General features: G+C 35.4%; 25 protein-coding genes and 1 pseudogene. All 26 read right to left on the bottom strand.

Features of this window, described 5'->3' with window-relative positions:
• Positions 1–274: 274 nt before the first annotated feature.
• The gene (locus tag CRO04_RS22985) at positions 275–907 is read right to left on the bottom strand and encodes a hypothetical protein (RefSeq protein WP_097006585.1); all 633 of its coding nucleotides are present in this window, start codon (positions 905–907) and stop codon (positions 275–277) included.
• A 146-nt stretch (positions 908–1,053) separates the two neighbouring features.
• Positions 1,054–1,182 (bottom strand): tyrosine-type recombinase/integrase, encoded by a 129-nt coding sequence (locus tag CRO04_RS27345; protein ID WP_242974610.1) that lies wholly within the window; start codon positions 1,180–1,182, stop codon positions 1,054–1,056.
• Positions 1,183–1,418: 236 nt separating this feature from the next.
• The gene (locus CRO04_RS26960) at positions 1,419–1,742 is read right to left on the bottom strand and encodes a tyrosine-type recombinase/integrase (protein WP_242974608.1); all 324 of its coding nucleotides are present in this window, start codon (positions 1,740–1,742) and stop codon (positions 1,419–1,421) included.
• Positions 1,743–2,065: 323 nt separating this feature from the next.
• Entirely contained in the window at positions 2,066–3,256 is a 1,191-nt protein-coding gene (locus CRO04_RS22975) for an HNH endonuclease domain-containing protein (protein WP_097006584.1), read from the bottom strand.
• A 15-nt stretch (positions 3,257–3,271) separates the two neighbouring features.
• Complete coding sequence (locus tag CRO04_RS22970) at positions 3,272–4,423, bottom strand: cysteine desulfurase family protein (protein ID WP_097006583.1); 1,152 nt, start codon at positions 4,421–4,423, stop codon at positions 3,272–3,274.
• Positions 4,423–4,809 (bottom strand): DNA sulfur modification protein DndE, encoded by a 387-nt coding sequence (dndE, locus tag CRO04_RS22965; RefSeq protein ID WP_097006582.1) that lies wholly within the window; start codon positions 4,807–4,809, stop codon positions 4,423–4,425. Before dndE ends, CRO04_RS22970 begins: the two co-directional genes overlap by 1 nt.
• Entirely contained in the window at positions 4,806–6,758 is a 1,953-nt protein-coding gene (gene dndD, locus CRO04_RS22960) for a DNA sulfur modification protein DndD (RefSeq protein WP_097006581.1), read from the bottom strand. Before dndD ends, dndE begins: the two co-directional genes overlap by 4 nt.
• A gap of 3 nt (positions 6,759–6,761) precedes the next feature.
• Positions 6,762–8,261, bottom strand: a complete 1,500-nt coding sequence (gene dndC / locus CRO04_RS22955) for a DNA phosphorothioation system sulfurtransferase DndC (RefSeq protein ID WP_097006580.1) — start codon at positions 8,259–8,261, stop codon at positions 6,762–6,764.
• A gap of 12 nt (positions 8,262–8,273) precedes the next feature.
• Positions 8,274–9,344: a DNA sulfur modification protein DndB gene (dndB, locus tag CRO04_RS22950; protein ID WP_097006579.1), complete on the bottom strand. Its 1,071-nt coding sequence runs from the start codon at positions 9,342–9,344 to the stop codon at positions 8,274–8,276.
• A gap of 81 nt (positions 9,345–9,425) precedes the next feature.
• The gene (locus CRO04_RS22945; RefSeq protein ID WP_097006578.1) at positions 9,426–10,082 is read right to left on the bottom strand and encodes a hypothetical protein; all 657 of its coding nucleotides are present in this window, start codon (positions 10,080–10,082) and stop codon (positions 9,426–9,428) included.
• Positions 10,079–13,183: an ATP-binding protein gene (locus CRO04_RS22940; RefSeq protein ID WP_097006577.1), complete on the bottom strand. Its 3,105-nt coding sequence runs from the start codon at positions 13,181–13,183 to the stop codon at positions 10,079–10,081. The genes CRO04_RS22945 and CRO04_RS22940 overlap by 4 nt, the downstream gene beginning before the upstream one ends.
• A 15-nt stretch (positions 13,184–13,198) precedes the next feature.
• Positions 13,199–13,972, bottom strand: a complete 774-nt coding sequence (locus CRO04_RS22935; protein WP_097006576.1) for a hypothetical protein — start codon at positions 13,970–13,972, stop codon at positions 13,199–13,201.
• 12 nt (positions 13,973–13,984) lie between these two features.
• Positions 13,985–16,453 carry a DEAD/DEAH box helicase gene (locus CRO04_RS22930; protein ID WP_097006575.1) on the bottom strand — a complete coding sequence of 823 codons (2,469 nt, stop codon included), beginning with the start codon at positions 16,451–16,453 and terminating at the stop codon, positions 13,985–13,987.
• Complete coding sequence (locus CRO04_RS22925) at positions 16,446–19,808, bottom strand: SNF2-related protein (RefSeq protein ID WP_097006574.1); 3,363 nt, start codon at positions 19,806–19,808, stop codon at positions 16,446–16,448. The genes CRO04_RS22930 and CRO04_RS22925 overlap by 8 nt, the downstream gene beginning before the upstream one ends.
• Positions 19,809–19,830: 22 nt before the next feature.
• A complete protein-coding gene (locus CRO04_RS22920) occupies positions 19,831–22,491 on the bottom strand; it encodes a hypothetical protein (RefSeq protein ID WP_097006573.1) in 2,661 nt (886 codons plus the stop codon).
• 2 nt (positions 22,492–22,493) lie between these two features.
• Positions 22,494–25,604 carry a UvrD-helicase domain-containing protein gene (locus CRO04_RS22915; protein WP_097006572.1) on the bottom strand — a complete coding sequence of 1,037 codons (3,111 nt, stop codon included), beginning with the start codon at positions 25,602–25,604 and terminating at the stop codon, positions 22,494–22,496.
• 30 nt (positions 25,605–25,634) lie between these two features.
• Positions 25,635–25,826, bottom strand: a complete 192-nt coding sequence (locus CRO04_RS22910; protein ID WP_097006571.1) for a helix-turn-helix domain-containing protein — start codon at positions 25,824–25,826, stop codon at positions 25,635–25,637.
• A gap of 338 nt (positions 25,827–26,164) precedes the next feature.
• Complete coding sequence (locus CRO04_RS22905) at positions 26,165–26,491, bottom strand: DUF6462 family protein (RefSeq protein ID WP_097006570.1); 327 nt, start codon at positions 26,489–26,491, stop codon at positions 26,165–26,167.
• 610 nt (positions 26,492–27,101) lie between these two features.
• Positions 27,102–28,331 carry a tyrosine-type recombinase/integrase gene (locus tag CRO04_RS22900; protein ID WP_097006569.1) on the bottom strand — a complete coding sequence of 410 codons (1,230 nt, stop codon included), beginning with the start codon at positions 28,329–28,331 and terminating at the stop codon, positions 27,102–27,104.
• A gap of 53 nt (positions 28,332–28,384) precedes the next feature.
• On the bottom strand, positions 28,385–28,576 hold the full coding sequence (locus CRO04_RS22895) for a hypothetical protein (RefSeq protein ID WP_097006568.1): 192 nt from the start codon (positions 28,574–28,576) through the stop codon (positions 28,385–28,387).
• A gap of 100 nt (positions 28,577–28,676) precedes the next feature.
• The gene (locus tag CRO04_RS22890; protein ID WP_207654508.1) at positions 28,677–28,901 is read right to left on the bottom strand and encodes a DUF6462 family protein; all 225 of its coding nucleotides are present in this window, start codon (positions 28,899–28,901) and stop codon (positions 28,677–28,679) included.
• Positions 28,902–28,909: 8 nt separating this feature from the next.
• Entirely contained in the window at positions 28,910–30,976 is a 2,067-nt protein-coding gene (locus CRO04_RS22885; protein WP_097006567.1) for a type IA DNA topoisomerase, read from the bottom strand.
• A gap of 48 nt (positions 30,977–31,024) precedes the next feature.
• Positions 31,025–31,576 carry a hypothetical protein gene (locus CRO04_RS22880; protein ID WP_097006566.1) on the bottom strand — a complete coding sequence of 184 codons (552 nt, stop codon included), beginning with the start codon at positions 31,574–31,576 and terminating at the stop codon, positions 31,025–31,027.
• 44 nt (positions 31,577–31,620) lie between these two features.
• Entirely contained in the window at positions 31,621–36,096 is a 4,476-nt protein-coding gene (locus tag CRO04_RS27520) for a YodL domain-containing protein (RefSeq protein ID WP_420323215.1), read from the bottom strand.
• Between the two features lie 2,835 nt (positions 36,097–38,931).
• A pseudogene (locus tag CRO04_RS27515) lies at positions 38,932–39,804 on the bottom strand (N-6 DNA methylase); the annotation flags it as partial.
• A gap of 1,908 nt (positions 39,805–41,712) precedes the next feature.
• The coding region (locus tag CRO04_RS22870) for an InlB B-repeat-containing protein (protein WP_207654507.1) at positions 41,713–44,259 on the bottom strand (2,547 nt) is incomplete at its 5' end.

The raw sequence follows: 44,259 nt of genomic DNA, 5'->3' as shown, positions 1-44,259 counted from the left end.
TGCAATCCAAAAGTGTAACACTCCCTGCATAAAAAAATCCATTGTAACACCCTTCCAAATCCATTATCCTTATGTTTGTCGAGAACTTAAGGAGGAAGAAAGGAATGTTATCAATGGATAATATCAAGTATATCAAACGCCTCTACGAAAGTGAAGGGATTTCTATCCGGGAAATTATGCGCCGGACAGGCTATCACTATGAAACTGTCAAAAAATACCTGGATATGGAGGAATTTAGTTATCAATATTTTATAAGTTGCTTTTTTACTAATTGTCATCCCTTATCGAAGCAATATCGCGCTATTTTTTTGTAGTATTTTATATCCTGATAATAAATCGCCAAATGTTCTTCAGCAAAATCTCTTTCTTTTTTCTGAATTTCTTTTTTATTACCGTCATTCATGATTTGCTTAATAACGATATCGTCATACTCGTCAAAAATAGCATGGTACATATCAAATCTTCGAGAAAGCGAAATAATATTTTTTATATTCCTAAGCCGACGTTTAGCACAAAATCTGTTTTTAACTAAATCATATTTATCACATTTTTCGCATAATTGTCGATCATATACGTCAGTATAAAAAGCTCTGTCTTCACTTACTCTATTGTTACATGCTTTGCATTCTAATGGTTCTTCCAAAAACATCATTTCTATATCACAAGCAATCTCTTCTCCAATAAACTCTCGAGATGAGTGTCTTTGAGCGACTTGAAGGCATTTCCATATTTTATCTTTTAGTCCAAACATCACCCATACACCAGGTGTATTATAGACTTTTTTAATGCTTTGAATTATTTCTTTACTATTTCCGTTTTCCTTTTTCCATACTAGCTCACCTGGTATTTGATTAAAATCATCGTATGCCCTCCCTTCTCTTTTTGAATAGGTTTCACTTTTTTCCATTTTTCGAGCCCCCCCATACAGTTCATTTTGAAATGCAAATTTTACTACATAAGTCCAGCGATATTAGCTGATTCCTAACTTTTATTATTTCTTGCTTTTTATTATTTCACTATAATCTTCCCATTAAGACTAGCAAACACTTCCTGTTACTTTTCCATCGTACATTCAGCATAAATATTCATAGTGGTCTGAATGTCAACGTGACCCATAACCGACTGAATAACCTTCAGATTAGACTCATTCTCGCAAAGCCTGGTACAGAAAGTATGTCTCAGATTATGCGCCGAAAAATGCGGGAGTATAAAGGATCTCGATGTTCTTGCTTTGCCTTTTCCTCTTCCTTCTTATTATAGTCCTCATAGATTCTCTTGATTGCACGATTCAAAGATTCTGGCGTATAAACATTGCCTTCTCCTGTAGAAAATACAAAGTTACTAAATCCATCAATCTCATTGGTTCCAAATCCTAGCACCTTCTGAATCTGATACTCTTCAAGAAATGCATCACACACTTAATCAATCATTGGAATCGTTCTTTCACCTGCTTCTGTCTTAGGGGTAGAGATATGTACTACACAGCCATTACTAGGCTCTGGTCTATAAATTAACGTCTTATTCACTCCGATTAATCTCTTTTCAAAATCTAGATCATCCCAACATAGTCCTAAACATTCACCAATACGCATTCCTGTTCCCAAAAGAACTGTAATCACTGGCTCCCATCCATGAAATTCGTAGTTTTCACACATATGCGTCATAAAAGCCTTCTGCTGTGGAGCTGTCAATGCATAACGTTTTCTCTTAAAATCTAACGAATTTCTCTTAATCTCGTTCATTACACCCTCCGACGGATTCTTTCTGATTAAGTCATCTCTAACAGCCAGATCAAAGGTTGGATGAAGCTGAGTATGAATGTTATCTAAATTATTTGCTTTTAAGCCCTGGTCATTCACCAACCAATAATAGAATGTTTTAACTTATCTTCAGCCATTACAAACCACTCCTTTCGAGAGCTACTTATTGTCCCCACATCTAGTTTTTGCCTCCATAGGAAATAGAATTCTCAAATAAGCAATATAAATGTGACATGTCGACATCTTTAGTAAGCTCTATGAATTGTTCTGCATTTTTATTATAGTATTCAACAGTAGAATCGATTCTATATCACCCACATTTCATATTCCTGCAATTTTGCGGAATTGTAAACCAAACTCAAGTTTTCCTCCAGCACATTTCCAAATTGTTCCTGTGAATTTCCCGGAATGTATAGCCTTTCAGTAGCCCAAATTGCATTCAAGTGCTGATTCTCACACTTCTCAAAATAACGCATCAAAATTTGCGCCATATCCCGATCGTCATTGTCAAAAATCAATTTGTACAAATAATAATTATATTTGACAAATTCTTTTATGTAGCGCTTGTCAGGGAGTCTATTATTCTTGCTTGTATTGAGAGATTTACTTGCGGGTGTTAAATTCCATAATTCATCATTAGACACATATGATCTTGGAACAAAATGGTCCAGGTCAAATACTTTTACATCAAGCTCATTGCCAGTATATATCTCATAAAGTGAATTTCCGGTTAAGTTAACAGTTGCAATCCATAATTCTCTAGCATTTTTTAAGGATTTATGTTTTACTTCTATTTCTGGTGCTATCTTATACATAACTCCGGGAACACTAGGATTTCGATCTTGGATAAAAATGGCTTTGTTATATCTAATCCATCCCATAATCAGCGCATAATTTTGCATCATGAATTCACGCCATTCCTCATTAATATGTATTCTCCTCTGCAATGGACTAGCAGCATCAATTATGTCATAAAAGAATTCATTATCCATTTTCGTAAATGCATTCAGATATGCGATAAATCTTCCGTAATTCTTCTTGTCAATAAATGCTTTTCCTTCTTTATCGACAAAAGGTTTTATAAGTCGATATGGAACATAATCTGTGAGATGAATTTTGTCATCAAGTAGTTTGTCATTATATTTCTTTATCAAATAAAGCAATCGATCTTTAGAAGGTATCTTATTTGACAACTCTCCTTTTGAACAGTCATAAAGCAATCTGATAGCATGCTCAAGAAAGTTTTCCGCGTTTCCATTTACTGTATGTCCTAATCTAAGGTGATAATGAGTGACCGTTTTCCAAGCGCCTACTATCATTTCATCGATAATATCTTCAAATGTAAACATGTCATTATCATTTGGAATCAACTTCATAATAGCCTCTAACCAGAAAAACTTATATCCCTGGTCATTGTTACTCAACAGATTCTCAAACTTCTTAATATTTAATTTGTTTGAATACAACGGAAGCGACATTTTTATCATATCATCCATTAAGTCACCCCTCAATTAACCACAAATCTGTTTTGCTGTTTCTAACAAAAGATTTATGCCTTCCTTTACTTCTTCAACTAATGTATTTGGTCCCCAACTTATTCTAATTGAACTCTCAATCTGTTCCTCAGAAATTCCCATCGCAACTAATACATAACTTGGCGAATAACTTTTTGATGTACATGCCGATCCATTTGATACTCCGCAATATTGCTTGGTAGATAGCATCAATGCTTCAGATGATACACCCGGAAAGCAAATATTAAGTGTGCTATCAACACAATATTCTTGATTCCCGTTAATCTGATAATCTATTCCTGACTTATTTATCTCTTCAAGAATTGCCTTCTTAATCTGACTGATCGTTTCCTCATTCTTTTTATATTCTTGCTCAGCTAATTCACATGCCTTACCACAACCAACAATCAATGCCACTGGGATTGTTCCAGGACGAATTCCATGTTCCTGTTGTCCACCATACATAATATTTTTAACCGGAGGTAACTTATATCGCTTCTTTTTAAGAATTAATGCACCTATTCCCTGCGGCCCCATTAACTTATGAGCACTAAACGAAAGCATGTTATATTTTAACTCACGTATTTCGTTCACAAGTTTTCCGCAGCTCTGCGTAGCGTCTATATGAAATAACACGCCCTTTTCATCAAGCATTTCACCAATTTCTTTCACTGGCTGAATAATTCCTGTCTCGTTATTCACGTGCATAACACTTACTAACAGTGTATCTTCTCTTACCTTAGATATCACATCTTCTGTTTTTATCCTTCCTGTAAGATCTGGTGAAACAATATCTATCTCAAAGCCTTCTTTACCAAGTGCCTTCACCGTTTCAAGAACAGCTTTATGTTCTATTGAAGTTGTAATGATATGCATTTTTCCTGTCTCAATAGCATATTCTTTAAGTCCTAGTATTGCTATATTATTACTTTCTGTGGCCCCGCTGGTAAAAAAGACTTCATCTGGTAAAACGCTCAATAGGCTCGCCACTTGCTTTCTAGCATCCTCAACAACATTTCTTGCCCTCTCACCAAAGTTGTGAGTTCTACTATCCGCATTTCCGATGTTATTTTTATATGCATCAAATATACAATCTAACACTCGGTTATCAATGGGTGCTGAAGCATTATAGTCTAAATAAACGCTCATTATTTTCTCTCCTTAACCGCCAGTTTTACCAAATCATCAAATGACTTAATGAACCCGGTTCCACATAAATGAGATATTCCTCTTTCTAAATTTAGTCGAAAATACTTGGCAATAGTCTCATCATCCGTTGGTAACTTCATTTGAATGCACCATGCCTTTACAATCGCCTCATAAATCTCCATATATTCTCCACCAAATGTTTCCCATTCCATTTCAAGATTGCTATCTGCAACTATGGGGATATCTGTTGGAATAGTTTTTTCACTTAAGGAATAACATAATGCCCAACGGCATAGAATATTCCAGTTCTTTATTCCTGACTTGCCTTTCAGCCTTGAAAGTTGATCCTTAGCTGACTGAGAAAGACGAACTGTTTTCATTATCATAATGTAGCTCCTATTAAATACCCTTTTTGTATAGAGGTACTCTTTGTATTTTCATCATAATTTAGTGTAAATTCGTCACCTACATTTTCTTTCATGAGCTGGTAATATGTATTATCAATCTCTGAATCTGTTGAAAGAATAATCGTTTGCTCACCAGCATTTGGAAAGTATGTCTGAATCAACGCTGTTCTGTGAAGCGAGTCTAGTCTTGATAATGGGGTATCAATTATGACTGGCAATTTCTTCTTAGAGCAAATTGCTAACGCCCATAGAATCGAAATAACCATCAATTGTTGCTCCCCAGCTGATAACGAATCTTTTGCAACTTCCTTCCCTTCTTCTGAAACATATCTCATATTTAAAGATTCTGAGTCCATCTCTATTTTTTGGATTAAATTCTTCTTATTTGCCAATTTTTTATAGCATTTTGTAATTGTTTCAGCCAACACATCAGTTTTTCTTCTTTGAAGTTCAACCTGATATTTTTCGATAATACTCAGAGCCATATTTGAGTATTTGATAGTTCTGTCCGCGCTATCTCTTAGTTCAGCCGTAGCCAAATATGATTCAACATACTTGCTAAACTCAGAAGTTATAGATACTACCTTTGCATTCGCAACACTTCGCTTCTGTTCTAATTCTGACATCTTAACCTGATCATCAATTAGGATTTGTTCTGCCTTTTTAATTTTCTTATATATCTCCTGAAGTTCTTTATCATTGATGTCCAAAGAAAGATAACTATCCTGTTCACTTATCTGCTTTTCTATTTTTCTCTTGTTTGACATAATAGTACTGGTTTGTTCTTTTGCTTCCATAAGAGAAACCTCTACCAGATTATTTACTTGAAACAATGCTTGATTTGATAATTCATAAACCGGAGCCTCTTGTTCTTCGCTCGCCTGCTTTTTTACGAATTCAATAAAGTCTTCACAAGATTTTGTATCTCCCGAATATGATTCTATAAAATCATCTAAAATGCCATCCAGCTGCATAACAGCTTCTCGCATTACTGCTTCAGCATGCTCATCAGTTGCTCGAAGTTTTATATCACCTATCAAATCTCTAACCAATAATAGTGGAAGTTCTTTTGACGAAAGATTGTATAATGCATTTTCCTCCATAGCCAATTGTGATTTAAGAGCTGCTCTTTTTTGAATCGTTTTTTGACGTTTCTCAACAGCATCTCCCCCTTTTACTGTGTAAAGTTGGTGAAGCGATTCTAACTTATCATTATCTTCAACTATTTTATGTGCACATTTCTCGATTTCATCATCAATCTTCTTAAGCTCAGCTATTCCTTCTTCTTTTGCATCTCTAAGTTGCTGAACACCTTCTGCTGTTTTGCTATCCTCTCCCTCTTTATTAACCTTCTTTAAGTTACGCAGAATATCGTTACTCAAAACATCTAATACAGTTATTCCAAGCATAGAACGTATTGCATTTTTCAATTGCACATTTGTACTATCTACGGCCATCTCTGCTATCTTTTCTCCGTCAAAAAAGAAAAAACCAGAAAGTGCACTTGGCAAAATGCTTTCTACAAACATTGGCCAATTATATGTTAAAAACTCATTCGTTATGCCATCTTTATATACACTTATTTCTTCATTTGTCTTTTTAGAAATTGCATCCCAACTTCTACAGACAATATAATTCTCTATTACTCCATTATTTATTTCAAATTCCAATTCTATACTGCACTGCTTATCTAAAGCACTTTTATTTACAAACGAACGTAAATACTGCGAATAGGATCTATGTTTACTTTCGGTATAAGCAAATGAATTTGAACCATATAATGCTAATAATACCGCCTCGAGAAAAGTAGTCTTTCCTCTACCATTCATACCTCCAACAAGAACTATAGGCTTCTCATTATTAAATTTAAATTCATTGTCACCTGCATATACACCAAAATTATGTAAGTTCAAGCGTTTTATTACCATTGTTTACTCTTCCTCACTATCATCAAATTCTGATTCAAGCGGTTGATAATCCAAAAACTTTTCGTTATACTTCCCGCCATTCTCTTTTTTACGAATCAACGTATCTGAATAATATTGTGTTGCATCTTCTTCGTTTTTATAAAAAGTCTTATTCAAAGATGAATTAATATCTTCTAATATATTTTTTCGTTGGTTAACACCTAATGCCTTATTTTCAACATCTATTAGTGTATACATCATTTCAAAAGCCAATTCTTCTTCTGGATACATTTCCAAGCATATTTGCTTTAGTATCTCCCACTCTTCACTTTCAAAATTCTCATTATGAATCCATTCAGGATCCTCAAAAGTTTTTCCAATAACCTTCTCATATATTCTAGGTAATGAATCATCAAATTCATGCTTATCATTAACCCAAATACGTCTAATTACCTGTAGTTCAGGTAATCTAATCAATTTCAAATCACAAAACTCTCCTGGACCATTTTCATTTATATCTTTCTGAATAGACAATAGTCTCTCTAGCCATTGTTCTCTAACTTCCTTCTTGTATGGGCCATGAAATAGTTTTCCATAATTTCCTTGAAGATTTCCTTTCATTCTTCTAAAACTTCTTCGTTCACGGTCACCTTCTTCATTGCCAAATTCATTACGAAACTCCAATAATGCACTCATCCATTCTTTTTCCTGGTCGTTTGCAATCATCGCTTCCATAGACTTGTCCTTTTCAACCATTGTACATACCCAACATCCAAAACGACTCTTACCACATGTTGGAGCGGATTTATCCACCTGAAGAGGACATTCATTATCTGCGGTTGCACCACGATACATTGTCATCAAATCCATATTCGAATATCCCCATGGATTTTTATATTGCATTAAGAAAGACCATACATCATCATCAGACCAGTCCTCCATTGGAGAAAAAACCAATTCATTCGCTAATGTTGGATTAGGGCTAAGCAATTCTCTGACTCTTTTTTTCTCAAGATTCGTCATCGTACGATTACGACGTGAACTCTCCTGTTTTCTTGTTCCTAAAACCAAGATGATTTCCCCATGTTCAGCGATCTTATTTTTTATAAAATTATTAACAGGTTGGATTTTTAATCTATCCGTACACCAACGGTATTTCATTCTTGGAAAAGGGTATCCTCTACCTATTAAATTCACCCAAAAAGTATTGTTATAATCCGGTATCAATCTTTCTGGAATAAAAGGAAGGTTCTTTTTTTCTGACTGCTCCCTCATTAAATCCAAAGACCTTTCTACCCATTTTGATACTACCGGTGATTCTACAAGCGTATCTGTATTCATAATATGAATTTTCTTTTTACGCTCTTCCTCTGGCAGCTTCATAATGGCCATCCATACCAACTGAACCGCCGCTGTACTATCTTTTCCACCAGAGTATCCAATCATCCAAGGAATATCGTCTGCCATATATAAATTCTGAATTGTAACTATCAATCCATCAATTAATTCTTTAGTCACTGCCATTTTCTCTTGCCTCTATTCTGATATTGTCTTTGTTAGAACTTCCTCAGCACATTTTTCTTCCTCAGTCAAAGGAATTCCAATTTCTACTTTTATTACATTTGCAATTAACATTGCAGCTTTTTTATTCGTGATAATTCTTCCATTTTTTGCCACAGCACGCATGTACCACTGCTTAGCATTTCTATTCCAATTTATTTTTTCTACTTTTGCAATATACTCTTCAGGTTCTATCTGTTGAGAATAAAAATAATTTCCTACTCTACCAAAAGCTTGTATTACAATACTCTGTGTTGCAATATAGTTTTCTCTCAAATCAACTTTCGTAATCTCGTGTGATAATAATTCTTGCCATTGCTTCATGTTTTTCACAACCAAGGACCAATACTTAAGCAAAAATTCTTTTATTCCATCTCCCTGATTTCTACCTACAATACTTTTATTTGCAGTATAAAAAGTATTTAAGGTAAACAGACTCGAAGAATATTTACCAAGATTATCTTTCTCTTTATCTGTGTATGTATTTAAGAAATCAATCCTCCATATTACATTCCTAGTGATCACAGCCATCTCATCTCTAGAATCATACAATTCCGAAATCGAATTGGATGTTTTAACCGCATTCTTATTTAAGTCAGTAAAAATTTGCTGGCTTCTCAATAATCCTCGGTCAGCATAAAACACAATAGATATTGTTTCATTTTCCAAAGATGGATCTTCTTTAATCGCTGCAAGTATTGCCGATTTTCTATGTTGCCCATCATTTATTAAAAAATGTGCATCCATAGAAACTTCAAGAACTCCGGTATCAGCATTCTTTTTACTAGGTTCAAATCTATAATTACCATCAATAGACGCTGCCAAAGCTGAAAACACATACGAATCACGATTATCTAAAATATATTTACTAATTATCGGTATTCTAACCTCATTAAGTTTTCTTTGCGCCCTATATTCCGGTAAAACAAACTCTTCATCATCAATTGGAAAAAGTTTTGATAACATTTTTAAGGGAACCATCGCAATATAATATTCTGTTTCCGCTTGTATTCCTTTTACTACTGGAAATCTATATACAAAATCCATTGTTTCCCCCACATAAAAAGAGATATACGTAAGTACCTACTTAAGTATATCTCTTGCATTTATTTTTGTCAATCTGAAATGTTACTTTCTCACGAATGAAATCCTAATTTTTCCTTCCAATTTTTCATCACGTATCCACTTTAATACCTTATCATTCAGATCCAGTAAAGTTGCTCTACCAGCATTTGTATTTTGAAGAAAAGTTACTATTTCATTGTCCAGGCCAAGCTTCACAATCAACTGCTCCGCTTCAAGAATTCCTTTTGTCATTGTCACATACTGACCTGTTCCCAGCTCCCATGTAACAGCTCCCTGAATTTTTTTCAAACAGTTATCTACACTTTCTGGATCAATACCTTTAATAGCTTCTAATGTACTCACAGTCGATCCGGTAATGTCAGAATATTTTTTCGACCACTCTTTTTTCATTTCTGATTGAATACCCTTATAAGAGTTTTCCGACTTAGCAACGTCGTCTTGTATTGCCATTCCTGTAGATATAGCCGTTTCAAGAGTATCCAACAACTCTTTTGTCGAATTCAATATTTCATCATTCTTTTGAATTTTTGCATCTTCATATAAATATTCCAACGTTGATATAAAGCTCTCTGTTTGCTTAAGAACTATTCGATATCTGGTGTCTGTATTTTCTTGAAGTGCCTTATTCCTTTGCAAATCAGTTTTCGTCTTTAGATCCTTCAAGGCTTTTTCAGTTACAACCAATTCATCAAAAATCATACATTGACCATCCTTTCTATTTTTTCTTTACATTGCGAGATAACCTCTTGTTCACCTTTATATCTGTTCTCAGATTCGACATAACCTCCATCAGCCCCCAACGCTTCAAGTTTTGTCTTTATTTGAAGATTTGCTTTATCTACATCCGCTTTAACATTGATAATGATATCAACAAACGAAGATATAACTGAAACAGGATCACCCGAAAAAGCCATTATTATATTTAATGGATCATCCTCTTCCATAGCATTGGCAATATCTGAAATTGCTTTCTCTAAATTTGCTGTCTTCTTGAGTGAATCTAAAGAGATCTCCTTAACATTGACCTGTGCACTATTGGCGGCCTCGTAAAATTTCTTTACTCTTTCAGCAAATTCAGAAATAATAGTTTCATCTATTTTATCATCACCCAATGCATCAAATATCAACTGTACTTTTGCACGTCCTACTTCTAGTTCTGCTTTAGCAACTGCCTCAATACGTTCCTCAATATCCGAAAGAAATGTGTATGCATCTCTACGCTGAGTTATTCTATCGTCATTCTGGCGTTCCCCATCTTCAATCTGAAGTTTATTTCTCTTCACCTTTGAAAATGTCTTTGATAATGCGATTGAATCCAAAACAATAATCTTACTAGCACCAGCCTGTCCTATATTAAAATACTTTCTAACAGTTTCTTGATTATTCTTATCAGCGTTTTTTTGCGTCATAACTGTTAATAGTTTATTCCACTCTGAACTATGCATATTAGATGTCGACTTATTTGGTTTACTTGCCAACAAGGCTTGCAAATTGAAATTTTTAAGATTTTTTTCTCTGAATTCACCTGCCAAAATTGTTCTATAAATCTCAGCCGAGACCGCAGCTTCAATATACGATGCTTCTATTCCATCCTTATATTCAGCCACTCTTCTTACAATATCTTTTTTTATTCTTTCAGTCCATGTGGTAATTAAATATGCATCAAAATCAGCATCTGGGTAATTCCAGCTCTTATTACCAAATTCTTTCCAACGAATCAATGCCAAAATAATATTTACACTGTTCCATGTTGCTGGTAAGGTGTACAAACCTTCCTTTTTTGTCTGACCTTCCAAAGCAACCAACAAGAAAGTAGAATTCTTTACCTTATCAGCATTGTCCATAGAAATACCCTCTACCTGCCAATTAATAGCCGAAAACAAATAGTCTGGTATTTCATCATAAATAGCAGAATGCACAGTACCAGCTGCTCCGACAGTGGCCGAAATATCAATTTTCTTTTCATTTGTCCATTTTGTGAGCAATGTATTCGCATCATTGACTTTTTTTACTTTTGCAGCTGGCAACTGAAGTTCCGGACCAGAATTTGGATCAGGTCCAGGAATCGGCTCTGGTCCTGGTTTTGGATCTGGGCCAGGATCTGGACTAAGATCCGGAACTGATATCTTGTCCATATCAACGATTGGAAATCCAAAATCTTCAAATATCTCTTTTCTTATAGAAGAAATGTATGTAACATTTTTAGCATCCGTGTATTCTTCAGGTTTACCATTCCCCCAAATACTCATAAACTTGTACAGCCTGTTACCAAGTTCTTGATTTTTAATTTGATTGTGAATTCTAAATGTTAATGTTTGATTATGATTAACAACATCCACATCAAAGCTTGGGAAATTATCCCTATTAAAAATGGCATCTCTTACAACCGGTTCGATTATATCCCTTATGATATATCGAGGTGTCTGATGACCTTTCTGCAGAACATTATTGTAAAAATATCGAATACTATTTTTGGTGAACGGATAAATATTAATTTTCTTACCACGACCAACGCTAACATATTCCCAATTTTTTCCTTCAACCACATCATGAATTGGATAATCTTCAGGATTGGCATGACCTACAACCCAATCAGAAATAATATCTTCAGACAAAGACATTGTATTAACATATCTTGCAACAAATTCAAAGATTCCTTCTTCATCTAAAACATCACTTGGAATATATACATATTTTGTAATTCTATCCTTATGATTATCCTTGAAATTATTTTGAAGATAGTTGTTCGTTGTTCCAACAATGGAGGAAATTCTGCATAATTCATCGCCAGTTCGTTTTCCAGTATGTTCCTCAATCAAAGCATCTAACAAGGCTGTATCAACGCCTGTAAACGATGTGACATCCTCTATAAACAAAGTTAACTTTTTATCAATCCTAAAAAGTTCTTTACGAATATCCAAGAAGATCTGCTTGAAATCACCCGGCTCTATTCCAGCGCATCTCTGAATTACATCATTTCTAAATTGATTTAAATAGTCTGCAATTTCCTTAGCTGCCTTAGGCCCCTTTTCATCCGACAAAAGTTCCAATGCAAGTCTTTCTGCTTTACGATCTCCACCTGCTCTCTGGATACTCTCATACAAATCCTGTGAAACTCTAAAGTCTGATGGCTCAAATTGAGCAATCGTATCTCTATCTACGGAAGAATGCTCCGCGATTTTTGAATACATTCTCTCAATTGGTCCCTTTTTTCCAAGTAAATAATCATGTACAATTTCATTATTTAAAAATGCTACTAATTTTCTCTTTGCAACATTCCCAATTTGTATATCATGATCATCCATATCATTATCTATCTCAATAATAAAATTATGATAAATCAGATCCTTTAATTTATTTTCTTCTATAGAAACAGCAGCTTTTACCAAACGTTCATATACTTCTTTATTTGAAATTCCATGAACTTCTGGTTTATCTAAAAGCTGCCGAATCGTCCCTTTTAATGTATTATCTCTTCTTCTGATAAACAGAACAACTTCATCTTTAGGCTTATTTTGCTCATATCTAGCTGCGAACCATCTTATCAGGTGAGATTTTCCCGTTCCACTCTGACCATAAACAGCTATAAACTGATGCTTATCTTCAGGATTAAGCACATACTGTTTAAATATATCTTCTTCTGAATGAGACTTTCCACCTAATGGCGATATATCAAACTTATCTAATACCTTAAGACGTTTAACAGCAACGTGAGTTGCTAAAAAATCACCCTCGGAAGAAGTGATTGAATCCGGTTTTGCAACATATGAAATTCGTTCTTTTGCTATATCTGAATTCATATTCCCACCTCTTTCTTACAAAATAGTAATATGTGTAATAGTTGAATCATTTGAATATGATTTTAGCGGATATAACGTCCACATATCCATTTGGTCCATAATATGTTCCATTCTTATTTTTCCTAGATCTTGTAAAGCTCTTAAACCATTTGATACACCATAATTAAACTTCCTACTTTCCGGATCAGAGATGACGATATTAGACATAGGCAATATTTTTTCCACAAATTCACTGATTGAGTATCTGGTTTTTGTTTCAAGATCTGATGACTCTATAAGATCCGATAAAAAAACACAAGCATTTGGTACAATAAACATTTCCTGCAGATATCCAAAGCCTAAAAATGAAGCCCAAAATCTCCAAGCTCTCATCGCAACAGCATCTACAGGCATCCCTGTCAACTCAGTAAAAAGAGGTCCAAGGTTGGCTATATTCTTATCCTCTTTAAACATAGATGCTTCTTTTTCAAAATATGCATTAGTAACCTTATAAAACTGACCGTTATTAAACTTTTCTAACTGTGTATTTATATACCTACGCATGTTTTCTATATTTTTGACTGTTTTTGCATCTACTGCCAACTGAATTAAGTCATCCGAAATAGTAATAAGGCCTAATTCTTCTGCTGCATTCTTATAGTCATTAAAGTAAACTGAGCCGTTTCCCAAAAAATCTGGTTCCATCTTATCCTTAAGTTCACCAGAAGATATCGGATTTTTTTCAACTATCTTACACAACGCATATACCCTTTCAGGTATAGCGGTTGTTAACATCTTTTCTTTAAACATGCTTCTCCCTTTCTAGACATACACGACATTTGCTTGGAGACTAGGTCCATTTACCATCTCTGTAAAAGTCTTTTCTGCAGATGCAATATATGCATTTTTGTTTATAATATGTATTACTCTTGTCGATTCCTTTTCGCAAAAATTATTTCTAATTATGTTATATTGCTCACCAATTTCCCTCTCATTTTCCGGATACACTACAGCAATTAAACCCGATGTATAAAAAAGAGATTTTTTGCTAGATAATTGATATGCCTCTTCTAATCCTACAATAAATACATTTTTCTTTGTTTTTATATCTATTGTAATATCATCCGCATCAAATTCGTCTGGAAAAATAATTAATGAAGCTCCTTTTTCAATTAACCGATCTAAAACGTTCCATTTCTCAGTATTTTTACAAATAATCACTGCCTCTGGAGAATCTCCAAATAAAATTGCTTGTTCTTCTGTAAGCTTTCTTAATGGTAAACCAACTCTATTCTTCAATGGAAACTTAGGAACATCTCCTATTATTGGAGAACTATGAGCATTACAACCAGCGCAGAATTCATATACTTTTGAATATGTATCTGTAAATAATTCCGACAAACAATTTTGGGAATTACTCCTTACAGAATTACTCATCGCATTATACGCATCATTGTAATAATTCCATTCCGCCTCTCTAATGTTTTCGATATGATCCTTCAAAGCAGCATTATTAGTTCTCAATCTATCATCAACAATCTCGATAATAATCATGTATTTACCGGTTTCAATCGACACCTCCAAAATTTTTATCATATTATATCGTCGCAAGATTAAGAGAACATAGACATTCCAGTTCATGTCTGCATCACTTGTTGGGGAATCATCAAACTCATCATTATCCGCATAATTGGGGCGTATAGATGTATCTATACAAACCTTATTGTTAGGGAATCTCTTGGATTTTGGATTATTATACATACTATCCCATCTTCCAAGTATTTTTTCCGCGGTTAATACCTTTTTGGTGATTCGATCTCGACCTATAGTAGCATCTTCAGGATGTAAACACATCACACTTAAACAAGGTAATCCATCTCTGCCTCCTCGCCCTAGTTCTTGATAAAAAGTATTAGCATTTTGCGGAATATATGTATGAATTACCGTTCTAACATCCGGTTTATCTACTCCAATACCAAAAGCTGAAGTAGCAATCATTACTTCGAATTCATCATCTACCCATTCCTGTATTAATTGTCTTCTTTGCGATGCTCCTGTAAGGCCTGTAAACGTTTTTACATTGTTAATTCCAGATTTTGATAATAATTCTTTGTAATGCTCTGCTTCTACTGGACGAGCCACATATATAATCAACGGATGTGGTAATTTTTTTACCATGTCAACCACACTCGCTTCTTTTTCGTCATTACTTCTTTTTCTAACGACACAGTACCTAGGTTCATGCCTTAGAGCATCACACCGAATCTCTATCCACTTTCCGTCCACTTCGAAGAAGTTTTTCAAAATCTCAACACATTTATCCTCAAATGTGGCAGATAATAGGATGGTTCTCAACGATGGATTGGACATTAAAAGCATATTTCTCCATGCTTCAAGGCACTGATAATCTACTCTAAACCCTGCTCCCCAATCTACTACAATATGTGCTTCATCTATAACTATATTTTTCAAATATCGCGCCTTATTTGCATCTCTAATAACATTAAAAAAATGTGGATTCTCTAGCAATGCTTCAGGAGATATAAATAATACTTTAGCTTTTTTATCCTGAATTGCCTTCAATATCGGTCCAGCATTTACTCCACTAGAATATGCAAATATTTCTCTTTCATTTGAAGTACGCTTTATTATTTCTCTTGTAACACGTTCCTGATCCAACGCTAATGATACAGTTGGAACAACAACAATTGTTAATCCATCTTTCTGATATGAGATAGTTTGTGTTACTAGACTCTTCCCTCCTCCTGTCGGTAATGAGATTAAGGAGGTATATCCCTCCGGGGTATTTAGTGCTCCATAAACAGCTATTTTTTGATCCAAGGTCTTGAACCTAGTATATCCTGTTAATTCCACTATCTTTGAATCTGCAATTAAATTAGCATCATACTTTATAATTTCAGTTTTACCCTCTTTAATAAATGCTTCTTTAACAAATTTTTCATTTATCCCTTCTAGAACACAAAATGATGCAAAGTATTTATTTTCAACAGCATCCAAAGAAATACCGAATTCATTATCCAAAAGAAACTGATCATCACTAACGTGTACACTCTCATCAAAGATAATCAAATAGTCACGTAATGCCATAATATAATCATCTTTATACTTTGTATCACTTACAAACTTTCCATATGATACAAGTAAACGTCTAACTGTCTTCCAATAAAATGCATCAATTGGATCTTTCGAAATCTCTATGATAATTTCATCAATTGAAATCTCACCATTAATAAGCATTTCAATTTTAACCGCTATATCCTGTCTATTCATCTTCAGCTCCAATCATCATTATAAAAGCTGCAGCCTCAAGATTAACCTTAGGCCTCTTCATCGCATCCAATACTACTATTTGATTGTTTTTTAGCTGCTCTATTCCTGCATCCGTCATTACATAATAATCAGAGTTAGCCATTCGTGCAGACAAAGTTCTCTCCATCTCTTCTCTAGCCCCCTTTATGTTAGACCGTTTTTTGAAAATATCTACAGCTACGTTGTATGCTTCCTTTCGTGCAGATAAAACAATTTCATTCCATGATTCGCCCCCAAATTTCTGTATAAACCAATCGATGTTTCTTCCAGAAATCTCATCTTGCAAAAATTTTGCTTCGTGACTTCTTTTACCCAAATGAACTATCGCAGATTTTTGTGCAAATCCCTTACTAACAATTGATAAATACTCACGGACTATCTCCGCGTCAGTCACCTCATTAGGATTACTAATTGTAATTGGTACAATTACTTGCTCTGACAATAAGTAATTTCTATATGGACTTAGCGCATAAATAGAAACATTTTGATCTAGTAAATATGCATTATCAGGAGATACCGACCACGTAAAAACCAAACCACTCCACTCCAAATTGCTTTTTACAGCAAAAGCACTAGAACATCCTTTACATGATTTAATTGCATTATCAACAATACAATCAAAAATCTCATCACCCGGAGCAAAAAAATGAAGATAATCATTTTCTATCGCTAGTTTTCTAGAAAATGTTCCATTAATTGTTCTCTCTTGAGTTTTTCGTTCCATTTTTTTATTATATGCTTCCTGAACCTTGATTAACTTCTTATTTTGTTCAGATCCTAAATACTCATTCCATTTAGGTGGTATAAGTTGCGAATTTATTGCGGCTTTAGGTGAAAATGATGTAGCTGAATATGATATTTCTCCAGTCTTTTTTGTAATTCCGCGAAAACCAGCCAATGTAGCCCAATTAGTCATTGTAGCTGCAAACAAATCATTCTCATTTTTGGAATAATAGTCTATAAGGCGTCTTAGTTCCGCATACATTGGTCTGTATACAAATCCAGCTGCATCAAAATTTTGTTCTTTTCGTATTACCTCTTTCATTGTATTAGCCAACTCAACAATATGCGGTATTTTATCAAATAATCCATATTTAAAATCATCTTCTATTGCAGAAGTAATCTCATCATTTATATCCTTCATGATGATTTCCATTCCACTAAGAGACTGATTAAATATTTGAAGTCCATCCCTAAAAAAGCTAAACAATGCCTCTTCGAAAGTATTCTTTGTATGAACCACTACTGAATACACAACTGGCCTAGACATATCTCTTTCCAAACGATCTAGTCTACCAATTCTCTGTTCAATAGAACTAGCATCCCACGGCAAATCAATATGTACAATATAATCTGCGCACTGGAAATTTCTTCCTTCACCACCTGTATAATCGCATAACATAACACGGCAAGTCTCTTGAGTTTGAAAACGAAATGCATTTAGTTCAATTTCATCGCTACTCATATTTTCTCCGAAAAAGCTTACTTCATCTTCCGGAAAAACCTTTGTCAATGCTGTTTTATATAAATCAAATGTTTCTGCGAAATTTGTAAATAAAACCACTTTTTGATCATAAAATTCATCAAAAAGAGCATTTAAGACCGTAACCATTCTTGATGAATAACTTCCAGAATATTCACCTGGATCATCCATAATATTATTTATGTTTTTTAGATTAAAATCTTCCTGATCTTTCCATTTTCGCGCATTAGTTAGAAGCGTATCCGATACCTTTCTTTTTGATATTTCCGCCCAAAAAGCTTGTGGTGAACTAAACAATCTTGATATTAATGGTTTAATATCAGATTCAACATTAATCTCTTTCTTTTCGAGCCCAGCTATCACCCAATCAGCTAGCTCATTGTATGTTAACATTTCATATAACGCATTTTCATCATCTATTGTATATTCTAAATCCAATAAATTTCTTGATGCCATCAATTGAACATCTTCTTCACTTTTTTCCAATATTTTTCGTCTATTTCGAATAATATTACTTTCAATTTGATAACTGCTGCATATATATGAAATAATTACCTTTATGTAATATACCCCGAGATCAACATCCTCATATTTTATTTTTTCCAGTAATTCTGATAATTTTGAATCATCAAGCACATCACATATTTCTTCCAAATCACAAACTATTTCATCAAATAACTCCTTGCATTCTTCCGATTCATGTGCATCCTCTTCACCTTCGAGTAATGTTGAAATTTCTTCTTCAAAATCACTTAAATCATCGAGGATTAAAGCTGTTTTTTGTATGATTCTACCCTGCTTATTAATCAATTCTCCGAACTTATCCACTTTAAAATTATCGTATTTTTGTGGCAAAAGTAGTCTCAAGAGATCCAAGTATTCCTCTTTTTTTTGTTGAACCGGCGTAGCACTTAGTAGCAAAAGATTCACTGTATTTTTACTTATTGTGTGAAGAATCTTGTATTTATTTTCAATGAATAAATATTTATGAACTTCATCAACTATTACGAAATCCCATTCCCTAGATTTATCGCTATCAGTAAGATCCTCTATTGTTTTCACTTCCACCCAGTTCTGGTTTGTTCCTTCCCCATTAGGAATATTAAACTTAAATAATAATTCCGATATCCACTGTTCCCTTAATGCTGGTGGAACTATAATCAAAGCATTCGTTTTGTTTTGATTCATTGTGTATATCTTATATATAGATATTGCTTCTATCGTCTTTCCCATTCCAACTTCATCAGCAAGCATATATCTACATGGTTTTTCTTGTAGACATCTCATTATGGTATTGACCTGATGTGGCAATAAATATATCTTTGATCCTGCTAACTCTTTGAATCCATAAATAGAATTTTCAAGGACATTCATACTTCGAGAAACAATTGATCTACCTATAAACCAAGCAGGGTTTTGAAATTCATAATTTCTAATTTGGATAGCTGGATCTATCTGACCGTTATTAAATGATGCAATTATATCTTTTTCACAAACCTTTTCAGTTCTTTTATCAACTAAATTCTGCAGATAATAATAGAAATATTCATCCTCCATTTTCTGACAAGACAAGACTTTGTGCTGTGCTCCCTTATATATAACAATAGAATCGATAAATAATTTGCATCTAACTGCTAATGAGGTTGGAATTTCTATTGTTCCTTTTGGCAAATCTTCAAAGAATAATAAATACCCAAATGGATCGTTTATTTTGACCGATACTGTTCTCTTAAATTCGTCAATTTTAACAATTTGTCCGCAAATAAAAACTCTAGGTTCATATATACTTTCTTTATCAGCTGGACATCTGACATACATTTTGGTTTTCAGCATAATCGGCCATCCTCCGCATTTTTTATTCTATGTGCGCATAATAATCCACACATAATTCCCTGTTTGTACAATATTTACACCATAGATTTGTACAACTTGAAAATCTACTCTCTTTCAGATTTTCAGATGACAACTCACCATCAATCTTTTCTTGATTTACTTCTACAAATTTATCTTTTAAAATATCTTGATTAAATTTCCTTGGATTCTTTAATTGCTTATATATAAATAATTCCCTAATAATCATGTACTTTCTATCTTCAGGTGTTAATACAGGAAAACTGAAACCATTATTCAGTCTATTGCGTACATTATTAATGATATCTATACGATTTACATTGACAGCAAAAGGAAAATACTTCTTTAGCTCGTCATATACCTCATTTAAGGTATCCAAGAGAATTATTTCACTGTTAGTAGATCCTTGAAGTTTTTCTTTAACTTCATTTTCTACCCATACTTCCAGATATTTAGTAAGCAAAAAGTTATCCTTGTATACAGTATTTCCTTCAGTTACGCTTTCCAACAAAAATTTCTTTTTGCAAATCTTAAATCTAAAAAAATCATATGTATCAAACTGACCAGCTGCACAATCCTTAAATTGAATATCTGAAACATCGACTATTTCATGGTTAAATCTGAGATCTATATTTCTATCCTTTTTGAGCCCCAATATCTTCAACAAATAATATGGTTCTCTCTCCAAATCGCCATTCCTCTTTACATAACTAAGTTTGTATTTTCCTCTATTAAACTCAAGTCCATAAATCAATGCATATCTCTTAAAATTTTTGTATTCTTTTCTTGCTTTAACAAAAACCTGATATTTCCAATCAACAGGATTCTGTGCCACTTCAAAGAATTCATCATTTAATGGCCATGTAAATTCTTGTTGCTTTACAGAATCTATATCTTCATCTGTCAAACAAGCAAAATGCAGAATACTACTCTTATCTTTAACCGTTCTTAAAACATCACCATCAATCTGTTCAAAATTTCTCACAATCCAGTTTGCACTTTTTCCAGGTTTCGTTTCCTGTAATAGGTATAATGACATTGTAGATTTCAAACATTCAAAAGATGCGGATGCATCAATATTTTCCACCTCATCTAATCTCACAAGAACTCTATTAATAATATCTGTAAACTCCTCTGATAATTCTCTCTCATCCAGAATCTCTTCTTGCAAATATTGCTTCAATTTTTTATAAAATCCTTTGAAATTATAAGGTTTTTTTTCAAAATCTTCATAAAAGAATGAGGATAATTCTTCCAAATCATTAAGAGCATCTTCTAATATCTTCAATTCATCTACTGTCACTGAATAAAATAAAAGGTGCAGCAAACGATTCTTTCGCTCATCGTCTGATACAAATTTCTTATTCTTTCTTACTTTTTTAATTCTTGAAAGCATCTCATCTACAGATGTACAGCCTTCAAACAGCGCTTCCATGCGACCAAAAATCGACATTAATTGTCCTGCTGATTTTTCCGAAAGAATTCCCGCTCCAAGACACTCTCTTATATCATTAACATCCCTAACTAGTATTCCATTTGTTTCTGAATCCCACATATTTGCTACAGCAATAAAGAAATGACCCAATGGATAATTCAAAAATTGTCTCTCACCAAATTGTTCCGGAAAATATATCTTTAAAATATCGTTAGCAGAACTATCCGCAGCATATATCTGCTCTCTCATTGCATTCATAGGGTGATCAGGATTAATCTTTGTTGCATCTTCAAATACTTTTGCAACATAGCTTGCAAATTCCGTCATATTATCAAATTCAATTATTTCATACGGCTTTGAAAGTATAACATCCTCTTTTCGTCCATTTAATAATTTACCCATATTCTGAGCCAGAACATTGCCCTCATAGGATATAAGTGAACTATCCGTAGGATGATATTCTATTCCTGGAAAATCCTTAATTTCACAATCAAATGCAGAATATACATCTATCCATGTTTGATAGACATTCTTATACTGTTCCTGATAATTAATAAGTAAGATTACTTTTTTGAACTTAGCAATTTCCTCTATAGTTCGTAATAACAATGGTGAAAACTGATGTACTCCATGAATAACAATATGACTTAAATCGTATTCTACAAGTGATTCCTTAGAGCCAGATATTTCTTTTGCATCTGATATTGCTTTAATCAGCGCATTATCAATTTCACTTTCTGAAAAATTCTCTTTCAGAATAAAATCCTTTTTCTTTGGTGATTCAATAATCTGTTTATAAATAGTAACAATGAATTTCTGTTCTGGAGATAAACAATCCCATACAATATTTTCTGGGTCCATTCGCATTTCAAACAGTGTTCTTATGCTATTAAAAACCTCATCTCGATTAAACAAAAATGACTTCTTAATATTATCTATCTCTTCCTCGGATAATTCATTTACCGAATGACTATTTGCAATTATATTATCTATATCAGCATGTTGTTTAACTGCACATGATGTAGTCATCCATGTATCATATAAGCTTTTACTCAGATTCATTGCAGTAGTTACTCTGCCAATCTGAAAAGAACCACCATAAATTATTTTTAATCCATTTACCATTGTCTGTGAAACACAAAAATATGGGCAATTTGAAATTTCTCCCCATAATGCAGAATTCTCATTCAACTTGTATGGATCATGATAGGTATATACAATAATAGACATAACTAGCCCTCCAACAATGATGCCCAGCTTATATGTGGTGCACTATCAATGTTATTTATCCAAATGCAGTTTCTAATTGTTCTTGTAAGAGCAACATACAAAATACGTGATTCCTCTGCAATTTGTTCTTGAACTTCTTTATTTTCGTTATAATTTGAATTGCGCTCTCGTATACCATTTTCAAACAAGACGGTATATGAAAGATTATTATCATTATAATTTGCCTCTAATTTTGCTTTTTTAATATCGCTTATATCCTCAGAGGTAAATGGAAGAATAACTGTTCCGTATTCCAGCCCCTTAGATTTATGCACTGTTGTACAAATAATATGTACACCCTCATCATCAACTTCAGCAGATCTAGAGAGTTGTTGCTGACCAGATAATATGTTAATACTCAAATATTCAATTACTTGATTTAGCGTCAGAGCATCAATCCGTGAGAATTTAATCATCCGTTCCATTAGATACTCATAATTTGCAATATATAATCTTTTTTTTGTGATAGAGCGGCTATAAATCTCCCAAGGCTGTAAAGCATCAAATATTTGTTTAAGCGAATATAAAACTGGTTGTGTATATACTTCATTCAACACTCTTTTCCAGCTTATTCCCATTCTTTTTTCAAAAAACGAGTTCAAAACTCTGTTAATTTCTTCCACCTTTTCAATCTCAGACATACCATGTAATCTCTGGTAATCTAATGATAAATCCACATAATTTGATTCTATAAAATTGATTAAATGAACGGGGCTGGTATTATTTGAAATAGCCAGTAATAACTTATATAAATCAAGTGTTGATGGCAATTGAAACAAATTCCCACCCGCGCTAACTTCTATATTTACTTTTTTTTCATTAGCTGCTTTAACAATACTATCAATCTGCCAATTGCTTCTAACTAATATAGCGATGGTCCGTTCCTCTTTAGTGAGCTTTTTTGTTTCCATCAGCTTTTCTATCTTCTTTTGTTCTTCTCCTAAAGTTGCAACCAAAAGCTCAAGGATATTATCTGTTTCCTTTCCATGACAAGGTAGACTAACAAATAAATCATCCTCCTCTGCTTCTTTTATGACATCACTAACTAATCGATCTTTTTTTCCCGAATATGGCAATATCTCTTGATTGCCCATTCTAGAAAAAACATCATCAAATAGATTTAGCAATCTTCCATCGGTTCTATAATTCCTGTTTAATCTATGATGACTCCACTCCTTTTCCTTGCCATTTTGGAGTTTCTGAAAAGCATTCATCTTTGCTCCTCTAAAACGATATATACTTTGTTTTAAGTCTCCCACTACAAATAACTTACATTCTGCATTTATCAATTTTTGAAGTTTCTGGAATATCTCAATCTGAACATCATCTGTATCTTGAAATTCGTCGATAAACATATACCTTAGATGCAGATCTTCTAATTTATCACCACTATTCTTCAATACTTTTCCTAATTCAATCAGACATTCTCGTAAATCGACATCATTAGAGTTTTTCATCGATTCCAAGTAAGTTGCTTCAGCCGGAAATACTACTTTCAATAACAGATCATTAAAATATGGAATATTATTATCCACTGTTACACCCATTTCCGCAGGCTTTATATTCTCAAAATTAATACTCTTATCAAAAAGTCTTTCTGAGACACTCATTAATTTCTTTTTTAAATCATATATTGGAACTGGTAATTCATTGACAAAATTAGGATTTGTCGATTCCATTTCCTCAAGAAATTCGCCAAGAAAAATATCATATGCTCTTCCTCTGTTGTACTCGTTTGACGATATTCTAAAATTAGTACCAAGACCTGTACGAATTGATTCACCTCGCATGATACTAATTGCAAATTTATGAATAGTTGAAATATTGGATCGATCAATGTCTTCAACATATTTTAGGTAACGCTCTTTCCCCGTAAGAACAAAATAATTCACAAACATTTGCTTAAGTCTTTTTTTCATGTTAATAGCAGCATCATTTGTAAATGTAACCATCGCAATTTCTTCCGCTATGTTAGAAACCGGATCGCTTTCCTTATTACACAAATATGCAACTCTTGAAACCATAGAAAATGTTTTTCCTGTTCCTGCTCCAGCCTCTACTAAAATGTCCTTCGATGTTGATGCATGTTCCACACCATACTGTTGTAAATTAAAAGAGGATTTTTCTGATAATACTCTAAGTTCATTAATCCTATTATCCGGAATTTCTCCTTCGGTAATAACACAGTTCGCAGAAACTACATTTCTCAAAGAAGTTAATAAATATAATTCAAAATTGAAAATCTTGAATTCAACCTCTTTATAATCGTTTGGAATTCCTTCGGAATATCCTACATATAAATTATTACCTCTATAATCTATATTTTGCTTTTTTAATGAATCATTCATAGTATTCATGAATTGATTAAAAAGCATCTGTGTTCCGACAAAAATCGTAGTTTTCACACCCGAAAAATAGTCAGCTATAATAGCATTACATTCGTTAGGCAATATGTCAGCTGCGAAAATATAAAGTTTTGAGTATGGTAAAACTATGCTTTCATCAACAATATCTTTCAAATTCGGTTCTAATGATTTTCTAATTCGAAACATCAAATCATATGAAAAATCAGCATGAGCAATACAATTATTAAGTGCAAACACATTCATGATTTTTTTGTTCAAAGAGTCTTTATCTTCAAGATCATCTGCAAAAATTGTATAGTCTTCACCTGACACAATATCCAAATGCGTATGATGATAATCAGTCTTAGACATAAACGGATAGCAAACCATATCTAATACAAGTGGACTCACATTATACTTAGAATTGATTTTATTTAGGATAGCGAATCTATATGCACGTGCTTGCTTTTTAGGTGAGCCTTGAGGTTTGTCATAACCTTCTACTTCAATATTATCGATTCCATTCACTTTTATCTTATCAGGAACCCAACCTTTTACTTCCACAATAAGTACACCTATGTTTTCTGCCATTATACAAAAATCATATTCTCTTCCATTTATCTCCCTCTGGTTGTATATCACCATATCATTAGGCAGATATTCACTAAATTTATCCCAAACTTTACCTTCACCTTTATATAAAGGTCTTGTATCAATCATTTTTGCCATAGTAATTTCCTCATTTTCTGAATGATTGCATTATGCAGTAGTCTTTTTGTATTTTCCGGACTTAATTCTCTCATCTTTTGGCTTTTCAGCATCTTCTGGAATCAACCAATAAGTTCCTACTTTATATGCGCCTTCTATTCTTCCTTCAGCACAAAGTACTCGTATCCTTCTCTGTTTAATTCCCCACTTTTCTGCAACTTGACTCACTGACAAATATTCCATATGAATCCTTTCATTCAACAAAAAATATGTCCATTATTACCGATTTTATTTTAACCCAAAGTCGGCACAAAATCAATTTGAATCTGCAGTATTTCGACCGTTTTATCAAATTGGTCGTTTTTTAGACCAACTAAACCATCTTTTCACAAGTTCGCAAGCAGTGCAATCCTGTACAGGTTTGCGAAAAACGCTTGTTAGGGTGTGCGCCCTAATACCCCCTGAACCGATGATTCTCATCGGAGCTACGCATTGCTCTGCAACGCTAAAATATTGCTCCTTCATCATAACAAACAAATTTCTTTCGTCCGTCCTTAAGAAGTTCCTTTGTCTCCTCTGTATCAGCTTTCCTTCTTTGATAACCCATCGTCTGATTCACTTCCTTTACAATTTTTTTCGAGATAATCTTCAAGCTTATCTAAATCAACAATTACTGTCTTTCGTATCTTCCAACATGCATTAGCTTCCTTAGCAATCCTAACCATGCTGTAATAAGAAATAGAGAAAAATGATGCCACTTTAGCATAGTTTGTATATCTTCTCTTTTTCCCTTCGCGGATATATTTATCAAGGTTCGGTCCGTACCGAGTTTTCTTAGGTTTTGTCAGCCAAATCACCTCCTCTCCGTCATTCGCCGTAGAGCTCCATATAGATGCATAGTTCGTCATAATAGCGTTATAGAGCTCCATGGTGTGTTTTTAATTTTTCACTTTTGCCACAAAGATGACACATCGAAAAGTAGTGATTTTGCCTGTTTGATTGAAAGCGTATGTAGCTCCATGGAGGATAACGTGATTCTCTATGAAAACAAAAAAGACACCTTGCTTCAGGTTTTCACCTGTAACAAAGTGTCTGTAATTTCATCTTAAGCTATCCCTCAAGATAATATTTAGTTTTAGCAATGCTCCGTCAAGCTCCGTGATTCTACTACGGGATTCATGAGTTTTTACCGTCACGTCCCGAGTTAATAGTGATTTGTTTGATGATTTGTTGACTCGTTATGGCTCTCCATAGAGCTCCATATTATCACGTATTATGTCGTAAAGCTTCGTCCTTATCCATCTAATTAAGCGATTTCATCGTCGGAATTATAAATCACCATTCGTTCTATCTCTTTACATCAACTTATATTGCCTTATTCCCTTTGTATTACAAGATATTTCCGGCTTTATATCAATTTATCCCTCTTTAAAAATTTGAGGTTAAATTGATGTATTTAATAAGATTTGATGTGTATTTGATGTATAAACATCAGCATCGGTCCCACTGGACACTCCGCTAAAAAATTCTTATTTTACCTTCCAGATTACTAAATGATTCTTTCTTTGACTCTTTTGTAGCCTTAGCATAAACATCCATTGTTGTCGAAAAGTCCGCATGGCCCATAATCATTTGTATCACCTTTATATTTGGCTCGTTCTCACAATACCGGGTACAAAAGGTATGTCGAAGAGAATGTACTGTAAAATGTGGTAACAAAATCGGTTTCCGTTTCTCCTGCTCTGCCCGTTCAGACTCTTCCTGATTATATGCCTTATAAATCCGTTTTATGGTTCTGTTAATTGCCATGGGATTATGTACATTCCCGTAACGATTAGTAAAAATAAAGTGTTTATAACCATCAACCTCATCTTTACATCCACCTCGCTGCTTCTGATATCTCTTTTCTAACAACAAAGCTTCATAAACCTCTTCCAACATTGGAATTTCTCTTATGCTATTTTTTGTTTTAGGTGTGTTGATATGATATTCACATGTTCCATTGTCTTGCACACGGTATACCAAATTATGATTAATACTTATTATCCGTTCTTTAAAATCGAGATCCGATTCTGTTAATCCAGTAATCTCACCTAATCGTCCCCCTGTTCCCAGAAAAACAACAAATAGTGGTAACCAATGATGATATATGGGACTATCAGCAACATAGTTAATAAATGCAGTTTGCTGATCAATAGTTAAGGCTTCTCGTTTACTGCCTTCCCAATCGCAACTCTTTTTAATTTCAGCCATTACTCCAGATGCAGGATTGACCCGGATAAGACCATCTCTCACTGCCAATGTAAAGGTGGGATTTAGCAATGTATGTATTATTTCGATTGAATTCATTTTAAAATCTTTTTCCAAGATAAAGCTAATAAGAAATTCTTTCACATCAGAATATTTGATTTTACCAATGAATCTGTTACCAAAAGTTGGCCGAATATAATTATCATACATATACATATAATTTGTCCGTGTGGACTGCTTAAGGTTGATTTTCCCCCTTATATATCGGTCAAAAACCGCATTCAGGGTAGTTCGTTCTCCAGCATATGCATCAACACCATCTGCAATATCATGTTCAATAGCTTTTTTCTTCTGCCGCAGTTCCTGTATATCGCCTGCATAAATTACTCGTCGTTTTCTATTTACATCATGATACTGGTAAATATACTTTCCGTCTTTCCTTTGAGATTCACCAGGATATAGTACCCTCCCTTTAGAATCTTTCCTTGATGTAGCCAAATTGACACCTCTTCCTACATACACAGGAAAGGTAACAAAATGGATTTATCCTGTTATTTAAAACATTCAGGATAACACTTTTTAATAGCTCCTAAAACCAATTCTGATTGTGACATACTATGCTCATCAGCGTATGTCATCACATTTTCATATTCTTCATCTGTAACTCTTGTTCTGAGGAATTTAGCTTTAGGTTTTTCAATCTGAGGCCTGCCCATCTTCTTACGAATTGGATTACCATTCATATTATCAGCTCCTCTTTAGTCTACACTTAAAATTATACTTTATGTAGCACATTATGTCAAGCGTTTTTCCATTTTCTTACCAATCCTAGTTTTATCATTTTTATGGTTCTCTGAACGTCTCTAAATACTCATCTACGATATTAATATTAACTAATACAATATTACCCTTTTTATAAACCGCTTTCGCTTCTCTGGCCAATTTTGTAAAAGAGCTTAACCCCATGGAATACATCTCTGCCCCTTCTGGATAACGCACAAATTTTTTGAATCGGCCTTGTTGTTCCTGTATTTTTCTGGATTGATTTCCGCTACGTTCTTCTTTCATAATTCTACCTATCCTCTCTTAAATTCAACTTTTCCATCAACCAGGATCAATGCTGCGTCAAAAGTGCTTCCATCCTTCTTTTTAAACCCTTTTAATACACTGGTACTACCTTTGGATATTAACTGTTTCACCATAGATTCAGTAACCTTTTTCCCTGCCTTTTCTTTCCAAATTGTAAATTCGCAGCCATCTCTATATCCAGTGCAGCCAAATGCTTTTGTGTTCTCTCTGACTGGCTTCCCACATTTTGGACACCGGAGATTTGACGATTCTGGTATCTTTTGAGGAGTAGAGCTAATACCAACAGTCTCTTGGCAGGATTTTAGATATCCAATGATTTCCACTTCCTCATCTCTAAGTTGCTGTAAAAAAGCTTCTTTCGTTATATTGCCAGCTGATATTTCTTGTAACTGATTTTCAAATTTAGCCGTTATTTCCACATCTTTTAATGCTTCAGGCAGTACATTAATATAATCACGGCCTAGTTCTGTAGAATAGTATTTACTTTTTTCCAGGCGTATATAAGGATTTCTCTGATTCATCAACTTTTTAATTATTTCTCCCCTAGTCGCACTTGTTCCAATATGATTTTTCTCCATCAAAGCTATAATACTGGAAACGGTATATCGTGCCGGCGGCTTGGTCTTTTTGTCTATTGCCTTAACTCCATCAACATTTAACTCATGACCCTTCTCTAAAACTGGCAGGATCTCTTTACTATCATCATCTTCTTTATCTTCCAGATTAAAAACCTCTTTATATCCTAATGATTTAATAACAGTACCTTTACTGCTAAAATTACAACCGGCCTTTTCTGTTACAATTTCAGTTACTTGATATTCATAAGGCGGATAAAAGATAGCAAGGAAAGAACGTACCACTGCTTCAAACACATTTCGCTCCGGCTCTGTCATTTGTGAAAAAGCTTGTTTCATATCAGAATGAATCGTTGGAATAAGTGCATGATGGTCTGTAACCTTAACGTCGTTAAAATATGCTTTATCTGGCTGAATTTTCGTTAGATCAATACGATCAACTATCGACTCATATTTTCCCCATTTACAGCTTTTTATATGTTCTCCCACTTCACGATATAAGTCCATACTCAAAGCCCTAGAATCAGTTCTGGGATAGCTCAATACTTTATATTTTTCATACAATGTTTGGGCAATTGCTAAAGTCTCTTCTGGAGCATACCCATAATGGCTACCCATATTTTTTTGCAGTTCTGCAAGATTATAAAGTGCAGGTGGTTTCCGTTGCTTATCAGTACTGATGTATTCCATTACAATTGCCGGTCTATGGTCACCTTGTAATTTCATCTCAAAATGTCTTACCTCTTCTTCATCAAAAATATCTGCGATTTTACCATCTAGTAATAATGTTCCTTTAAAGCCTTTACTGTACTGTAATTCAATATTGTAATAAGGCCGTGAGACAAAACTTTCAATCTCATTATCACGCCGCACGATAAGATGCAGCAATGGGGTTTGACAACGGCCATAAGATAACATAGTCTTCTGTTTTCCAATTGTTAACGTCAAGGCTCTGCTATAGTTGATTCCCATACTATAATCCCCCATCGCCCTGGCTTCTGCCTCTTCCAACAGCAATTTAAACTCTGTCGGCTCTTTTAAATTTGCAAATGCCTTCTTTAACGCCTCATCTGTCAGCGAGGATGCCCATAAAACCTTTTTAGGCTTCCGATTCCCAGCCAGACGATAAATCCATTCTTGAATTAGATACCCTTCTCGACCAGCGTCTCCAGCATTGATAATAGAACCCACATCAGCCCGATTTATTAGTTGTTTTACAACTTGAAACTGAGCTTTAGTGTTTGATAACACTTTTAAAGAATCCTGAAAAGAAAAATAAAAAGGCAAATCTTCTAGTCTCCACTGTTTATATCTTGGATCATGTTCCTCCGGATATTTAAGACCTACCAGATGTCCTATCGCCCAGGTAACAATATACCGGTCCCCTTCTATGTAACCTGTCTTTTTTTGTGTACAATTAAGTACCTTTGCCATATCAGCTCCAGCCGAAGGCTTTTCTGCAATAACTAATGTTTTCATGTGATTTCTCCTGTAATTAAGATCATTGTCAATAATTTTCTCACTAAATTAAATGGTAAGCCCGGATCCTGCCCTTGCAATCTGCGAATTACTGTTCTTCATATCAGTTTCAATTTCTGGTAATTCCAGCTTTTGTAATAACTGTTCCATTTGCAGTACAAAAGTTAAGTATACCTGTTTGGTGAAACTGGGTAATTTTTTCTTGCTTTCTGAATCTACATGATATGCGATACTAAATGAACGTTCTTGTTTTTTCTCTTGCCAAAATGATATACCAATTATCTCATTAGTTTCATTATCCATCATTTGGACATAAATATTTCCAAATGAGCCGTCGAACTGCCGCTCTACATCCTGGCAAATATCTTTTAAAATCAAATTATCACCGTCCGTATAACGCAGTGGTTCAGTATACATATCCAGAGCTGATTTTCTAATTAACATATAATCCAAATGGTAAGGATTGTTTTTGTAGAAAATCATCAAGAGTGCCATAATCAAACATGTCCCATTCTTTAACAGTTCTACTGGGAAATAGGAATCAACCTGTATATTATCCACGCTAACAAACGTGACTGGAGATAATGTTCCATCATTCATATAAATTTCCTTTCCAAGAGGGTATAATCCTCCTTAACAAGAGTTTAATCATCAGGCTGCAAAACTGCTTCTGGTTGGGGTAATTCTGGCTTTTCTGCTATATAAGTTTCAACCAATGATTTTACCGTTTCTATAGAAGTTTTCACTTCCTTTGATAAATCAACTGGTTTACTACCTAGACATTTTTGCTCTGATATTGCCAAAATATCTTGTGGTTTTAAGTAGCACTTAAATTCCCTATTCAACTCATTAAGTGCTGTTTCTTCATATACACTGATAACAATATTACTGGACCGATATACCATGGCCGGATTTTGCCAGATATTGTTGCCTTCATGTGCTGCATATTGTTCAAAAGACAAGTCCAAATCATTATAGGGGTCTATCACATTCGGCTTTACAGTAGCGATTACATGTTCGAGGATATTTTTCATATCACTATTCTCAGATATGTCAATTACCTTATCAATTTCTGGTACTGGTATTTCTAACTTAGCATTGGAGCCACGAAGAATAGGAATCTCCTGATCTAATAATTTCATGGTAAGAAGATACCCTTTCCCATTACCACAACCTTTAGAAGTTAGTAAACCAAGTGCCGCCTGTTTAAATGTTTCATTTAACCGAACCGGATTTCCATCCTGATAAAAAGTATATATGTTATCAGCCAAGGATAACGGACCGATCAGCGCTTCCTTTTGTTCTTGCCTGATAGAGTCCAAATAAATATTTTTATATTCTTGCTGATACCTGGCAATTTCAGATTCTTTATCAACTTGTTTCGAAACGGCTAACTGTAAACCCGGAATCCATTCATTAATAAATTTATCTTGTTCAATTTCCCATTGCTTATATTCTTCTTTATTACATTGAGTTTTCATCATTGCTTTATATGTTTCGCTAGTTTGATATTGAGCTAGATCCTGTATATGTTCCAGTAGACTACCCGAATCTGAACCGATATCATAACGGCCATCATAAATATGCACTTTATTTTCCTTTAATGCACAGATAGAAAAATAGGTTTTTTGATATCCCAAAATGTCCAGTTCAGTTGCTGCCTTATTGTAACCAGCAAGGCGATTACCCGCATCAATGAAGCTCATATATTCCGAATCATGAAACATGCCAGATTCACTAAAATCTATTCTAACAATGGGGTTTGTTTCAGATTCCTGCAATTGCAATAAATATCTTTTGGCTTCATTCTCCAATTGATTCTCATTAATCACATATATTAGACGGTTTTCATTCTCCATAATACACACATACAGATTGTGTTCCCCATCATTTTTATCTCCGAATGCCTTTAAGGGTTCCATAAATTCTTTTGTTGATAATATAAATTTATCACCAGAATCAATTTGCCCATTCTTATAGCGTTCCACTGATTCAACAATATAAGTCACTTCTTTATCTTTAAGAAATTCTGATAATTCGTCATCTGGCAAATCTGACAAATCCCTTTCTACATCAATCCCTCTTACAGTAAGTATATCTGGATTAAACTTTTCCCGTTGTTCTTCAGCTGCAGCCTCAATTGATGAAACCACAACATCCGGAAGATTATCTGCAAACCATGTTACCTTATCCCCATCTGGAGAGATATACGCTAATGTACGATAATCGGATACCATATGTACCTCATCCTCTGGATGGGAATAAATTGGTTCATTTTGGTTCCATACAGTAATTCCATTTCCCGCACTGCCAAATACCAGGTCATATTCAGTTATCCTTTGTTCCTTAGACGTTAACACTTCAGTAACATCGTTCAAATGAGGAAATGCACGGCGGCCATCAGCCCCATACTCTTCTTCGTGACGATCAATATCACGCATTGATAAGATATTGATATAATCATTCTCAACATCAACTCTAATCGGCCTACTATCATACTCAAAAGTTTCACCTCCTACAGTAACATAAAAGAATGTGGGGTCTTCCTCGCTTTGCCCCATGATGTAATTATCCTGATTCCATGTCCACTCATCTATAATTTTGCAGACATGTCCATCAATAAATATATGTTCATTCCCTTGGCGAACAAGACGCCCTTCTCGCTGCCTAATATCCAGAAGCTGCTTTATTGCTACTTCAACTGCTTTTTTATCAATTAAACCAGCGTTGATTTTGCTATAATCGCCGGCATGATAAGACTGTAATTCCTCCACAGTATATTGATCCATGGCTCCTTTAACTTCAGTAATAAAATCTCGCACTGCATCTTTTTCTTCAAATTGAATAATGTCATTCTGATTATTTTTTGACTGAAATACAACTGGGTCATTTGGTCCTTCTGTGAGAGCCAATTCGTACCCCAAACTCTCCATTCCTATAAGATCCTTCCTTCGATCAGCTAATTCAAAAGTACCAGAATACGTTGCACTTATATACGCTGCTCGTTTTACACTATCAAAATCAATTAAAGGCAATTTTTCTTCTAAATCTTCAATTTCTTTATACAAACTAAGTTCTCTTCTGATATCTATTTCATTTTTGATCCTAGCTTTGATTTGAAGATCCACAAAATGCTCCGGAAGTTTTGTAAAACCGATACGGGATACATAATAAGCGGACAAATCATCAAAATCATTAAACACAACAACAACATCACTAACACTTAGACTGTGCCCATAGTAATTAACCGGATGCATCTTTGTACCATTAAGCGTTTTAAATATTTTCTCACATAAAAGTTGCTGCTCATTATCTCCCTCCACTTTAGCATCCAAACTCTGGACATATATAAGCTCATAGTTCTCTACATTCGGAATTTCATTATGATTCTGGTGAAGGCTATTCAAATCAACAAATCTTCTACCATCATTTTCTGCAATATCTTTAAGTTGCAAAATAGCTAATTTAGGTTGTGAATTGTTTGTGATTTCTGCTTCCTTCAAAACTTGATCATATCGTTTAAATACTTGATCGTGTTCGGCTTCTTCAGTATGAGACACCATTACCTCAAGCATTTCACTATGTTGATAGATATCATTAGGAACTATTCCCGGTTTTCTTATATACTCGATCATTGCAACCGCTTCTATTGGTAATTCAGCAACTGTATTTTTACTATCTGTTTTTTCAGAAGATTTACTATTTGTTTCATTCATATTTTCTTCTCCTACGGTTATAAATTCCACAGTATCCAAATCTGGTGCTATATCGTATTCTTCAGGATGATTATCTGGATCATAAGCTTCAAACGCAATCCAGGACGAATCCCTTTTTATTGCATCAACTTTAATAGTGGTAGAATCATCTATAATACCCGTTTCGTTTTGCTCTTTCTCAGATATCCCCAATAAAGCATTCAATTCTTGTAGGCGTTCAATCTGACTTTTATATAGTTCTTCTTTCGGAAAAGGTTTCTCTGATTCTATTTTCGCAATTTCCAACTGTTTCTCAGCTGTAGATAATTTTTCCTCATTGGACTTAACCCTTTCCTCAAGCGAGTGGAAAGTCCGTGTGATTGAAGATATATTACTAACCGCATTCATACTCAAATCGAATATATAGTTAATCTCGCCGCCAATAATTACCTGAGGAACTATAGAAAAATCGACTTTTCTTGCAGTTATTTTGAATCCCAGATACGTCCCCAGTTGGTGTTCGGTATTTCGTAAAACACAGGCTTCATTTGCCGCTGCTATCAATGCCTCCCCTGCTTCCGTTCGGTCAGTGAATGTTTTATCCCCTATTACCATGGTAAATTCATCACCAGCCGGTGCATTGTTTTTGTATAGCTCGATATCCTTCGTGATTCCTGAAATTAGATTTTTCAACCGACTTATTTCCTGCGGATACTTTATTGTGTAATCATCCTGGTACCGATAAATATTACTCTTGTGATTGGCGAGTTCCCGGTTTAACTGACTGACCGAAATATCCAACTCCATCTTTTCCTTGATATATGGATTGCCGGTAGCTAATGCCTTGACCTCTGCATAGGATAAAGATTGATCATCCAAATCAGCACAACTACGGACCGGGGATTTTGAGGTCATAATTTGGCTAATGAACTTTTGCTTATTCTCAATGACCTGCCAAGAATATGCATCGAACGTGCCACTTGTTATATATCTAAAAATCCAAACATGGTCATTCTCATTGCCCTGCCTGATAATTCGCCCTTCACGCTGTTCTATATCTGATGGCCTCCATGGAACATCCAGATGATGTTCCGCAATCAGGTTCCGCTGCACATTAGTTCCAGCTCCCATCATAAAAGTAGAACCAAGCAGGAATCGCTTCTCTCCGCTTCTAACCTGTTTAAATAGTTTATCTTTTTGTATATCAGTTTTTGCGTCATGAATAAATGCGATTTCTTCCGCAGGCACTCCCAGTTCAACCAATTTCTTTTTAATTGCATCGTAGACACTGAAACTACCGTCTGGCTTTGGTGTTGATAAATCACAGAATATGATTTGTGCAGACCTTTGAGCCTTGGTCTGCTCCCAAATCTCATATGCCTTCTGTGCACAAACATTCGCCTTGGAAACAGGTACATCCGGCATATTTGGATTAATCAATCTTTGGTCCAGAGCCAACTTACGGCCATCATTTGTGATTTTCAGCATATTGTCTACGCTCGGATCAATATCCCCATTACGCACTGCATCGGCCCGTTCAGCTAAAGATTCCACCATCTTCTCTTGCAGCTTAGTCGGCTTTAATTTGACATTTACGTAAGTAGCTGTTGGTACAGCCAAATCAAGCATATCAGCTGTTTGAACATCAGCTGCCTCTTTCCAGAGACTCATTAATTCTGGGATGTTAAAAAAGCTTGAAAACCTTTTTTTAGCTCGGTAATTCGTTCCCTCTGGAGACAACTCTATGGCCGTTTGAATATTACCAAAAGTGGAAGCCCATGCGTCGAAATTTTCCAATCCATAACGCTCAAGTAAATCTGACTGAAGATAACGCATGTTGGTGTACAATTCTGTCATTGAGTTGCTAATTGGTGTTCCAGATGCAAATACAATACCGCATTTACCCGGAGTTATTTCATTCATATATTGACATTTCATGTACATATCTGTACTTTTCTGAGCTTCTGTTTGCTGGATACCGGCTACATTAGACATCTTTGTATATAAGTATAGGTTTTTATAGCTATGACTCTCATCCACGTACAATCGGTCAATTCCCAACTGTTCAAATGTAATTACATTATCCTTTTTCCCCTCATTATTTAATTTTTCAAGCTTGACCAACAATCTCTTTTCTGTTTTTTCCAGCTGCTTAACGGTAAACGATTGTCCTGACTCTGCCTTTTGTTCTTCAATGGCCCTTTCTATAGCCGTAATTTGACGATCAATATAATATTGCTGCCGCTCAACTGACAGTGGAATCTTTTCAAACTGTGTATGACCAATTATTACTGCATCATACTCCCCGGTAGCAATTTTGGAGCAGAATTCCCGTCTTCTGGCTGGGATAAAATCATCTTTTTTTGCAACTAAAGTGTTAGCTGAAGGATATAAATCGGTAAACTCTCGCCCCCATTGCTCAGTAAGGTGGTTCGGTACTACAATCATGGCTTTATTACACAAAGCAATTCGCTTCTGCTCCATGACTGAAGCAGTTATTTCATACGTCTTTCCAGCACCAACCACATGAGCAAGCAGAGCATTACCACCATATAGAGTGCGGGCTACCGCATTTTTTTGGTGAGCCATCAGCTTGATTTCCGGATTCATTCCTGGAAAGGTGAGATGAGATCCGTCATACTGTCGTGGACGATTATTGTTATAAAGGGTATTGTACTTATGTACAAGATAATTTCTCCGTTCTGACTCCGCAAATATCCAGTTCTCAAACTCAGCCTTTATCGCTTCAGCTTTCTGATTACATGTGGCTGTTTCCTCTTTATTCAGAATGGAATCGTAACGCTGTTTCTCAGAGTTCCACTTCTGGTCATAAACTTTCGAATCTCGTAAATTCAAACAGTTTTCAAGAATATGAAACGCATTTTTTCTTGAAGTACCATACTTGGTAGTAGCAAGAAGTATTGAATCACCTACAACCTTATTACTGATATTCCATTCACCATTGAGTTTTTCAAACGATACTGTAAGACGTTCACTTTTATTTGCTGTATCTGTAAATCTCCAATCTGGCAATTGAAATGTTTCTTTCAAATACTGTTCAATATATTCTGGTTCAATCCATGTAGCTCCCAAGCGTACATCTATTTCCGACGCTTCCAGAGGTTCAGGCTGTACTTGCTGTAAATACTGTACGTTTATATCATATTGTGAATCCATCTCCGCACATTGTATAGCCCTCTCCAATTTACGTTTTACATTTCCTGACAGATATTCATCCGCAGTGACATAACCAGAATACTCATCATCACCAATCTTATCTGGGTCTTTAAAAATCACCCCTCTCAGATCGGAAATCAGCTCGCCTTTTTCTTTCCCCACAAGTCCGGCCATGTAATCAAGAACAATATGACCTTTTTCCGACAATGACATCATCAATGCTTCATTTGCCGTGTCTACATGTGTTATCTCGGCTTTTGGATTGATAACACGTTTTGAGAATAATGCTGCTTTACCAGAAACAACATTGTTATCATCCATTATCTCAAAACTACACAGAAAACTGTATGTAACATCCTTTGAAAACAGCTTCTTATTCTCCTTGGAATGAATCACACCAAAATGCTCAACAAATGTATCATATAGCTCATTCAGCTTCGACATCTTAGCATCTATGCTATAATCAGGCTCATTATTTAGTTCTGCATCCAGCAACCCATACCCCATATCTCGCAGTTCAATCATTGCTTTTATCTGAGTCAAATCCTTAGTACTTATTTGCTCTAAAACCATAACTGAATCTGTGCGATAGTAAATATCATCATTCACCAAAGCGTAAGTATAGTTTCTAACTTGGGGATCTGCCGAAATAATGTTTATTTTTTCCGCTTCTGCATCGCTTTCGACATATGTATTAGAAAATTCACAATGAATATATTTATTAACTACAGCCTTAAGCTTATCATTCAAATCAGAATCAGTAGCCCTGCATGTCAATCGTTCACCGAACGGTCCGGATACGAATTTAAATTCTCCCAGTACCATATGAGGATTTTCTATGAAATAGCGGTTACAGCTATAGACCATTCCTTCACGTTCTTTTAATGTGACGTTCTCAGCATTTTGTCTAAGTTCAGTCTGGTTATCATCTAGTGTCTGTAAATAGTAGAATACTTTATTGTCCAATTGCTGAATCTCAATAACTTTTGCATCAAATTCTTTTTGCCTGTATGTAGCATAATCATATTGACTTGTTGTAACGATATCTCCAACTCTTACAGGATCCTTATCACTAATATTTTGATCCACATATAACCATATCGGGTTTGGATCAGGTACATGATCTAACTTTTGGAAAAAAAGTATATCTGTCACTGCTTCCGTACCAGCATTTGCTTTAAATGCATTGTCAGGCAGACGAATTGCACCTATTAAATTAGCTCTCTCAGCAAAATACTTTCGAGCTGATGAGTTTTTCTTATCCATGGTCCAGCTGGAAGTTATTACAGCCATCACACCACCTGGGCGCAGCTGATCAAGTCCCTTGGCAATAAAATAATCATGAATAGAAAAATTATACTTATCATAGATACGATCAGAGACTTTGTAATCACCAAAAGGAACGTTTCCTACAATCCCATCAAAGAAATTATTTGGGTATTTAGTTTTTTCATATCCTGTAATGCTTATATTTACATCCGGATAAAGCTGTTTTGCAATTCTACCAGTCAAGTCATCAAGTTCAACACCATACAGCTGGCATTCAGACATTGAAGCCGGAAGCATACCAAAAAAGTTACCAGAACCACAGGCAGGTTCTAAAATATTTCCTCTTTTTACCCCCATATTCTCAAGGGCCTGGTATATACTTTTTATAATTAATGGAGATGTATAATGGGCATTTAGTGTTGACGCTCTGGCTGCTAAATACTCATTCTGTGTTAATAATTCATGTAAATCCTGGTATTCATTTGCCCAGGCATCTTTTGCTTCATCAAATACATCTGCAAGACCACCCCACCCCACAAAACCAGCCAAAACCGCCTGTTCTTCATAAGTAGCAGATCGTTGATCCGCTTCTATTGTTTTTAAAACTTTAATTGCTTCTATATTTTGTTTAAACTTGGCCTTAGGTCCACCATTATTATTTAAATGCAAATCTTCAATTTTATAATTACGTGGTGATGGAATATCAATACTTAATTCTTCTTTGCTAATTTCTACATCTGGTTTATCAAGTGTATTGTCATGTTGAACTGTAAAAACAAACGAGGGATTGGATTGTTCCTCTTCGCCCAAATCAAGCTCAGGATTGAAGTCATCTGCAGAGTACGTCTGTACCAAAGAACCAGTCTCATCTGGTGAATATATAACCAAGCCTTCCTGCATCATTTTCAGTTTTATTTCATTCACATATAACTTGGGACCACTAAGTCTATCAACCGTATAAGAAATTTTCGCAATCTGTTCAAGTTTGTCCTCTGATATTTCTCCCATAGATTCTGGTAGCACAATTTCCGCAGAAAAGTTTGTCCAAATTTCTCCTTTCCTCTCAAACTCTATGAAATGTTCAGCTCCCCCTATCTTAATAAAACCATGTGGATTATCCATAGCTGCACGTAATGCGATTTCTTTCCTGTATTCCATTCGTTCTTCTGGAGTAATATATTCATCTGTGCTAATCATTGAATGGATTATTTTTTCAACTGTATTCCATTCCACTTTAGCCCGATAACATAATCCTTGTTTCTTCCATTTCAGTTCCATATTCCCGGCCATTGTACTACTAGAATATACACCTTCATAGCCATCGTCTGGCTTAAAAGAACTTCCTGATTGGCCATATTCTTTTTTAATAGCCTTAGCTCGATCTGATGCAACTTCTAATACCGAAGAGCCAACATAAAATTTTTCAATTCGGAATTTACTGTACCTAATATTTATACCTTTTTTTAAAACAGACTGAAGTAATGGTCTTGGTATCTGATCTGCTTGAATCGGATTATTCCAATTACCGGGAAAATCCTCCTCCATAATCGGTTCTGTTATTCTTTCAATGGCTAGATCATTCTTATTAATACCTTCGCTTTCAAAAATAGGTAATTTAAGTTGACCATAAGGTTTTGCATCCGTAGAATAGACTATTTCTTCCAATTTATCATCTTCAGTAACCTGCACAGAAATCGTCGGAGCTGCTTGTACCTCTACATTTGTCTGATAGCGTTCAAACAGTTTAATCTGTTCCCTTATCTCATGATAAACAGGTTTTGAAAATCTCATGATACCATCATTGACTACATATAGATCATTATGATCCAGATTTTGAATAGAATAATTATTTTCTTTTAACAATGGCTTATTTAATTCATCACAAACTTCTAAATCCAACCCACATCTCGCGAAAACAGCGTATGAAACTGACGCATGGAAAAAATTTTGAAGTTTTTCGATCTTCGTAGATAATAATTCTATATCATCATTATTAAGATTCCTTAAAAGCTCCTCTGTTTCTTCACGTTTTATAAATTTTTTTAGATAATTCCACATCTTTAATTCTATTGAATTTTTAGCATCATCTCTAGTTAATTCAGAAACATAACGTTCGTCTTTTGGAAATTCCCATAATTTAGGTAAAGGTTTTTGCCCCCTAGAAACAACATCATCAATATCAAACAAATACTGCAGCTGCGGTTTCCCATTGGAATAATCGACATAGGGGATTCCTTTACTGCCTCTACGTGGAACGCAATTTATTGCGTTCCATTCTGAATATTTTGCACATGCTGTAGCTCTTGGCCGTTGCGAATAAATAATTAACTGTATATCAAATGGGTAGTGTATGAACCTACCCTCAAAGGATAGAAAATCCTTCCAAGAATCTTCTGAACTACTAATATGATTCAATGCATCATCATAGTATTTTCTAACATCAATAAGTTTTGAAATACGATTTGTTTCCCTATTCATATAGATATCATTTCCTCTCCAGAGTTATTACTGCCCAAGGCGGTACTGAGGTAATTGTCAGGGCGGCACATAATGCATATGCCGGCCCCTATACAATCTTTCTCATCATTTTTCCTTCTAATTTTTCCAGACTCCATTTTCGTCCACATAATATCCATCCGGAGTAATTTCGTTTTTATACATCGATCCGTAAGGCTTACCCGGTTTTGTCGGATCATATTTCCACCCATCAGGATTGCTTCCATAATAGGTTTGTGCCTCATTCTGCTTTGTAAAGTAGTACCATTTATCGTCAATAAGTTGCCAGCCAGTAAGCATTTTTGTGTTACCTGGATCAAAAAAATAACGCTTATCATCCATTGGCTCATAATTCCAACCAGTCAATGCGGCTCCAAACCTGTCTCCAGGTTCTTTGTTAAGCTTATACCAAGTTTTTTCGCCTTCCAGATACCAGTCGTAATTTAACTTTCCTGCTTCATCAACATGGTACCAGTCCTTGCCGTCACCAACCCATTCATCCTTCGCTGGCGTACCATCCGGCTTCGTGTAGGTGACTTCAAGAGGATCATTCGGATTTACAGTAAACGTTCCTCCGGTATCAGGTACCTCTGGTTTTGCTGTGCTGTCAATAATGGGTGTGGGAGGAACGATTATTATCTCCGCTTCCTCTCGATCCTCAGATTCTGTTTTCGTAGGTTCTGGGTTTGTAGGCTCCGGGTTTGTAGGCTCCGGGTTTATAGGCTCCGGGTTTGTAGGTTCCGGATCAATATTCCCATTTTCAATCTTTTTATCATCAGAAGTTCCAATCTTCCCATCCGGACCTCTCCACCAATGATCCGGGTTTTCCCAGTTTCCACCAGTTCCAGGTGTGATATACGTTCCGTCACCATTGTCTATATAGGGTCCAGTTCCTCCGGGAATTATATGAATTTCTCGATCATCTTCGGTTCCGATGATTCCATCCGGACCTCTCCAGTGTCCGGTTCCGTTTTCCCAGCTTCCTCCGGCTCCCGGTGTGATATACGTTCCGTCACCGCTGTCTATATAAGTTCCGCTTCCTCCGGGAATTATATGAATCTCTCGATCATCTTCGGTTCCGATGATTCCATCCGAACCTCTCCAGTGTCCGGTTCCGTTTTCCCAGCTTCCTCCGGCTCCCGGTGTGATATACGTTCCGTCACCGTTGTCTATATAAGTTCCACTTCCACCGGGGATTATATGGATCTCTCGATCATCATCAGTTCCTAGCTCACCATCCGGACCTCTCCACCAATAATCAGGATTTTCCCAACTCCCATCAGTTCTAGGTGTAATGTAGGTTCCGTCACCATTGTCTATATAGGTTCCAGTTCCTCCGGGGATTATGTGGATCTGACGATCATCATCAGTTCCTAGCTCACCATCCGGACCTCTCCACCAGTGATCTGGATTTTCCCAACTTCCACCGGCTCCCGGTGTGATATACGTTCCGTCACCGTTGTCTATATACGTTCCGCTTCCTCCGGGGATTATATGAATCTCTCGATCATCATCAGTTCCGATCTCCCCATCCGGGCCTCTCCACCAGTGATCCAGGTTTTCCCAACTTCCACCGGCTCTCGGTGTGATATACGTTCCGTCACCGTTGTCTATATACGTTCCAGTTCCTCCGGGGAGTATATGAATCTCTCGATCATCATCAGTCCCGATCTCCCCATCCGGGCCATACCACCAGAGTTCGTCATCTGCTGTATTCCACTTACCATCAGCTCCTGGTTTTCTATATGTACCATTTCCAATATAAATCCATTTGATCGACCAGTGACCATAATAAGTCTGATCCCCCAGCGCTGCCAAGGTAGTCTCCTTAATTCGGATTCCACCTTCAGGCTCCGTATACCAGCCCAGGAATGCATACCCTGTTTCATATAATATTGGCAATTCACCAATTGGCAGTGCATATGTTACAGTCTTATCTTCCGAATCATTTATTGATTCAGAATTACTCTTGAAATGAATCGTATACTGGTTTGCGGTCCATTTTGCCTTATATTCCACATTTCCAGCCTCTACACAGCTTTCAGAGGTTATCTTCTCTCCACTTTCATTAAACCAGCCAGCAAAGGTGTACCCTGGTTTCTCTGGTAACGGAAGCGTTCCCATCTGCATGAAATAATCTCGGTCTATTTCTACAACTTTCTGTTTTCCATCTGCATCCGTATAAACAAAGCGGATTTTGTATGAGTTGGCTTTCCATTCTGCGTGATAGGTGTATCCATCCGCTTCGGAATCTGGTCGAAAGATTGTATGAGGATTGATTTTATTATGATCTTCATCATACCAACCGTTAAAGGTATAACCCTTTTCTTCAGGGATCGGTAAACTGCCAAATATCTGATCATATTTCTGATTAATTGTAAAGGTTTGTACCGACTCTCCATCTGGCTGCTCCGCCTCTGAAACAAGGCGGACCTCATAAGTTACCGGCTCCCAGCTACCGTAATACACGGCATCCCTTGGCTCTACCATGGAATGTTCCGTAATCTTAGTTCCTGATCCATTCTTTCCTGTCCACCAGCCGTTAAATTTCCAACCATAGATTTCCGGCACCGGAAGAGTCCCCAGCTCTGTATCAAAGGTATGATCTTCCTTTTGTTTCTCCCCGGTCCACCTTACGTGATCCGT

The organism is Lacrimispora amygdalina, assembly GCF_900205965.1.
Classification (GTDB): Bacteria; Bacillota; Clostridia; order Lachnospirales; family Lachnospiraceae; genus Lacrimispora; species Lacrimispora amygdalina_A.
The sequence above is the reverse complement of the archived record's forward strand: the minus strand, read 5'-3'. Positions and strand labels throughout refer to the sequence as shown.

What these genes read in the sequence shown, in the direction of transcription:
- CRO04_RS22940 (WP_097006577.1), bottom strand. Translation starts at nt 13,183, where the DNA reads ATGAATTCAGATATAGCAAAAGAACGAATTTCATATGTTGCAAAACCG.
- CRO04_RS22915 (WP_097006572.1), bottom strand. Translation starts at nt 25,604, where the DNA reads ATGGCAAAAATGATTGATACAAGACCTTTATATAAAGGTGAAGGTAAA.
- CRO04_RS22975 (WP_097006584.1), bottom strand. Translation starts at nt 3,256, where the DNA reads ATGGATGATATGATAAAAATGTCGCTTCCGTTGTATTCAAACAAATTA.
- CRO04_RS22925 (WP_097006574.1), bottom strand. Translation starts at nt 19,808, where the DNA reads ATGCTGAAAACCAAAATGTATGTCAGATGTCCAGCTGATAAAGAAAGT.
- CRO04_RS22890 (WP_207654508.1), bottom strand. Translation starts at nt 28,901, where the DNA reads ATGAAAGAAGAACGTAGCGGAAATCAATCCAGAAAAATACAGGAACAA.
- dndE (WP_097006582.1), bottom strand. Translation starts at nt 4,809, where the DNA reads ATGATAATGAAAACAGTTCGTCTTTCTCAGTCAGCTAAGGATCAACTT.
- CRO04_RS22880 (WP_097006566.1), bottom strand. Translation starts at nt 31,576, where the DNA reads ATGAATGATGGAACATTATCTCCAGTCACGTTTGTTAGCGTGGATAAT.
- CRO04_RS22985 (WP_097006585.1), bottom strand. Translation starts at nt 907, where the DNA reads ATGGAAAAAAGTGAAACCTATTCAAAAAGAGAAGGGAGGGCATACGAT.
- CRO04_RS22945 (WP_097006578.1), bottom strand. Translation starts at nt 10,082, where the DNA reads ATGATTTTTGATGAATTGGTTGTAACTGAAAAAGCCTTGAAGGATCTA.
- CRO04_RS22935 (WP_097006576.1), bottom strand. Translation starts at nt 13,972, where the DNA reads ATGTTTAAAGAAAAGATGTTAACAACCGCTATACCTGAAAGGGTATAT.
- dndC (WP_097006580.1), bottom strand. Translation starts at nt 8,261, where the DNA reads ATGGCAGTGACTAAAGAATTAATTGATGGATTGATAGTTACAATTCAG.
- CRO04_RS27520 (WP_420323215.1), bottom strand. Translation starts at nt 36,096, where the DNA reads ATGCCGGATGTACCTGTTTCCAAGGCGAATGTTTGTGCACAGAAGGCA.
- CRO04_RS22885 (WP_097006567.1), bottom strand. Translation starts at nt 30,976, where the DNA reads ATGAAAACATTAGTTATTGCAGAAAAGCCTTCGGCTGGAGCTGATATG.
- CRO04_RS22910 (WP_097006571.1), bottom strand. Translation starts at nt 25,826, where the DNA reads ATGGAATATTTGTCAGTGAGTCAAGTTGCAGAAAAGTGGGGAATTAAA.
- CRO04_RS22905 (WP_097006570.1), bottom strand. Translation starts at nt 26,491, where the DNA reads ATGACGAACTATGCATCTATATGGAGCTCTACGGCGAATGACGGAGAG.
- CRO04_RS22970 (WP_097006583.1), bottom strand. Translation starts at nt 4,423, where the DNA reads ATGAGCGTTTATTTAGACTATAATGCTTCAGCACCCATTGATAACCGA.
- dndD (WP_097006581.1), bottom strand. Translation starts at nt 6,758, where the DNA reads ATGGTAATAAAACGCTTGAACTTACATAATTTTGGTGTATATGCAGGT.
- CRO04_RS22920 (WP_097006573.1), bottom strand. Translation starts at nt 22,491, where the DNA reads ATGTCTATTATTGTATATACCTATCATGATCCATACAAGTTGAATGAG.
- CRO04_RS26960 (WP_242974608.1), bottom strand. Translation starts at nt 1,742, where the DNA reads ATGAACGAGATTAAGAGAAATTCGTTAGATTTTAAGAGAAAACGTTAT.
- CRO04_RS22930 (WP_097006575.1), bottom strand. Translation starts at nt 16,453, where the DNA reads ATGAATAGACAGGATATAGCGGTTAAAATTGAAATGCTTATTAATGGT.
- CRO04_RS22895 (WP_097006568.1), bottom strand. Translation starts at nt 28,576, where the DNA reads ATGAATGGTAATCCAATTCGTAAGAAGATGGGCAGGCCTCAGATTGAA.
- dndB (WP_097006579.1), bottom strand. Translation starts at nt 9,344, where the DNA reads ATGGATTTTGTATATAGATTTCCAGTAGTAAAAGGAATACAAGCGGAA.